Source organism: Paenibacillus sp. J5 (genome assembly GCF_054955055.1).
On sequence record NZ_JBUEDD010000015.1, the window covers coordinates 57,391 to 114,165 of the forward strand.

The following is a 56,775-nucleotide window of genomic DNA, read 5'->3' on the forward strand; positions in this document are numbered from 1 at the left end:
AACGCCGTTCTGATTATCTTACTCATGTGGTGTGAACTCCTCATAAACAGTTGAATCCTTGGCTTCAAATTGCTGTCGCTTCATCAGGGTCTCTTCTTCTCGTTTCTGAAATTGAAAGAAGATATTGGTCAAAGCACGTCCGAAACCTGTTCTGGTATCAATATGCTCCATGACACTCACCAATCCAATATTGTGCTGATTAAGCAAAGATTCGATCTTGATGAGGTTTTGCAGGGTTCGGGAGAGGCGGTCAAATCTGTAAACGATAATTGTATCAAATAATCCTCGTTCTACATCAAGCAACATTTGTTCAAGCTGTGAGCCATTTGTGGTGTTATCGTCAGTGTATTCACGGATGATCTTTAGTGAGTTCTCGTTTGCATACCTTCTGTTCTCTTCCAGTTGGTTAATGGTATCGAGCAAGTTGGTGCTGGTACGAGTATACAGTGCAGTCTTTGTGTTATTCATTTTCATTGTCTCCTTTAGGTTGGTGGGATGTGATAAGTGCATTTAGTGCTTCTGTCCAAACTTCTTCCTTGATGGGAGGAAAAGCTTCGGGAGAAGTATCCAAGGCGTTGTACAACTCGGATGCTTGTACAACGGGGTGCCGTTCAGTGAAAAGTCGCTCAACTTTTTCTGTTGATTGAAGTTCACCTATAAGTCGAGCTAGTACCGAGATAAACTCTGCCTTCTCCAAGGACTTGCACGAGCGAAGGTCATGAATGAGTCTGACAGTATTATCATTTTGGCACTCATACAACACAGCACCAATGATGGAAGTTCGTATATTCTGTTCCCCTTCATCAATAAAACTTTCAGGATTGCCTGATGGCTCACCGATAGGGATGGGGCGGAAGAAACCTTCATAGAAATCGTCAGTCAAGGCGTCAAATGGCAAGCCGAGGTCTTGCGTGATTTTGTACATCAATTGATAAGCGGGCTTCTTGGAGTCGCCACGTTCAATGGAAATAATGGTCTGTTGTTTAATTTCCATTCGTTCACTCATTGCTAGGGTTGTAAAAGTTTTATTGGTATGGAGCTTGCCGACCTCTCTGCGAAAGAGACGGAGACGGTTGCCAAGATCAGCCGATTTCAAGAACTCATATTCTTCTGGGGTCAACATCCGACGAGGCATATACTAGATCATTCCTTTCATGGGACTGATATTTGTCTTATTTACAGCCAGTATAAACCATGATATATTCTCTGTAAATAAGTATTTATAATTATATATTACTAAAAGGAGGTTTCTATGAACTTTATTGAATCCATCGGATTTGATTTGAATACGCCAGATGATGAATCATTATCCTTGTACTTCAATAAGAAATCAAAGAAGGAGCAGTTCGTCAAACAACTTGCATGTACATTGAATAAAATGCTCGAATCCGAGAAGGAAATGCACAATAATCGTCGTTCTCCAACAACTGGTCTACAAGAATGACACGCAATCTCCTTTAAATCCTTATCCTGTAAGGCTTCCCGGCAGAAAAATATAACGGGGTGAATTCATGTATATTTATCCGAACAATCGTACTCAAACCGTTATGGAGACACGGCCTGTCATTCAAGAAATCCTTGGACGGCAAAAAGTCCAGCCATTCTATTGTCCTTACGACAAGCTGGTCTTGGTATCGGACAGTTACCCGGATTCCAGCTTTATCAGCTTGGTTCGGCCCGCAAGAATTTGGATTGACGACGATGATTCCTACTACAGACACAAGTTCATACATACCTTGTTCAGCGTTCGTTGGGGGCAGATGAATCCTGACGCCGCGACTACGTCAATCATGCTTAACCCGTGGAAGCATCAGCTTACTCCAGATGATATTGTGCAACTGGTGGAGCTGGTCATGGGAGGCATAGATTTTATCAAGGTAGCCAGCTTTGATGAAAAAACAGACCTGCTCCGAGGCATGAGTGCCGAAGAAACAGCGAAAAGACTGTACGTAGGTTATCAACGCAAGCCGCCTAAAGACTACGAACAGCTTGGACAGACCTACTATTACGGCAGACGGACAGGGCAACAGGTCAAGAACTACGATAAAGCTGAGGAGCAGGGTACAGATGGACAAGCATGGACACGAATTGAGCGGACTCGAAGACTTCGGGATAAAGTCAGCAGAACTTCGCTCAAGGCTTTCCTGTACAATGAACGACAGGATGCGTTCAAGCATACAGTTCTTGTTGATATCGACAAGATTGATGGAAGAACCAAAATACAGCGGCTACTCAGGGCAAAGGGAAACTTCCAAGAAGCATTCATGAATCTTGATGCCGCCGAGAAGCGGAAGCTGAAGCGTCATGAAGTATTTGCATGTCCTTCTGTTGATCTTGGCTCCTTGTTTCGTACCGAGCTTGACAGATGGATGTCACTATCACGAACGTTGTACCCTGTCTTCAAGACGTTTGCCCAATTCAGAGAATGCTGGAGCGGCAAAAGTAAGTACCAGCTTCAGCAGGGCCTTAAATTTGACTGGGACGATCTGCGATCTAATCCTGTTACGCTGACAGCATCTCAGAGAGCAGTAATGAGTAGCTACTTAGGAAAATGGAGCTACCTGAGTGACGATACTGCCTATAGTTGTATACCTATCATCGGATAGAGCCAGTCAAGGCCGAGCGACTGCGAGCTTGTTTCAGCCTTGACTGGCGGCTCGTTCCACCAACACTTTATTCCGTCCTTGGCGTTAGCCAAGGGACGCCACGCGGCGAGTGACTGGTGCAGGGCGGTAGTCCTGCGGGCCCCTCAGGGGCGGTGGGGTGGTTTTAAACTGTACGCACGATGCTGGGCTGTGAGCAATATCGAGCGGCCCAGCATCACTTCATCGTACTTCAATCAGTACAAATAACTGATCTATACGGGTTTACATGAGCCCTTGCTCTTTCAAGCTTGTAAAGGTTCCATCACCCAGCACCAAATGATCCAGCACATCTACACCAACAATGTTCCCGCTTTCCACCAAGCGTTTTGTTAGTTGGATGTCTTCTGACGAGGGATCGCAACACCCGCTCGGGTGGTTGTGACATACCAGCACAGAGGTCGCAGAACGTTTTACAGCGGCACGAAATACCATATGTGGTGTGACTATGGCGGCATTGAGTGAACCGATAGATAGAGTTTGTGGTTGCCCAATAAGGTGATTCTTTGTATTCAGGAACAATACGACGAAATGCTCCTGTTGCAGATACCGCATCTCCGGCATCAACAGGTCAACTGCATCCTGTGGCCTGCGGATGATCTGCGGTGTGTTGACGGCTGGTCTGCCCAATCTGCGTGCTAATTGCAATGTAGCGATTACCTGCTTTGCACGTACCTTGCCCACACCTTTAATCGACAACAATTCAAACTCAGTGATGTTCATCAGTTCCTGTATAGTGGGAAAGCGGTCAAAAATCTCGTCAACAATATAGGAGCCGGGCTTCTCAGCTAGTGCATCACCCAGCAGTGACTTGATTGTAGATAGTTCGTTGATAGGGTTCATTCAAAATTCCTCCTGTAAACGCAAAAAGGAGAGGCCAGATTCGACTTCTCCTGTTGTGTGAATGTATTATTGTTTGTATGATGACTACAAGGTGTTTTTATTGAGTCGCCTCATTTGTGGGCGGCTTCTTTTTCTATTTCAGTTGTCAATTATGCGATAATATGCGATAATAACAGATATTATCAGATTGTAAGGAGGCTATACATGAAGACTAAATTAACAAAAAAACATAAGGTTTCAGCCTACGTGCTAAATAAAGAACTTGGTTATTCACAAAAAGATATTGCCAAGCTAATGAAAGTTAACCAATCCTCCATAAGTAATGCCGTTAAGGAAGTTCGTTACGAAAAAGAGATTTATGATTTAAAGGCAGAACTAGAAGAGGCTCGAACCGAACTTAGAAAAACACTGCCTTCTCCTCAGCCCCTAGTTATAGAATTGAATTAAACTTGAGAAGGTCAGCAATCGTTGACCTTCTATTTATGTTTTTCACATCTGTTCCATATGGCTGGGCAGTGAATTGAATCAACGTGGACACTTGTCCGTTGTTCAGTGCAACAACTGCAAATCTACCTTCATTCAACTGCACACTGTAGATGAATCCCTTCTGCTCGCAAAATCCTAAATACTCCTTGGAGTTGTTGTTCTTAAAAGCTTGATAGCTCATGATCTGACCTTCCTTTCTAAATGTAATAAGTCACGCCTTGACGATGCGATCTTGATGCCGTTGAAGCTGTTGTGGAAACTCACGACGAAAATATGCTGTCATCCAGCGAGCGGCGGTGTCCTCGTCCACTTGGTACATCCGACGGCAATACACATACAGCACCGTCCCAGCCATGCGGATGCCTCCGTTCATGACCAGTTGCCTCAATAACTCCTCCATCTCCAAAGACAACCCCTTTTTAACAACCATCTGCATACATCTCCTTTGTCCGGCTTTATCTCACAGCCGATGATTTTCTCTGTCAGGCAACGACAAATAGCCCATTCAGCATGTGAGCGGGCTTCTTTGCGTATGCTGTTGTTCCCGGCGATGATCCACTTCAGTGATTACCAACGATCAAAGCCAACAACAAAAATGCATATGAAAACAAAAAAAGAACTGCGACTACTGTATCAACAGCAGAAGCAGTCCATATGGAGAGGGGTAGGGCATGAAACGGTAGACCCACCCCTCTGTTATTTAAGGCGTGGTACCTCGGGGAAATTTGTATATTTTTCTTACCTATATGCGGCTATCACCTTTTTCAAAGGTATTCACGAACTCTTGAACAATTTTAAGCAAAAATCTGATTTCCTGAATATCGCGATTAACAAGTAATGGTTGAAACATTTCGATTAACTGGTGTTTATCTTCATTTATTGTGTTGGTGTCTTCATAGAGAAAAAGTTCATGGGGTTTGAGCTTTAATGCCTGCATAATCTTCTCAAGCGATTCCAACGAGATGTTGCGTGCCCCTCGTTCTGTATCTGATAAATATTTCTCACTCAATCCCGACATTTCGGAAAGCCTCTCTTGTGTTATTCCCTGTGCCTTGCGGACAATCCTGATCTTCTCACCTACCAGCTTCACAAACTCCGACATATCATCACCTCTACTATCAAGGGTAGAGGACATATCAGAACAGCATAACACCATTAAAGTTCATGTTAAGTACATTTATAAGTGACCTTTTAGGCCGTATATAGTAAAATATGCCTAATGATACTCATCAAAATAGATTTCAACATTGGTTGAGGGGGTACAACAGCATGATTAAAAAGCTTTTTATTGGACTGGCTGTATCGGCATTAGCTACAGGATTCATAGTAACTACCACTGTCTCAGCCGCACTGCCAACCTACGGTGAAGAATGGAAGAATACAGAAGCAACGCAATTAACCGTCAGTTTCACCGATCTTCCATCCACACATTGGGCCTATAGCTACATAGCCGAGATGGTAAACCGCAAAGTCATCAGTGGCTATCCCGATGGTAAGTTCAGACCGAACAACACCATTACCCGGGCTGAGTTCGCCAAGATCATGATTACAGCATCAGGCATCACGCCCAAGAAGGTGAACTACTCTTCCTTCTCCGACATCCCAACAGCGAATTGGGCATCACCATTCGTGGAATCCGTGAAGGACTACATGACGGGCTATCGTACCGCAGATGGCAAGTACATCTTCAATCCATCCGCACCAGCAACCCGTGAAGATGTGGCTGTTGCCCTCGTCAAGCTCAAAGGCTATGACACCAATCGTCTGCCCGATCAAAGCACCATTGAGGCAATGTTCAAGGACTATAATGGCATATCTGAATCTGCAAAGAGCTATGTTGCATTAGCAGTAGAGAATCGGCTTGTATCTGGATTTCAGGATGAGACATTCCGTCCGCAGGCGACGATCACCCGTGCAGAAGCAACGGTTATGCTTTGGCGTGCCTATCAGTATGGGAATGACAACAAAGAGATTGGCGGTGGACAGACTACGACGAATCCAACACCAACTCCATCCGCACCTGCTACGCCGAACTCATCTGCACCATTCACACCTGTAGATCAACCATCTGCATCTACACCATCCGCAAAGTTTACGGTGGAAACACTGGTTGGCGGCTCTGGTGCTGGTGATGTGGATGGCCCTGTACGGACAGCGAAGATCAATCAAGTGGATAGCATGGTCGTGGACAAGAGCAACAATGTCTACTTCCTCGACAGTCAGAAGATGAAGATACGCAAATTCAACAGTTCCAATGGCACAGTAGAGACATTCAAAACGATTAATCAGGACTTCAATTGGGATTACAAGGATGCGGCTGGGAATGCAAAGCACTATGACTACAAAAATCTCACGCCGCTGAAGCTGGCGTACAATCCGGCTGGCAACAAGCTATACCTCGCGGCCAAAGTATCTGCAAGAACAATCGTCTACGACATCACAGGGGGAGTCAGCGTAGCGGCTTATGACTTTGACCATGAAGAAGCTCGCTTCGTGGACTTTATTGCTTTTCCTGATGCGGAAAGCATTCTGTATGGCGTTACAGGCAGTCATGAGTCTCATGTCTATGAAGGCAAGCTGAATCAATCTCAGGTGGAGCGTATCGCCAGCAGTACAAGCTACAACGTTCTGGACTTGTCTGATTACTACGGCTATGCTCCTGTCGCCGCCGCCCATGCAACTGCGGACAATATGTATGTGTTTGGTCGAAGCAAAATGTACAATCTTCAACTGTTTCCCGTGAAGGTCGATAAGGTTGCTGAATATGAGAATACCCGATTCGATAGTGCATCTGCCTACAACGGGAAACTGTATATGAGTATTGCAGGAACCGTCTACGAAATGGGTGAGGCCGGAAACATGACTACCTTCATCAACGAAAATGACTTGATCTACAAGAATGGAATGCAGATACGACAAATGAAGCAGATGGGTTTCGATAACAACGGCAATGTCATCTTCTATGATGACAACAGTAAGTCCATCCGCAGAATCAACCTGTAATAATCCGAGAGCGGAGTCGAAGCTACTTGATCGGCTTCGCTCGCTTCATTAGAACGACACTGAGGGGGGAGCGGGATGAACTTTATTAAAAGAGTTATTGCATTGTTTGTTTTGCGGATCGTTGTCGGCTTCATCATCGCAGGAATATTTGTCGTCTCCTACTTTCTCATCATGGATTTCGTTGTAGGTGGTTTTGCGGCGGCGAACATGAAGGGCATTTTGATCGTCACAGGCATCTACATACTGGCCTTCTTCTATCTGTTCATCAACACGCCGATGAAATATGCCTTGATCGTCACAGCGTTCACAGGGCTTGGCAGTGAGATTGCGAAGGAACTGGCTGTCGATGCCGCTAAGAAATCTATTGAGGATGAATTGGAACGGTATTAACAGCGATGCGGACGAAGACGATGTTGCTATCCGAAGTGAAAGATAACTTGCAGGACATCAATACCAATGAAGAAAGGGCTGAACAGACTACATGGAATCAACTGCCTTACTACTGAAGATCGTCGGAGCCATTATACAAATTACCAGCATTGCCTACACAATCACCGCAATAGCGAAGAAGAAACGTAAACACATCTGGATCGGCATTGCTTTGTTCGTTATTGCATTCCTGTTGCTGAATCAGGCAACGCACATGGAAGACCGTCTTCGCGGCGGATAATGAACCGGAGAAGCGTTTAATGAAATGACTCTGCGGATAACCAGAGTTGGTCTGGAGGTGAACTACAATGAAGATGCGGAGGATATATGCAATTGGACTCCTGTTGATTTGCCTGATAGCTCTGACAGGATGCTCTATCGTAGAACGTGTGCTGACTTCCCAGCAGTCTGAACAGGTAAAAACGGATGGAATGTTCACGGAGCTAAACACGGCAATCAGAGAAGGCAATCTGAATGAGGTACAACGACTGCTGGATGAAGGAGCGTCGCCCAACATTGCGACTGATTATGGAGTTGGAGCGGAGTCGATTCCTGTAGGCAACTTGTCGTTGGCGGTCAACTTCAATGAAGACCCGGTGCCGATGGTGAAAATATTGCTGGAAGCGGGGGCTGATCCTTCAGAGGACTTTCCTGCCATGCATGATGCTATAGAGAAGGGTGATCTGGAGGTTGTGAATTTGCTTGCTCAATACGGTGCGGATGTGGACAGCGGTCTTCAATCGGCGGTGATGTTCGATCAGGTTGAAATTGTACGTATGTTGCTGAATCATGGTGCTGATCCAAATAAGGGAGTGCCGCTGGCGAGGACGACCTATAAAGCAGTTATGCTGAAACTGCTTGAAGAGGCCGGAGCCACCATAGACAACAGACCAAAGTATGAAACGCATCCAGAGGATTACAAGACAGAGGACGGCGTGAGGGTGCGGATACGGTGATGAGGATGAACAACATAAACAGCGGAGAGGATGCAGATGGCCTTTCCGCTGTTTGTATTTTATGGGCTTTTGCCGCGAGGTCGGGTATTTTTACTTTTCTCCTTAGTTACAAAATAATTAAAAACTGAATATATGAATAGTATAATTGTTTCAGGCCTGAGGGTGAGCAAGGAAATGGGCCAGTATATGTTGAATTTATATATAATTCACTGAAAAGTGGGGGTGGCCGGAGAGTTGCTCACGGTTTCGTTCACTTAAAGCCCAATAATCCCATCACAGGATGGTATTTACACATTTTCCCTAATGGGGTACTATGGACTATATCCGGAGGATTTGTAGGGCAAATTAACCACTAAGCTGGATACAATCCAACGGAAAGAGGTACTTAAAATGGAATTCGCTTTAGAGATGGAAATGATCCCTATCATTAAATCCCAATACGAGACTTTACTAAATAAAGAGGTGGACAGCTTAATTGCTGTTGCAGAAGAGCTTCCAGTGAATCATCGAATTGTCGACCTCTTGTTTGCTCCGATACATGCGGATACAAACACTTTAAACAACAATGATTACAAACGCTCTTTAAAAAAGCTAAACATGTCTCAGTTAGATGTCTTAGCTATTTTTATGACTCATCAAAAGGGGATATCAATACAGCGGCTGAGCAAAATTCTGAGAATGAAACCTGAAAGAATTAGGGATTCTTACTTAAATCGTTTTTTGGAACTTGAATTGGTTCAACAGATATCCAAATATACCTATTCTTCAACCGGCTGGTCCACTGTTTCTCCAACATATGTTGTAGCTATAGAAGCCAAACTAGTTAAGTGGCAAGAAGCATTAGATCAAGCAGTATATAACTTGAATTTTGCTGATTACTCTTATGTAGCTATGGATCAGGGTATGCATTTCAAACCGGAAATTGTGCAGAAATTTATGGATGCAAATGTTGGTTTGATGAGTGTAAGTGCTAACAGTACAGTCACAATTCTTTTTGAGCCTAAAAAGAACAAGTCATATAAGTACTCTGATTTCAGACTTCAAAGACTTCGACTCTGTAGAGATTTAATATGCCAAAATTCTAAATGGGGCTTTATTCAATAAACAAGGGGAAATTTTGATGAGCAAACCATTTACTCCCGAGATTACAGTTGCTGAACTCAACGACACTTCTATAGGAAAGCAATTTTTGTTCCTTTCTCCGATTGGTGATGGAGGTCAGGGAACGGTATTTAAAGCAATGCTTAGTCATGGTTCTCAAGAGATAGCTGTAAAGGTGTATTCACCAGATCAGCTTATAAAACGTGCTGAGCTTGAAGTTGCCAAACTTGAAAAAACTAAGTCCCCGCACTTGGCAAGATTAGTTGACCATGGGAGCTTCGCTCTGAGAGAAAGAGAATGCTTTTTTGTTGCCACAGAATATGTGCCTGGAACAGATCTCAAAAAGCATTTAGAACAGGCCACTCTTAATCAATCTGAAGCGGCTAAACTCCTTAAGCAGATGTTGTATGCGATAGAAGAAATGTGGGAGTTAAGAATTGTCCACTGTGATATTAAACCGGCAAATATCATGTATTCTAGTTCAGGTGAATTTCAACTTATAGATTTAGGTCTAGCCAAGCATCTTGATACTCAGACGATTACAATGGCCGGGATGATTATGGGTACACTGGGATACATGGCTCCTGAACAGCTTCGCGGACGAAAGAATTTCACGTTAAGAGTTGATCTCTTTGCTTTGGGGATTGTTGTTTATGAAGCTTTGGCAGGGGTACATCCATTCCATAAGAATCAGTTCCATATTGGAAACATGGAGCCACTACCCTTGAGTGAATTTGTAGAGGTGGACTCGAGGTTTGAACAAGCCCTTAGGTGGATGTTACAGGCCAATCCAGTAAGAAGGCCGTCATCATGTAAACAAATTCTAAGTCTTATCGAAGAGGTGATTTGATGTTTTTACTCAATGTTGGCTACAAGTGGACTAATCATGATCGTGTTGATGGTGTGGTGATTAATGCTAGCGGTGTACATAAAGCACAGGCCAAAAGGAGAAATTTGTCAGTCACACCTGATTGCTTGCTCTTTGATCCGCAGTTATATTTATCTGGTTTGAATTTTGAAAATTGCAATAATACATGTGCTAGATTGTCGACATATCCCTGGTTTGGGGGAAGTGAGTACGAGTTTGATAGCCAAATTCAAACTCAAAGAGAATGGTTTGATGACCATAAAACATCTATGGCGTGGCCATACACCTTACCAGTTATAAAAGAGGACATACTTGACAGCTTGAGAAGTTGTTTCGATTTCCAAGTAGACCTTGGTGTGACTCATTTAATAATTCCTACACCATTAGTTGAAGACTCCGAGGATGAATTTGCACTTCAACTAAATTGGATTGACGCCGCGATAGAACTAAAGGCAGAATATGACCACAGTATGTTAGCAACAGTTGCCTTCACGGATAACATTGTACTCCATCAAAATCCACTCGAAAACAAGGTTATTCAAACTATTATTGATAACCTTTCAGCAAGAGAAGAACTAGATGGAATCTATGTACTTCCTGTACAAACGGGAAATGGTTCTATTCGAATTAATCATAAGAGAGTTGCTGAGACCCTTCTTTATATTAGTCATATTGTAGGTGCTCAAAATGAAAAGATTGTTATGGTGAACTTTGCTGACGCATTTGGCTATGCTTGCTTAGCCGTAGGTGCTACAGGTTTTGCAGGTGGCTATACGAATAAAACTAGAAGAATGAATCTGGATGATTTCCTTGAAGACGGTGGAGGAGGAGCCTACCCAAGATTCTATTCTCATACACTGTTGCTTGAACTTTTGACAGATCGTGATCTATCCAAGTTAAGGGATGGCAAACTATTAAGGCTATTAAGGAATGATCATACTGAAGCAAGTGAAGATTTATTGAACGCTTTGAAAGATGGATTATCAGCCAATGATGTACCATTATGGCGGGAGAGTTTAAACAACGTTACTACAGCCACAATTCATAAAATTGAAAGGTTAGTTAGGGCGAGTAACGAGTTATCCACTATTGATCTGTCGGACATGCAGGCAAGATTTGATCATACCCTTGAATGGCTTCAATCTGCCGAAGCAAACCAACTGTTGTTACAATCCAGATTCAGCACAGCACCATTAGAAGATGACGGGCGACATATCGCTGTTTGGACAAAAGCATTTGAAGAGTTTATGGACAACATTTAGGGAGAGGGGGAAGCCCCTCTTCTTTTTTAACTTTCAGTTGCAAAGGAGAGGTATGATTTGGTGATGGATGAGGGGACAACGCCTGAAGTGGTACAAACGTCCAAAAAGCATATTAGTGAAAGTACAAAAGCCGAACTAATTGCTCGTTGTACTGCATCCGAGGTTGAGTATTTTACTAGTGCGAGTGAATTTATAATAAATATGAATTCGGGAAGAGATAAGTATGACGTTGTAATAGATGAAGAGTCAGTTGCTCTAAATATCTTGGAATTTGACTTTGAAAGATATACCATCCTTAAAAATTATATAGCAATATGCTCTTATGAAAATAAAATGATAGAAGCCAGCATTGAACATGTATACATTAACCATAATAATGGTTTAATCAACCGAAGATTGTTTGGTGAATTTCAATCTACATTAGCCAGTGAGCCCATTGTTTTAAGTCAGGAAAGTGACATTGGATATGTAACCGTTGAATTAAGTGGCTGGTCAAAAGAGCTTTCTTCGCTTTTAAAAAAAGAGATGAGAAGAAACTCCCCAGTTTCTATAAAAATCAGGGGAGTAAATATAAATCAACATGACAAGGCAGTAGAACTATTAAAAAGAATTAGCGATTCACTTTTTTTCCAAATTGACTTGAGATTTAAACTTCCTTTAATGCTTACCAAGAGAAGCTTGATGGAGATGGGCGGTGGCATGCCTAAAAAAGCCAATGTTTCCGAGTTGAAATTCCCAAAGATGAAATATAACAATGATGCTATTTCCTTGTATTGGTACGCTAGAAGTGCTACAAAGATGCCTTTGTTACAATATCTTGCTTTCTATCAAGCAATTGAGTTTTACTTTCCAATGTACACCGAACTTGATGCAAAAAAGATGTTGAAAAAAATATTAAAAAATCCAGTTTTCGATGAAGATAAGGATGAGGATTTAACAAAACTAATTACTATGATTCGACCAAGATTAAATGGCAGAGGATTCGCTAACGAGAGAACACAATTATTATCAACCTTAAGAGAGTGTGTTAACCCTGATGAGATCAGAGATTTTTTAAGGGGTACTAAGAAGATTGATTTTTTCTCTATGAAGAATGAGCAAGGAAAGCACAGTAAGCAGATTTCAGCTGTTCCGCTTACTCAAAATCAAGATGATGACGAGTTGATCAATAACTTAAAAGAGCGAATATATGATATACGTTGTAAAATTGTCCATACGAAAGCCAATGACGTAGACCAAAACGTTGAAATGATCTTACCTTTTTCAAAACAAGCTGAGTATTTAACGTATGACATTGAGTTAATTAAGTTAGTGGCTCAACAGATTATAATGGCAAGTGGGAGTCCTATGTTTTAGTTTATTTGTGATAAGGATGATTATTGATGATTCGATATGCCCGATAAATTTGCTCAAACAGAACGGTTGTCTGTAACCCGAAGTTCATCTCCATTTGACTCAGTGTCAGAGTTTCATTGCATTCTGATGGAGAGGCACCGACAACAATGGAGATATCAGAAACACCAGTCGATGCGTTATGGTCAAGTTTCACCGCCAGTTCTTCCGAAGAGATACTCTTCCCGGAAGTTATGATGGTTATAACAAAGGTGCCGGAGCTTAACTTCTTTTGCAGGTCGCTTTCCTTTTTCAAGTGAACAAGTTTAATAGTACAATAGCGGCTCAATCGCTTCTCATATTCTTTAATGGCCTCAAAGTAGAATTTTTCCATCTTGTCGCCGACAGCATACACACTGATCTTCATGTAAAGGTTACCTCACGTTCTTAAAATAGTAAGAAGAGTCAGCCATCATCTGACTGACTCCTTATTCAACAAATTCAGTTTTGTTCTCTTAGAGTAACAAGTTCAGCCGTAGCCATCCCGGATGCTTTGGCTACTATAGATATGTCCACTCCAAGCCTGAGAAGCTCCAGAACCATCTGAATGGCTTTGTGTTTCTCGCCGCGAGCTTGAGCCTCGGCTAACGCTCCTTCAATTAGAGATGCTCTGTCATGCAGATACCTCTGTCTGTTCTCTTTCAATCTACGGGCTTCGGCATTTAGTTTGAGAAACTCCAATGTGTTCAGTGTCAGCCCCCCTATTACCTGTGTAGAGGTCTAAATAATATTCTTAGTATATCATGCTAACTACTTCTTAGACACACAATGCAGACACGCAAAAGTGACTTCGTGTGCTTGCCAGAGCCGTTGTGTGCTATTGTAGGGGTGAATCCGATTCATTCAAGTTTACCCTAAAAACCGATACGGTGAGCCGTATCACAAATAGAGCGAAATTTTTGTCGATAGGAAATTTCCTAGATCACTAACAGGGATTGCTTGTGTATAGCTATATACCTGTCATTCTCTGTTGAAAGAAGTTGGAAATTGGATTATACTAGAAGTGCCTTATGTGTAGGCATAAGGGAAAGGGATTAATGTCAACTGGTGGACAAGCACTCCTAATAGGATTATTGTCTCGGTTGATAGTTGCTGAGTTAACGTGATTATAGCTATCCAGCTTTCAAGCATGATGACGAAGCCTCCCTTATCTTTAATCATACCATGATTAAGTATTGAGCGATTTTGGGTAGCTGGATTCATGCTATTTATAATTAATTGAATCCGAGTGGGTTACACTCGGTTGTGACTCGGTTATGCCTGTGGCTTAGGGATGCTACCCCCCATGCCTACAGGCATTACGCCATTTTAGGGGGTATTTTTATCAACCTTAATGAATGGAAAGAAAAACATAAGGCTAGTCGAAACCTTGCTCATTTTGATTTGAAGGTATCGTTAGCTCAGGTTTGGGAATATATTACCGATCCAGAGAAGGTAGCAACGCATGGATTTTATCCCTTCATTAACTACACCTTATCGATGCGTAAATATGATGGAAAAAGCGAAAATAAGACCAAAGTAAAAGATCGTGAAATCTGTTATTCTGCTCATATTGATCGATTTATCTATCAGTACTATGGTTTTTTACTCAACAAGCACTATAACAATCGTGCCAAAGTCGATGGCATTCAAGAGGCGTCTATTGCCTATCGGGATGAGTTGCATCAAAGTAACATTCATTTCGCCGAACGAGCGATTTCTTTTATAAAGACCAAGCCAGAATGTTATGTTATTATTGGTGATTTTGCAAAGTTTTTTGATAATTTGGACCATAATTATTTAAAAATCAGGCTCTGCGATTTGCTTGGTAAAGATAAACTCCCCGAAGACTTTTATGCAGTCTATAAAAATATAACGAAATATTCGACATGGAGCCGTGAACATCTGTTGTCTCACAATAAGATGGGAACTACGAAGAAAGATATTGTCGCTTTTAATAAACTTGATCGGGCAATCTCTGTGGAAGAGTTTAAAAAATTAAAGAAGCTGGTTATCATGCCCCATAAAGAGAAGCTTGGAATCCCCCAGGGTTCGGCAATAAGCGCAGTTTTTTCAAATATATACATGTTGGCCTTTGATAAATCCCTTAATGATTACGTAACAGGGAATAGTGGATTATACATGAGATACTCCGATGATTTTATAGTTGTTTTGCCAAAAACAAATTTGGAGCATTTCAAAACGCAATTTCAACACATTGGTTCACAGATTAGTTCAATCCCCGGAGTTAAACTGGAACCGGAGAAAACACAGTTATTTGAATATAATAGTGGAAGCATCAGAAGCTGCAACGAGGATGTCTTGGATGGTGTCCCAAATAGTCACAATCTCATGAATTACCTTGGATTTACATTTGACGGTCAGTCTGTATCTATACGAGCCAAGACAGTCTCCAGATATTACAATAAGATGTATCGCAAAATTCGAACTGTTGTAAAGAGCAAGGGTGTTACAAAAGACGGTAGAAGATTGAGTTGTAGAAATCTGTATACAATCTACTCAATTAAGGGAGCCTTTTTAGGAAAGACACATAAGGATGGAAACTTTCTTACATATGCAAAAAGGGCTGAGCGTGTGTTCAAAAATGAACCAGCCGTAGCCCTTGTAAGTAAGAGGCATATGCAAAAAATCAGAAAACAGTTTAAAAAAGCGCTATGGGAATAATAAGAATGGCCAGTAAGCGCGAGCTATGGCTACAGCCAGTGGAACAGTGAAGCTTGAGAAGCAATTTAAGTGGAACATTCCATGGCACCGTCCGTTCAAATGCGAATTTTTATTTGTTGTACAGTTTCTGCTCTTCCTTTAAGTAAGGAAAGAGCCCCTTCCGCCGATGTATTGGCGGAGGGGGCAAGGCTTAAAAATGCTTCTCATTCTCCTGATTAAAGATGAGTTCAACATCTTGAACTTACCGGTTGTCGTTTAGCGTGATTTGCTTAATGACTAAATGCATCAAGTTTTTTCGTTGCTGGTAGGGCGAATGCTGGAGCAAATAATTAAACCGCTCAGATGCCTATATTTGATAGTGAGTTAATTTATTCACTACTGCTCATTTCCAATAATATTCGCTCCATTAATAGGTGAACAGTTGTGAATGGATTCATTTGGCGAATGTCCGTCTCATAAACTAATTCTTTCTGAGAGTATCTTTCTTCAAGGACATGAGCATGACTAATTGCATTTCTCAGGGTGTCGCCATTTCCAATGATTTGGCGGATGACTCCTGAATCCGCTTTTGTATATTCCCGTCCTAATGCATAAGATAACCTTTCCCCGATGACTCTCTTCGAATTGGAGTACTCAGGTTCTACCTGCTCGAAATGCATTAACAGCCACGTTTCAAACAATAAGTTTGTTAGAGATAGCGCGAAGTCATTAGTTGATGCGAGCATGTTGCGAAGGACCTTTTCGATCTCACGTGGTGCATCACAATCGAATACCAGGTGTTTTTCATGTAATAGATATTTCTGCATGTTATCTTCATCCCGAAGGAAGTCCTCAGCAAAATTCAATACCTGTTGTGCATTTCCGTTTGCCGGAATGGACTCGATATCCAAGTGAGCGTACTTGTTGCGGTTTTTTCGAATAATTTCAGCAAAGTACTCAAAATAACAAACTTCAGTCTGCCCTTCGCAAAAGAGCAACACTTTTCCTAAATTACTTGGTCGTGTCTCTACTTGTCTAGGTGAAAACGGGTTCAAGCGAGCGATGTCCATCACCTCCGATTCTCTGGAAACGAAGTCTGGAGAATCGGGATTGCACCGTACTTTCCACTAAAGTAATCTTTGTGGTAAGTAGCATCTTGCCTGACCATTTTTAGATCCGCTAGCGAATATAGGGAGGAGACTCCGAGCTCATTCTTGTCAACAAATAAAATCTCATCGCGGCGGAACTGCTCTTTATTTAATATCGACGTATCGTGAGTCGTGAAGATCAGTTGCGCATGATTCGTGTTTCGATCTGACTGAAATAGATCCACGATGAATTTTGTCAGCAAAGGATGCAACCGTGCCGAAAGCTCGTCAATAACAAAAACGCCCCCACGCTCAAGCAAAATCAGAACTTCCTGTATAAAGGAAAGAAATCGCAAAGTACCCGATGACTCCTGAGCCAGATCGAATGATTTAGTACCTACTTGATCGCCATTTAAGTTAAAGATGGGATGAATCGTTTTAATAAGCGGTCGCTTTATTTTTTTGCCTTTTTGTTCGTCAAATACCTCTTCTGTTTCAATCACAATATTTTCGATTCCTACATCAATGAAACGAATGTACTCTGCCACTTTGGAACGAAATGCATCGTCCTTCAAGAGCCGTGGAGAGTGCGGAATGGCATGTACAGTTCCTTTAATACTTGATTCAAAAATAAGCTCAAAATGGACATTGAATCGGCTACGGAAAAAGTCTTTAAAACAGTCGATGAGCTTTTTAACATCATCTGTTGCAAAATAATCAAGAACGGAAAGGTACAGACGGTCTTCACGGTATTTGGTGAAAGAACGTAATTGTGCCTTAAACTTATGGCCGAGGGTGATGCCCGCTGCCTGATCACGTTCAAAAACCGAATGATCGTTAACACTGAGCCATTCCGATAAGATGTTGCTTTCTTTCAAAGAAAATCCATATTGGAATACTTGATCCTGATGCACAAAAACCATTTCAAATTCAATACGGGAGTCGATCTGTTCGGATAAAAGGAAGGGGCGTATGGGCGGCAGTTTTCTGATTGACTCACTTCCCTCGTTATTCTCGTCTCCTGAGGTATCTTGAAATAAATGACTGAATATGATCTGTTCAAACCAGTGCATGGCACTGATTAAGTTTGACTTGCCACTTGCATTAGGCCCGTAGATAGCTAGTGTCTTTAGCAAACTGAATGGTGTATTCTTTATAACATGAGACGGATGTTGCGTATAGGAAGAAGCACGAAGATCAAGAATGACTTCATCCCGAAAGGATGAAAAGTTTTTAAAGCGAAACATAACAAGCATGGAAATCATCCTCGCAATTTATTTTTGATATTATCTCAATTATACCACGTTCCAGTGGGATTTAGACTTCCTCATGCGCATTAATTACGAAAAAATCGAAATTTGAAAAATTGGTAGTGAAGGTTCAAGGGTTATGTCAGGATTATTTGTCAACCAAAATTTCGCTCTACAGGTGATACGGTGAACCATACCACAAGTAGCGCGAGCTACAAATCACTTCTTCATTGTGCGAGCTTCGTCTGAGAATATTGGATAAATTCCGCATATCGTTTGGCTTCATCCTTGAGAGCTTCAGCAGATGGGCTATAGGATACAAAGGCTGGCAGGAACGTACCATTACACCGGGTAATGGTGCTCTGAATCGGCCGAAGATATTCGCTTATGGTGAACCAGTTACGGCCGCCTGCACGATATTCGTTTTCCGAGCCACCTGTTGTTGTTGCGATCATAAATTCTTTGCCCCTCAAATTTTCGCCTCCGGGTCCAAAAGCCCAACCAAATGTCAGTACATCGTCAAACCACTTTTTTAATAGCGGCGGGCAGCTATACCAATAGAATGGAAATTGGAAAACAATCCGGTCAAATTCGATCAATAATTGATGTTCTCGTTTGACGTTGATATTCCAATTCGGATACTCTTGATACAGATCACGGATGTGTATATTCGGCTGTTGTTTCAGTTCGCTCAGGAGTGCATGATTCCATGCGGATTTGTTCAGGTTTGGATGTGCTACAATTACCATCGTTTTCATGACCATCATCCCTTACTGTTATTTTGGTTGTCCAAGGTCGGCCAGGATACTTCCTCTTTACACCTATGATTATCCGAGATATTTGAAATCTTGAAAAGTACGCATTTTATTCGTACATAGTCCATCATTCCATACCATAGATGGCGCCGTACTTGTGGTGTAGTCCGTTTGAACGTACTAAGTACGTGAATAAAGAGTACTATCGGTACTGGAGATACTTTGATAATGTTATAGGAGATAGTGTGCAAGTATCTTGAAATACTTGGGAGTTGATGTTATTGCGGTTAAGAACTCACGTCAATAAGACGGAAGGCATATTAGCGACACTGGATATTATTGGCGGAAAGTGGAAGCCTTTGATTCTGTTTATTTTACTGCATGAGGGAAGCAAGCGATTCGGGGAGCTGAGGAGGATGCTCCCGGTTATTACGCAGGGTATGCTGACGAAGCAGCTTCGGGAGCTGGAACGGGATGGACTCGTCGAACGCAGAGTATATCACGAGATCCCTCCAAAAGTGGAATATAGTTTGACCGATCATGGAAAAACGCTGGCTCCGGTGTTGACAGACATGTGCAACTGGGGATTTAAGCATCTCGACTTTATAAAAGGTCTAAGCGATGAATCGGAATAAGTCTCAATTTAGAATATGTGACTATGGGAGGAATCAAGTGTGGGCGGCATTATTATTGCCAAAGGACAGCCTTATTTGGCCTAAGAGAAACGGCCTTTAGCGGATGAGCTTCTTTCAATGCAGTTATTCGCACAAGGGTTAAGTATGTTCCTCTCCACTTTGAAAGATGGACGAAAAACTTGCCGTTACAGACAGCGCGGTGAACCCTACCACAAGTAACAGCAAGTTTTTTATACCGACAAAATGGTGCATGAGATGTCGGATGGTGTGCTGTTAAATTTGCTAATCTGTACCTGAAGGGAGGTCATTCTTATGGGTGGGCTTGCAAATCTGAATCGAGCTTTGCAATATATCGAAGAGAATCTTGCCGAGGATGTGAATTTGAAGGAAGCGGCTAGACTTGCTTGCTGCTCCGAATACCATTTTTCAAGAATGTTTTCGTTCCTTGCAGGCATCCCGTTATCGGAATATATCCGGCGAAGACGACTAACGCTCGCGGCATTTGAGCTTCAAACCGGTAATGTGCGAATACTGGATGTGGCGGTGAAGTACGGCTATGGCTCTGCAGATGCCTTTTCCAGAGCTTTTCAAAGCTTACACGGGTTCCCGCCTTCTTCGGTAAAATCCCGAACGGGGTCCATTAAAGCCTATCCTCGAATGACTTTTCAATTAACTATTCAGGGAGGAAGCGCGATGAATTACCGTATCGTTGAGAAGGAGTCTTTTCGTATCGTAGGCATCATGAGAAGGGTACCCATCCAGTTTGAAGGTGTGAACCCGGAGATTGAGTCCATGGCGGGCAGCTTAACACCGGAGGACATTGTAGAGCTGAAGGCACTTTCAGATAGGGAACCGCGGGGAATGGTTCAAGCCTCCGTGAATTTCTCGGAGGGGCGTATGGAGGAGAAGGGGACCTTTGATCATTATATCGGAGTAGCGACAAGGAAGGAATGTCCAGAGCGTTTTACGAAACTGGAGGTTTCCGAGGCAACTTGGGCTGTATTCGAAGCGGTAGGGCCCTTCCCGGAAACGTTGCAGAATATCTGGGGACGGATTTATTCAGAATGGTTCCCATCCGCGAGTTACGAGTTGGCAAGCGGACCGGAAATGGTATGGCATGAGAGCAAGGATTTTTCCTCCCCCACACTCCGTAGTGAAATTTGGATACCTATTATTAAAAAATAAGTCTGGCTCAGTAAACCTTGGGCAAACGGAGAGAACCTATTCGGAGGTTCTCTCTATCTTATGTTCACGTAACTTGCCGTTACAGACCATTAATAAGTACATTAGCAAGGCGCGGCTTTTTTATTATTCATATAGATTGACAATGATAATCGTCATCAATAATCTAAAGATAGACGAGAGTCCTCATACCCACCTTTCCGATCAATCTCAGGATTACCGGTAAACTACTATTGAAATGAGGTATACAATGTGAAAATTGACGTTAATCACTTGGCAGAGCATCTTGCACATACTCCTTTTCAAGTAGAAGGAGTATATCGATATGCTAGAAATCCAGGTGTGCCTCACGCTGACTATACAGACTCTTTTCCTGGATTTGTGTTTCCACTTACAGGTAAGGTGCAATTTGAATTTAACGGAACGCCTTATATCTTTTCGCCAGGAAAAGTTGTGCATGGTGGTGCAAAAATGAAACTAGCTCAAAAAATGTTTGGTAAAACCGACTGGGAATACATTCTCGTTCTATACCGGATATGTAACTCAGAAATAGCAGAGCCAAGTATTTCTCATCAGCATTTTGAATTATCAACAGGACCATCACCTCGTCTTACTGAATTAATTATGCGTCTTTGGCATGTGTATAATCAGCGTGGAGGCATTTCGATGTTTCAGACCGAAATGCTATTTCGTGACGTACTGAATGAAGCCTTAGTATGTGTTGATAATAGGCAAAATAGTTGTGAATCGCATACTTTATTCGAACGGGTAACTAATTATATTCATGAATATTATTATCAAAGCCTTACAATCGCATCACTTGCAGAACAACATAACGTTAATCGAAATCGACTTTCTTACATATTTAGAAGACATGCAGGTATGGGACCAGCAGAATATTTATTAAAATATCGTATAAATGCGGCGCAAGAAATGCTATTCACAAGTGATGCGCCTGTACAACAAATTGCGCAAACGGTTGGAATGGCTGACCCCTTTTATTTTAGTAGAGTGTTCAAGAAACAATGTGGCATTTCTCCTACTAAATATCGAGAGAAGTTCATCAATAGTCCATGCTAATTTCAACATGCATCCATTCTAATCTAAAAATTACTTTACTATAATAATGTTTAACTAAACGATCATGATCTCTCGCTCGCAAGATTAAAGGACTGCTAGACTCAATGCTATTATTATCAGGCTTAGGTAAATTGCCTTGCGTAAGTAGACAATGGTTAGCTCTTGCCTGTAAGTAACTTGAAGGTCAAAAATATAAGGAGTGATTACTATCCATTACCAAGTCATTAATCTAAATGAGAAACTATCTGAACTTAACGATCTTTGGTCTCTGAAAGTCATTGGTGAATTGAATGATTATCAATTTAAACTCATTAAGATTGCCGGGGAGTTTGAATGGCATAGTCATGAAGAGACCGATAAGGTATTTATGGTGATCGAAGGGGAGATGATCATTGATTTTCGTGATGGTCAGGTTAAAATCTCCAAGGGTGAGATGATTGTTCTCCCGAAGGGGATCGAGATGAAGCCTTCCGCCGAAAAGGAATGCCATATCATGTTGGTGGAGCCTAGAAGCATAGTAAACAATGACGGTACTAAGTCCGTAACTGCAGCCAATGATGCTTAGACCTAGTGTTTGTTACTAGTACGAACTCAATGTATGAGAAAATGGTTCACTTGACATTCCCACGGCTAAAGCCGCAAGGTCACTAACGTGACTGGGATACTTGGCAGAGAATTGGGCTATCCACTTACCTGAATGTTTTTTTGATACGAAGTGTATCGATTTTGGGCTAGCACGACCTCACTATTTATGACATTTCGGCCACCCTGTACGGTCACAAGAATGGTTCCTTGTGCCAATTCATGTGATTGATGAAGCGGTAAAACATATTTTGGATGGCTTGATTACTAATGTAGTTTACGATCCTAAGACTGTCAGATTGGTCGATCTTGCTCAGTAGAAATGCCATTTTTAGTCCTTGTCTCTACAATGAAGGGCACCCAATCAGGGTGTCCTTCATTTCGCTTTATAAATGTTACGGTGAACCGTACCATAAGTAGGGCGAAATTATAAAAAACAAGGAATTAACATCCGTCATACAGAATTAATTATAAGACAATAGTTAGAAAGAGAGGAAGTTGTATGATAAGTACCCAACACCGTATGTATTTGAAAAAATCCGCAATGCAAGGTTTTAGTATTCGCTCCATGCAAAGTCTAAGTGACAAACTCAAGCGGTTATTTGCATGGAGCAAGATTATCTAACCGAGCGGATCTTTGAAGTTAGTAAGTTTGTCATAGGGGCTTTGCAATCCATCCATCTATTTACAGAGGAAGGGGCAAAGTCAATGAAATATATATCAGCCAGCCAAATCTTACCCGAGTATTTACTCCATGAACTTCAAAAGTATGTACACGGCAGTATTGTCTATGTTCCTTCTCCAGAAGGCAGTAGAAAAAAGTGGGGGGAAGCATCGGGACAGAGAGAGTATTTTCAGAAAAGAAATCTAGAGATTAAGCAGTTATTTCGAATGGGTCACAGTATTGATCAGCTCATGTGCTCTTACTGCTTATCTGAAGATAGTATAAAAAAAATTGTTTATAAAAAGGATAAATAGTGAAGGGCTCGTATTGGAGATAAATCTGATACGAGCCTTTTCATATGTGTATAAGAATGTTATAAACATTGTTTGCCTACTTTTTGAGATAGAGTGTTTGTATACTTTTAACTAAATACTGAAGACTAGGAAGTGATTACATATGAAGGTGGAGTTACAGCTATGTAGCATTGAAGAGAAATTTATTATTAACAATATTTATCCTCTATATTTGCATGATTTATCCGAAATATGGGGGCACCAAATTAATCGTTATGGCATATTTGAAGAGAGTGATATTCGGACGTTAGCAGAACAAAATCTTGTTTTTGATGTATGGTGGGAGCATCCAGGAGTCCTATTCCCTTACCTTATTAAGGTGGATGATATCCCTGCTGGCTTTGTCTTCGTGGCCACTCCACCCTATACCCCAAGTCCGCCCTATATCAATTATTATTTAAACGAATTCTTTCTTTTACGCACATATCGAGGGAAAGGAGTAGGGGAACAAGCAATTCGGCAACTGATTGACAGAATGCCGGGCTACTGGGAGTTACAGACGAATCCTACGAACCGAAATAAGCGTGCGCAAAATTTTTGGCGAAAGACACTAAATAGATGTACGAACGGCGAATATACAGAATTAGGTCATCATTACGAAGATGGCGAGAAACTTGTCTTTCGCTTTTTTAGATAACTCGAGCGGGTTTAGGCTAGATAGATAATAGTTTTAAGGAGGACAGCATATGAATGAATTCTTTCAATACGATACGGATGAGAAAAGACGTTCTTTGCTGGATAGAGCAAGGAAAGTCGCTTTATCAGCAATTAAAATGTACGATTTAGAATGGGATAGCATCCAGTTTATTCAACTATCCGATACGATCACGTATAAAGTTGAAACCCGTACAGATAACAATTATTTGCTTCGCATTCATTCGGACCGATGGAGCAGAGAGGAAATTCGTTCGGAACTCCAACTGTTACAAGCACTAAACCAATCAGAAGATCTACATGTACCAGAAGGGATTGCAAGTTGTGATGGTATTTATGTACTGGACATCGAAACTGAAAAAGGGTATATGCGCCCTTATGTAACGATGATGCGGTGGATAGAGGGTGAAAAAGCAACAGGTGAATTTACGGATAGTCATGCATATCATATGGGTGTGATGATAAACAGGCTCCATGCAGCAGCAAAGGATTTTAATCCACCTTCTGATTTTGTAAGACCTACTTGGGGAGTAGAAAGTTTTAAACGTGAAATGGCTAAGTTGAAACGTTATTATGAACGTTTTTTATCCGAAGAGGGATGGAAGCTGTATCAAGATGCAGCTGAGAAGGTTGTATCCCAACTTACCACTATGCATCCAAGTGAACATAACTATGGGCTCATTCATGCTGATTTACATACCGGTAATATGGTTTTTAAGGACAATCAACCCTATCCGATTGATTTTGGGAGATGTGGGTACGGATATTATCTCTACGATATAGCAGGCACCCTATTGGAGCTGTGGCCGAAGCATCGATGGATGCTTATCCAAGGTTATGAGAGTATTAAGAAGTTGGAAACGGACTATATTCGGGATCTGGAATGTTTTTTCATCATGTTCATGATCGAGAACTACTGCCATCACGCCTCTGATCCAAGAGAAACAGCCAGTCTAATCGATGAACAAAAATATGCCCAAGCATACATAAGAGCATATTTAAGCAATAGTCCATTTCTTTTCGATGTGATTGAACCTGTGGAAATTGATAAGAAAAATTAAAGGGCATCTCTCCCCGCCTGTTCGCCCCAAGCTGCGTTGCCTTTTCTTGACGAGAGTGTTCAGACACGCCCTGCATATTGCAGGGTGTGTTCTACCTTCATATTTTTCATTAAATTCAAAACAACTCTCCTATTAGATCGCCAAGCCTAGGGCATCCTTCTTAGCAAAGTTTTTAATAATAAACGATCGGTATTAATCTCTTGCATCAGTAAGCCTCCCTAATGTCAAGCTAATGTGAACGGAATAAGTTTCCTTATTACTTGTAACAGTTAATTGTCCTTTATGTTGTTCGATAATTTTTTTGCAAGTTTTCATACCGATTCCTGTACTACTCACTTCATGTGCTTCTTTTTTTATATCATTTTCAATATCGATCAATAGCATGTTGTCTTTAATTTCATAACTAATTTTGACTATTTTAGACTTATCGGCATACTTGATAATATTTGAGAAGATGTTGTCAAAAACTCTTCGAAAAGAAATTAAGTGAACATCGAAGTGAAAAGGTATGGTGCAAGGCTCTAACACAAAATGAAATCCGTTATTTTCTAGCACAAAGAGTTGCTCATCAAAGAGTTGCTCCATCAATTGATTTCCATCAAATCGTTCAAAATCTAGATTGTTATCTTCAGTATTAAACACAGTAAAGTACTCAAATAGTTTGTCCGAAAGGTGCTTAATTTGGTATGCTTTTTCCCTGCTGTTATGGATGTATTTATTAAAGTCTTCATCCGTCTGATATTTCTTGAACTCAATAATATCCAAGTATCCGACCAATGCTGTGAGAGGTGTCCTTAAGTCATGAGACATCGCGGTGACCAGCTCACTATTTGCAAATCTGGCTTGATTCTCATTGTCCAATCGTTCAATAAATGACTTTCTCATCTCATTAATGCTTTGGGCCAGTGAAGACAATTCGTCGTTCCCTTTTATTGTAATTGTATAAGTTAAGTCTCCACCTTCTAATATCTTAATTTCATTCTCAAGAGTTCCAATATAGGAGGTTTTCTTGTTTATAAAGAACAGCATGATGAATATAAAGAATATGAACGAAATGACCACACCCAAAATCGTAACCATATGATAGTACTTGTATTCAAAGAAGTACTCCAGGTAAATTTGGGCGCGAGCATCGGAAAATTGAATATTTAATAATTGAGAAGTACTTTTCAAATTCATATCTACCGATAGACCCCTATTCTCGGTAGTTGTTGTATAGCCATCTGTAGCGTAAATGAGTTTATTGTCTGTATAAATATAAATATTTACATATTTCGTTTCCCGAACCCATTGGGCTATTTTATCATGATCCTTAAGTGATAGATTCTTCTGAGAAACATACTTTTCGAATTCAGAAATGGCTAGCTGCTCTTGTTTTCCGATAAACGAGGTTTTAGTTAAGTAACGCTCAAGTATGTCTTCTCCTGTGGATTGCAATAACAAAAATAAGACTAGAGAAAACGTAAACGAAAAAATAAGACACAGGATTAATTTTAATTTTAATTTTCCCCATGAAAAGAGTTCACTCAATTCGATACCCCTTTCCCCAAACGGTTTTAATAAACTTGGGGTTCTGAGGATCTTTTTCTAATTTCATTCTGAGATTTCTGATATGAACCATAACTGTATTGTTACAGTTATAGAAATACGGTTCTCCCCAGACGCTTTCATATAGATTTTGTGCTGAAAATATCTTGTTTCTATTGCTGGACATCAAGGATAAAATCTTGTACTCAATTTCGGTTAGTGTAAGTTCTTCGTCGCCCATCCATACTTCATTGCTCTTCGTTTTAACACTTAGTTCATTAATTTTAATAATATCCGGAGACTCCGCAACAGTATCTTTCCCTTTATACACATAATATCTTCTAAGCAAGGCTTTCACTCTTGAAACCAATTCTGTATAGGAGAACGGCTTTGACAGATAATCATCACATCCTGCAGAAAAAGCCAAATATTTATCGGAGTCTTGGGTTTTGGCAGTCAAAAACAAAATGGGAGCGCTTGTTTTCTCGCGAATTTCTACACAGGCCTTAAACCCAGATTTTCTGGGCATCATAACATCCAGAATGATTAAATCTATAGTTTCATCTACTTTATTCAAAGCGTCCTCGCCGTCTACAGCTTCGGTCACGTTATATTGTTCGCTCTCCAGCAGGACCCGGACAATCTCTCTAATCTCATCGTTATCGTCAGCCACAAGAATTTTTTTTGTATGATTCATGAACATCCCTCCTCTAATGACTGTGCCTCCATTATAAAGTGTAAACAACTTATAAACCACAGATACGAAGTGACTTAAGAATTCTTAAGATTTATGATGCCCCCGTTCTTAAGAAAATTCACATAAGCTTGTAAATCATAAGCAAATGGGAGTGGGTTAAAAGATACGGGGGTGTCATCTAATATGCAACGATTTAACAAGATTATCATTGCGTCTCTGGGGCTTCTGATGATGGTCTTATTCATTCGTTATTCACCAGAAATTCTTAAATTGATGGTGTCTCTGGATAGTTTTCGAGATTATATTCTTTCAACGGGGAATTTAGGGCCGGTTATGCTTATTTTTTTCCAAGTTCTCCAGACGGTTATTGCACCAATACCCGGCGAGGTGATTCAGATTGCCGGTGGATATATCTATGGGACTTATGTAGGTATGCTGTTTATTACTGCAGGCATGTTGCTAGGGGCTATTATGGCATTTTATTTCACTAGGTTTGTAGGCGGGTCATTTATTGAGAATTTACTGAAGAAAAATAAATTTCAATGGATGGCAGGTATGATGGAGAATAAAAAGTTTTCTATCTTCTTGTTCATCATATTTATTATTCCTGGATTTCCCAAGGATGTATTCATTTATGCCGCGGGACTAACGACTATAAAGCCACTAAAGTTTTTCTCGATTTTAATTATCGCCAGATTTCCGTGGCTTCTAGCTTCAGTGAGCATTGGATCTAACATTTATCACAAAAATTACGTATCAACCGCAATCATATCAGGAGTTTCAGTCCTAGCTTTTGCTCTGGGATTGATATACAAAGATAAGCTTATTAACAAGCTATCCCTTTTCAAAAAAAGTAACAGTGGGTCTTAATTAAATTTCATCCTTAGTGAGGAGCATCTATGTTAATAAAAAATATTCCCAATCTGCTTACCTTTACAAATATGTCATTCGGGGTATTTTCAATCGTTGAGATCTTTAATCAAAATTACTTCGTAAGTGCGATGTATATCATTATTGCAGCTTTTATAGATAGATACGATGGTAGAATTGCCAGACGATTAAATGTTTGCAGTGAATTCGGCAAGGAGCTAGATTCCTTAGCTGATTTGGTTTCATTTGGTATTGCGCCAGCTTTACTTATTTATTTTAAATTTAATTTTGATGATCTTGGCATGCTGAAGCTTGTGGGTATAGTTGCTCTATTGTTATACATCATAAGCGGATCGTATAGATTGGCGCAATTTAATATCAGAGAAGCAGAGGGGAGCTTCCGCGGGGTTCCTATAACCGTAGCAGGTTTTATTCTCGCCGCGTACTCGCTAACTGTACCAGGCACGAATAGTTCAACACTTATATCCGTAATTACCTTGCTTATTTTCTCCTATCTAATGGTATCTACTATAAAATTCAAAAAAATATAACGCTATTTAGGGAAGCTATTATTCGTTATCAGGGGAAAGGAGCATTAAATATGATTGTACTAAAAGAAGGACAAGGACAACCAATGAGTCTGAAGGAACGGGTTCATTTTCTGGACATCGTTCGTGGATTCGCTATGCTAGGCATCATTATTGTCAATTATTTTCTGATTGTGGATTCCGTAAAGGGATTCGATATGGCCTCGGTTGACGTATTTCGTAATCTGGTTTCTTGGTTTGCCGACGGGAAATTCGTTACGCTATTCTCCTTCCTATTCGGTGTCGGATTTATAATTTTTATGGATCGAGCCGCGCAGCGGGTTGAGAATCCTACTAAGCTGTTTGCCCGCAGGTTATCCATTCTGTTGGGATTTGGCGTTTTGCATATCACCTTTGTGTGGGTAGGTGATATATTGGCCTTTTACGCCGTAATCGGCTTCCTGCTTCTCGCTTTCTATAAACTCACGCCCCAAATGATTCTGCGCTGGATTATCGCACTCATCGTGATACAATGCCTGACTCCTGTTTTCACGATGTTATACAATGTCGTAAATACTGCATCACCAGACATGTCGAAGTTCGGGGATTTTACTCTATCTAGCCACAATAGTGGCCTTACCTACCTGGAATCTATCGGCGTTCGGTGGGCAGATATGGCGACGATGGCTTCAAGCTCTTTCCCTACAGTCTATTCCATGTTTATCATGTTTCTGCTGGGCGTGTACTTTGTCAAGATGGGTTTTTTTGAAAAAATGGAGGAAAAGAAGAACATATGGAAGCGAATCTGGGTCATTAGCACGACCGCTTTTCTGATTACACAGAGTAGTATATTGCTCGAATTAATTAAGCCTTTTGAGAATATGCTGTGGATGGAAATTTCCTCTATACTTGGACAAAGTGGGGGCTTAACCGGAAGCATGTTCTATATGAGCACTCTTGCAATGCTGTTTGTCCACGTCCCACAGCTGCGAAGCGTGTTGATGATTTTTACCAAAGTCGGACGGATGTCATTGACCTGTTATCTGCTTCACAGCATTATTGGAACAGTTCTCTTCCTTGGTTACGGATTCGGACTTGCGGATCAGATTCAATCCTCCGGCACGTTCATGATCGGTCTGGCCGTGTACGTAGTGCTCATGATCTTCAGTACATTGTGGTTGAGATGGTTTAAGAACGGCCCCGTGGAATTTATATGGCGAAAGCTGACATACGCAAAATGAACGAGCGCCCAAAGGCAATGAAAAAAGGTATGTCAATTGAATAGATACTCCATAGTTAAGAATACAAGCAGTGCAAAAACGGCCTTCGTCCCTGATGGGACTGAGGCCGTTTGGTTTTGTATGTCATCATCATCCACAAAAGTGGATCACTCATCTATTCCCGTAGGTAAGCTGTTTTTTTAATAGAGTCTACCATGTACACCCAACCAATGAGTCCGCATAAAACAAAACCAAATGCATGCAGAGATCCGTAAATGGGAATGAAATCGAGTATGGTTAAGGAAAATATATTTCTTAGTAACGGATACAAAATGGAAAGGACGATAACCGTGTAAAAGGCAATACAGGAAAGCCCTAAAAAGAAGCTTGATTTATTGTGTAAAGAGTTCCTCCGCAAGTAAGCAAGGAGATACGTGGTGTAAATGACAATATTACATGCGAACAACGTGACACCAATGTACTCTATAGGCTTGGAGAAAATCATACCTACAGCAATCAATAGTGGTCCGATGATATCGATAGCAACGACCCAGGGATACCAGCTTTTTTTCGTCATGATCCTTCCCAGTGCACCAATAAAAATCGGAACGATAGCAGATGAAAAATGAAAGTGCACCGAGCTTAACGCGTGTGTTGTAAGATTGGCTTGGTAGAGGTCAGTTTGATATTGATATAAGGTAAACCAAATGCCCCCGACAAAAAAATAAACGAGTCCCGCGCCAATGGCTATTTCCGCTGCCTTTCCTTTAGAAATCACAATAGTGATCAAGCCATAGGTGCCAAGTAGTAGCGTGAACAGTAGCCACCCAAGGGAGAGAATCCCTGGTATTGCCGTGCCTTCTAATCCCCACAGCTTACTGCTCATTACGGAAATTAGGGCAAGAAGCGCTGCAGGGAATTGAAGCCATTTAATAGCGGCATAAACCATTCGTTGCTGTATATTCTTTTCATCATAGTTCAAAAGTAAGATTACAAGAGGTACAATGACGAAAGCCGCAAACAGTAGAAACTTTTCAACAAGTTCAAAATGGAAGTAATCAAAATAAAATATAAGAATAGTAATGATTCCACCGGGAATCGCTGGTATTAATAGGGGCCTCATCAGTTGCTTCAGAGAACTATTCATGGCAGTCCTTTCTCAATATGTTTGGAATATAATCTGTCTGCATTCGGTTGTGTAGCATTCTATAGTATGGATCGTTAATTCTCATTTTAGTTTAACACATTTATTTGCCAATATATTGCCTAGTTGATCTATTCCGGGATAGATTGTTTGCATAAAGCAAATAAATATAAACTGTGGAAAAGGTTTAGCTGGCGGTTATAGACGAAACGGGATCTGGGGCTGCGATTGAAGTAATGGATAGGACAATGCAACAATATCCAAATGTTTACGTCTAAATATAAGAAGGAAAAATTATGCTGGTAAGGAAGTGAAACCATTCTTTTGGGAAGGGAAATTTATAATGAATAACTCCAATCAAATGATACGTACTATGGTAATATTCATGACAATTACTATCTTGATGTTGCTAGTCGGCTGCAAAAACAACAATGTGCCTACTGAAACTATGACTCCCAGCACTGATTCGAGTTCAACACCGACTTCAACGTCACCTCAAGCACCTCCTAAGACACCAGGTCCGACACAAAACGGAGAAACGAAAACATTTATTTATGGTGGACTCAAACTTGAGGTAACAAATGTTTACGAAGTTCGAACCGAAAGCATGAACGATGACGGAGGTAATCCACATGAATACAGTGTTTTTGTTTGCTATCCCAGCGCAACTGTTACCGTATTAACCGCCGATATGAGTGATAGTAATTTCACTGCCGATGGAAAGTCTCATGCAAATTGGGGTGTGCTATTGGCGTCTGGTGAACGGAAGGATATCGTGGACAATATGGATTCATTTCATGTCACCCCAGATATACTCGGCATTTATAACCTCGAATCGAGCATGTATGTTTTGAAATTAGAGAACAAAAATGACTGAAAAACCTAACGGGACATCTGCTTCGCGACTTTCCAACAGAAGCAAAAGAACCAAGAAATTGGACGGAAAACATTACGTTTTTCCGCCCAACTTTTTTATTTGGGGACTTTGGATTATTAAACATATGAAATGATAGCGTTTCTTTGAGCTACTTAATCCGGGGAAGTAAGTTCATTTCTTGCTGCCGCGGCATGCTCCTTTCGCATTTTTCACCGATAGACCTGTTAAGCTGAACCGTATCATAAATAACGGCATGTTTTTCGAAAAACCCCGCAGGAGCTTTGGGCGCTTTACCAGACATGGGTTCAGATTGAGCCATACTTGGGGGAAAGTAGGCGCAACCGAGCTTTTTGGGGACACAGAACATACTGACAATTTGGTGCATGAAATGCACGGCAAGTCATTTTTATTTGCGATAGTATTTAACTCGGGAGGGAGGGAGAACGATGGATTGGTTGGAGAGGATGAAAAGCGCCATGGATTATATCGAAACGAACTTGGCGGACAATATCTCATATGATGACATAGCGCAGATCGCTTGTTGCTCGACGTATCATTTTCAACGAATGTTTCCGTTCATTACCGGAATCACGTTATCCGAGTACATTCGACGTCGACGATTGACATTGGCGGCTTTTGAACTGCAGACAACCGATGCAAGGGTGATCGATGTAGCCATGAAATATGGATACCAATCGCCGGAAGCGTTCGCACGGGCGTTCAAGAATCTCCATGGGATCATGCCGATATCTGCGCGCGATAAAGGCGTTTCCTTAAAAGCCTATCCTCGAATGTCCTTTCATATCTCAATAAAAGGAGATGTCGAGATGAATTACCGGATTGAACAAAGAGTGGCGTTTGACATGTTCGGGGTTTATGGCCTTGTTAGTCAGGATTTTCAAGCAGCATTTACAGATGTTCCTCAATTCCGTAAACAATGTGATGAAGACGGCAGTGTGGATCTAATGAACGAACTGCTAGGGCGGTTTGGGAATAACGTGCTGCATGCTGCCTTGTATGACCATACGGGAGATTCATTCAAGTACATGGTATGCTATCATCTACCAAGGGGACTTGAAATTCCGGAGAGATTTACAAAGCTTTCTGTGCCGGCTTTAACTTGGGCTATTTTCCCGGAGCCGCAATGTGAATTGCAAAAATTATGGGAACGGATATACAGCGAGTGGTTCCCGACATCTGGATACGAGCAGGTTGAGGGTCCTCAATTCGAAATGTATTATGGAATGCCAGGGCATACACAGGGTGAGATCTGGATACCAGTAAAGAAGAAGTAACGGTTTTCCTAAGGAATACGATAATTCTACATTAATAGAACAAAATTAAGACAGAGTGGAGAGATGAACATGGGGAATACGGAAAAGTTTGAAATGATTGCGAACATATACGATACGCCAGAAAGAGTCCATATCGCCAAGGTTTCATCGGAGGCTATACGGGGATATATAGTTGACACCAAAAGTAAGGATGCTATTGATTTTGGGTGCGGAACTGGTCTAGTCGGCATGAACTTGATCAATGACTTTCATTCCATGCTTTTTCTGGATACTTCACCAAGTATGATTGACCAAATCAAGCAAAAGATTACTAATTCCAAAATTCGAAATGCAGATACAATATGCTTCGATTTTGAAAAGGATGGATTATCCGATTTACGTGCCGACTATATTTTTATGGCTCAGGTTTTGCTTCATATCGATAATTATGAATCCGTTTTAACTAGATTATTTGATGTTCTCAATGAAGGGGGACATTTGCTCATCGTGGATTTTGATAAAAATGAAAATATCGTTTCAGACATCGTCCATAATGGATTCCATCAAGATGAGCTATCCGATAGGATGACGAAAATTGGGTATAAGAATATTAAGTCCAAAACTTTTTATACGGGAAGTAAAATATTCATGGGACAAGATGCATCGATGTTTGTTCTTGATGCTCAAAAGTAAGTTGCCGTTACAGGACGACTTTACATCTATGCTGTGTTTAATAAGAAGCTTGCAATGAACCCTGAACTCATTTATGAGACGTATTAAGGAGACTATTTAACTGAGGGGACCGTGGATTTTCGGTAAGACGGACTTGTGATTCATGGCCAAAGGAGGGACTATGAATGCGTAAAATGTGGAAAAGGAAGATACTGATCCATGATCCTGTCGCGCTGGACCGGATTCAGATCGAGCAGGACTTGAACGAAGGCAACCAAGTCATTGTCCAGTTCTCCCACCCGGACTTCTATGGTTCCATCTTGGAGGAAGTGGACGAGCTTTGCGAGCGTTATAATGAGGATTTCGGAGTACGCTTCTACGCCCACTATTCCCTGTCTTTTGATTGCCATACTCTCTTGCGGATTCCCCATGTCAAAATGCTGCATCTCAATAGTCTTACCCAAGCGCATAACATAGAGGCATTGGCCAAGCTGGAATACTTGCGCAATTTACATATAGGGATATTCGAGCTGGAGAATTCGGAAATTCTGGGCATTGAAACACTACGATCTGTAAAAGAGCTAACGATTATGGCGGAGAAAAGAACGCTCAACTTGCAGCATTTCAATGCTTATACGCAGTTGGAGCACCTGCATGTCGGAGGCAAGGTGAAAAATCTCGATGCTGTAGGCAATCTGGAGAATTTAAACTATCTCGCGCTTCATTCCATCAGCAAGCTGCCGCTACACTTTGTTAACCGACTGAGGAAGCTGAAGCATCTTCGCATCTTGCTAGGAGGACGAGAAGATATAAGGGAAATCGAGGTCAATGACATTGACGATCTGGAGATTTGCAGAGTCCGCGGCTTTCATGATCTGACCAACATTGCGAGCTTTCGGTCTCTAACGAGACTCGTCATTGAGGACCAGATTCAACTGAACGAAATTGCCTTTGACCTGGAGATGAAGATGCTAGATGAATTATCCATATCCAATTGCAAGGGCTTGACCCGTGTGACGGGAATGAAGCAATTGCCTTCTCTGCGTAAGCTTCGCATAGTCAAAACGGCAATCGACTTTGATTCCTTTATCCATCAGCAGCTTCCTCAATCTTTATCTTCAGTAGAGTTCGCGACTCTCAAAAGTAAAGCAGACCAGGAAATACAACAAGCTTTAATTAAATTGGGGTTTCAATAAAGGGGGAAAAGAATGAACATAGCGCGGCAAAAAGGAGTAAGGTCAGAAAGCGGTCAATCACTTGAGTGCTGGGGTTAAAAGCCTTCTCCCTCCTTCCAGCACAGGAGCAAGGAAGGGCCTTCCTCCGAGGAATGGCCCTTCCAATGGTGAACTCTCAATATACGTAAAAGAGGCTTCGTCCAATTTAGTATGTTGCTTCATTTAACCTTTTAATCTGTTCCTGAGTAAGCGTTACATCGAGTGCCTGTAGGTTCTCCTGAAGCTGTTCCGTTGAGCTTGCTGCAATTACCGGCAGGGTAACCGGGGAGCTACTCAGCATCCAAGCGAGGACTACCTGATTATGCGTTGCGCCCGTTTCTTTGGAGATTTCCTGTAAAACGGCAATTCTTGTCTCTGCGTCTGGGCCAGCGTATTGCACAGGAATTGGACGATCCTGGCGGCTGTACGCGCCGTTCAACAGAGGTGAATAGGCAAGTAAGGCGATTTCCTCATGGGTCTCAATATACTTGAGCATTTCCTCCGAAACGCTGATCTGTACATCGAAGTCGGCGCCTGGTCTAGGGCGCAAATAGGTATATCTCTGCTGAATACATTGATAGGAAGCAAAGCCGCGGGATTGACTAATACTTCTTGCCTGTTCAAGCCGCCAGGTGTAATGGTTACTGCATCCGATGGCCCCTACTTTGCCGGATTGTACTAATTGATTGAACGCCTCGAGCGTTTCCTCCAGAGGGACATCCATATCGTCAATATGGGCGTAATACAAATCAATATAATCGGTTTGCAGCCGCTTGAGGCTTTCATCGACCGCTTTATGAATGGCCTTTTTGGATAACCCTTCTTTAGAAGCAAAGCCGCCACCGGGAATGGTTGGGTTCGCTCCAACCTTGGTTGCCAGAAAGATGTGATTCCGGTTTCCTCTTTCCTTCATCCATTCTCCCAGCAAGGTCTCGCTTTGTCCGCCTACTCCGGTTCCATTCCAGAAGGCATAGTTGTTGGAAGTATCCAGAAAGTTACCTCCTGCCTCCAAATATTGATCCAGTAGTCGATACGATAAGCTTTTGTCGGTATTCGTGCCGAAGTTTAGACAACCAAGACATAGAGCGCTCACCTGTGGTCCTGATTTTCCTAAAGATAGTTGTCTCATTTTATTCGAACTCCTATTCCTATGTAATTTTTGCTTTACTAACTCTAGTAGTTTGAGATTAACTTATAATAGTGCTATAGTTAATAATTTCAATTTCTACTTGGACATGAGTTTATAGGAGTTGAATACAGCAGTCAAGATTTTATTTGTATAATATATAAAATTATAGTTGTGTAACTAAATATTACATAATAGGTAGAGCTTGCGGATGTCTTCTTTTTATCCGCAATAAGGAGCCCATCCAGATATTTCTGACGAAATCTTCGTGATTGAATCAGTTACAGTAACAAATGTTGGGCCATACTCTGTGCAAAAAGGAGCGTCGACAAAAACCTGCCGTTTCATACAGCGTGGAGAACCGTACCACAATTAAAGACTATTCTTATTTTAGAAAGGAAACACTTTCGATGATGATACATAGTTATGACTTCAAAAACCGAGACGAATATAGAGCAAGTTTCAATCGGCTTTCTAAGCTAGTATTTGGATTGGACTTCGAAGCATGGTACCAAAAGGGAGCCTGGGACGATCGCTATATTTGCCATTCAATTGTTGCCAATGACGAAATAATTGCTAATGTTTCCGTTAGCAAGATGGACGTGGTCATTAATGGTGAAATCAAAAGGGCACTGCAAATTGGAACTGTAATGACTCATCCCGAGCATCGGGGTAAAGGGTTGTCAAAACAACTGATGGAGTATGTATTGGAAACCTACGGAGACACATGCGATTTGTTTTTCTTATTTGCGAACAGTAGTGTGCTTGATTTTTATCCTAAATTTGGGTTTACTATCTTACCTGAACATCAATTTCATTTAAACCTAACGGTTCAGCTCCAAGAGCAGCCCATGTTACTCGATAAACTGGATGTTTCGAAGGAAGAGCATTGGGATTTCATTAAGCAAAAGCTTCGTTCCCGCAGACCCATTTCAGAACATTTTGGTGTCTATAACGTCCCTGGTTTATTTCAATTTTATGCTTTGAACGTATTTCCCGAATGCCTGTATTATTCGCGAACTGACGATGCCATCATCGTTCTTGAGCATGAAGGCGATCTGTTGCATGTATATGATGTTATCAGCGACAAAGAGGTGAACCTGGAAACGTTGGTTTCCCGGATTGCAACGGAACAAACAAGGAAAGTCCGGTTCCATTTCACACCCGATCAGCTCCTCAACAAAGCTTATGTAGAACCAATGGGTAAGCATGAAGATATCTTATTTGTTCGACCACTTTCTGATTTGGGAGAGCTGCCCGTGTTCTGTGTACCTACGCTGGCTCATGCTTAGCGGCTGCGTTAGCGGATTCGGGAGTTAACCATACGAGCCCTAGATCACAAGGTCACTTCCAACGCTGGCTGAAAACTTGCCGTTACAGACAGCGCGGAAGACGTTATCACAAATAACGGCAAGTTTTTGGATGATGTAAAGTTAATTTAAGATATTCATTGCCTATATCCCACATACTTACAATGATATCCTTTTCTTATATCAGATGCGCACCTGATGAATCCTGATTTCGAAAGGGAGAGATCGTATGGGGAAGGATAATATTATTAAATCATTGCTCTCTGAGAAGGTAAGTATGACGCCGAATGGATGTATTGCTGATGAATTAACCCCAGAACAGTTTGCAGGCTGCCACGAGCTGTTCTTTGATAAGATTCTGGAAATTCATGCATCCGATCTAAAGGGAATAGAAGGCTATGGCGAGTTTAATGACGAATGTAAATTGGAATATAGAAGCTGTAAGGAATTTCTGATCGAGACATTCGCAGATCATAAAGAGGGGTATTGGTATAATTGGACAGAGATGTTCGAGACAACGGTACTTGAGCGTGAATTCTTCGAAACATACTTGCAGGAAATGAAGGACAGAATTCCGTATTGTGAAGGGAAACGTTATTTGGTATATAATAATACCTTCTTCGTGAATATGATTACGGATGGCAAGACGGCGGTTGGGTTCCCTGACTGGAGCAGATCCGGCATCTGTGATTTCCTTCTCGATTTTGTAATTATGGATCTGAATAAACCATACTTGCGTATTCCGGAATTGTTGTTCGAGTACTGCAGGAACAGGGACATCGTCATCCCAGACTTCCACGAGAGATTCCTATGTATGGCTTATTATAAAGGGATCGATGTCTTGCGTTGGCATGCATCGATTGATGATACGGAGTCCTGCACGAGCATCATGACATCCATCAGCGAACTGAAAGATCGAATATACGCCTTATAGATGGTGATAGGATGAAATATGAAAATGCCAGCCATATCCTCCCCGAGGAACTGCTGAAGGAAATCCAGAAATATGCCGCGGGGAAGCTACTCTATATTCCCTCTGGGGAGGAAAAGAGGGCTTGGGGCGAAGCGTCTGGCTACCGGGCTCAACTGAAGAAACGCAATCGAATGATTCGAAACAAGTACGCTCACGGGCTGACAGTATCCGAACTTGCGGATGAATACTTCTTATCTTTGGATTCCATTAAGAAAATTATCTATTCGAGGAATAACGATACGTCGCTGACCTACTCTCCTACCATAAAGTCGGCTGCACGCTATGCGACTGCCGGGATGATCGAAGAATGGGTCCAATGCTTTTTACTGCTCACCTGGAAAGCTGATCCCAATGTACATGATCTCATAGAGGGAGAAGCTCTCTACTTCGGAGTCATCAAGTTTCCATTACGTCTCATTCAGCGCGAAGAAATGGGTATTGGGGAGAGCCTTGCGGGTGAACAAGATGATTCGTCTGCGCTTCCACCTCTTCTTATTCAGTATGCGGAAGGAAAATTTTATTGTACTATGCAGAAGGAGCTGCTGGCTTCGTTAAAACAACGCAAAATAAATGCCTACCCCTCCATCATCATATTGAAAGAGAATGCCGAGTATAAAAGATTCATGCAATACTTTGGAAACGTATTTATCTTTGTTGATAATGTTTGATTCGATGAGTGGGCCATCCCGCTAAGGGTGGCCCCAAACCTGCTGTTACATACACAGCTAGCGCGGCGAGCCATTATTTCTATCATGACGTCAGTGAACTATCGGGCACCTGGTCGAACAAGGCAAGAAAAAAGTGCTATTTCTTCACAACAGGCATCCAAACCTCACTATAATATGTCCCGTTCCCAGCGTTGCCGTAGATTTCAATGTCTGGCCCATCTAATTTGTCATAGCCTGATGCTGGGAGCCATTCGGAATAGATTCTTTTCCACAACTGTTGTGTCATGTATCCAATCTGACTGTCTGCATGCTCTTCCGATGTGAAAACAGCCCATTTGTGAGCAGGAACAGTGATTCGAGTATATCCTGTTGGATTACTCTGCTCTGTAACAAATGCAAAAAGCATATAGGGGTAGGTGGAACGACCAGTGTCACGATAATTAAGCGCAGCATGAATAGCGCACAAACCAGTGTAGGTTTCTCCCCGTTTATGAAGATTGGCCGCATCAAATAATGCCTCATATGATCCATTAGCATGACATTCCTGCCAGAACTCAGGCACACTCTTGTTGGTCGGATCATTAGTCAGAGAGAAGATTTCCTCCATCCCAAAAATCTCAAATGCATCCTTATCCACAATCGAATAACGCATTTCCTCAGCTCCCTTTACTGAAATATGAAAGGAGATACGTGGATAGGATAGGAGCACCGCCCCCTGTTTACGGGCTTGAGAAGGTGTAACCCCATGCATTTTGTGGAATGCGCGGGTGAACGAGTCATGGGACTCATAGCCATACTTTATGGCCAGGTCCATGATTTTAATATGATGATGTTGAAGTTCCACAGCAGCAAGAGTTAAGCGTCTACGTCTCACGTACTCCGATAGGGGCAAGTCCATCATATAGGAGAACATTCTCTGAAAATTGTAAACAGAGCAGCACGCGATTTTGGCTACGTCTTCATAATCTAGCTGATCTGCAAGATGATCCTCGATGTACTCAATTGCACGATTAAAGCGCTCCAGAAAATCCATCCCCACACCTCCTTTCCTTCTCAGAATAACGTAACCCCTTGGCAGGGACTCGATGATTCATGCCGTGTTTTATCGATAAAGGGAGGGGCTTTTTGCAATTATAGTTTTTCTAACGTAACATTTTGATCTTCGAATTGCAGTTGAATCGTAGCGCCTGATTGAAATAATACTTCAAAGCGAAGGTTCGAGTTGTTTATGGAACAGAATTCTTCTCGTACCCATGAGTCTAGATCAGGATGAAAAATTCGATATGGAGCACTCTCATATAAGTGCGTAAATGAAAAATGTGAAACGTCTTTAAAGGATAATTTCCAGCGCTCTCGATCCGTTGCAAGTATAAAATCAATGCTAGTGTGATACAAGCTAGTGTGGATGAAATTGAGATGTTCTAAAAGATACCCATGAAAACCGTGCGCTATAAAGCGAGAATAGACCTTTGTAGGCAATCGATCCATTAAACTGTTATACTCATTTTTATATAATATACTATTAGTATTCCATGCTTCCTCAGCATCCAAGATCTGCTCCTCAGTCAAACTCTCATTATTCATAGTAGATAACAGTTCATAAGTAAAATATTTCAATTTGAGTCACTCCTTTAGATGCCATGATGGAAGCGCTCAAGGATGTAAGCCTTATCATTCACGCCGCCGCGTATCTCGGAGAGGATCGAACCCTTGCCGAGGCATCCAATATCCAAGGGGTTCAAAGTCTGATTGATGGGGCAATATCGGCAGGAGTGGAACGATTTGTTCATATTTCCACTTTATCGGTCTACGGTCATCTTGATGGGGATGTGGAGTTGAATGAAGCAAGTAGCTTGGCATATGGTCACTCCGAGGTATACATTGCAACGAAATGCGAATCGGAACGAATTGTACAAGATGCTATGGCTAGAGGGCTACAAGGTGTGATTCTACGTCCTGGCATTATCTGTGCCGAACATAACTCTCACTGGGGCGATAGACTAGTCGCCAAGCTTGCCCAGGCAGATCGCGTGACATGGATTCATCCTGATGATCTGGCACCATGGGTGCATGCGGAGAATTTGGCAGAAATGTGTGTGCTTGCGGCGACACATCCTGTGGCCGTCAATCAGGTCTACAATGCTATAGACGGAAACTATACAGAAGATGAGTTTACTCTGCGTATTGCGCGTGCGATGGACAAGAAGCTCACCATACCCGACGGTGACCCCATAAGAATGGCGTATAGCTCCCATAAGATAAAGGACGACTTGGGCTACCGTCCGGTCAGAACGTTCGAGGAAACCGTGGCGCAATTAGAGGAGCAAGGCCGTCGTTGGCTTCTAAGCCATTAAGAGCAAGGATGCCCTAGCGTGTGAAAGGGAGTTGCCCGCTTCCTGAAGAGTTTTAAGATGCGCCAAGCCTGTTGAGACCTCTCAACAGATTGCAGGAACGGGCCCAATGAGCCCGTTCCTCAATCGTATGATCACTTCGCTATAAGGCTTTGTTCTCACCTGTTTCTGTTAACCAGAGCTTTGCTGACTAAGAGCATTACAATGGCTAGACCGAGAAAGTAAAGGGGCATCGTAAGCAAAGACTCATTATGGAAATAGCTCATACCGCTCGTTATCAAGCTAACAAGCAAATAGTAGCTCAGTCCGAATACCGCTCCTGCAGTGCCGATCGCATCCTTATACTGAACTAAGGCCAGGCTTAAGCAATTCGGAATTGTCATACCGATGCCAAGGAGCACAATAAAGAGACAGACAAGGATGAAGACCATCGACATTGCGTTGGACTGCAGTCCCGTCAAAGCGAAAGCCGTGAAGATCAGAGTCCCGACAGCAGTCGTAAGGCAGCCATAGAAAATTATTGTTTCAGCGCTCAGCCTGCGCAGAAGCTTCTTGGACAGTATAGCGCCCATAATAGACGACACGGCCACACAGATGCCAAGCAATCCAAACCAACCAGGCTCCAGTCCGAAGAAGTCAATAAAAATAAAAGGAGCCTCGGCATAATAGCTAAATAAAATCCCGTTCGTTGCACCAATCAAAAAACTGAATGTCCAGATATAGCTATCTTTAATCATTCTTCCAGCTACAGCAAAGGAGCTAGTCTTTGTAATTGTAGCAGCATCTCGTGTTTCCGGCAAAGAGGTCCACGTATAGACGAAGATGGCAATACTCATCACAATCAAGGTCATAAAAACAGCACGGAAGCCAAGCCACTGATCGATCCATCCACCCAGCAATGGCCCGATAGCTGGAGTAAAAGCGAGCGCGGCAGAAATTTGAGCAAACATGCCATGTCGCTGATCATCCGGGATGCTCTCCCGCAAAATGGTCTGTGTCACAACAGAGCCTGTACTTGCTCCGAAGGCTTGAACAAAACGGCTAACAAGCAGCCATTCAACCGATGGCGCGACATAACAGCCAAGGCTGCCGACTCCATAGACAGCAATCCCCCACAATAGGGAAGGTCTGCGGCCAATGAAATCGGATAATCTGCCCCAGCAAAATACCCCCGCAGCAAAGCCTAGAAAATAGATGCTTAATGTTAATTGGATACGATTGCCGCTTGCTTGGAGCTGCTCTGCAATATCAGGTAATGATGGTGTATAGATCGTTTCACTTATTTGTGGAAAACCTACTAATACGATAAATAACCATAATGATGGCACTGAGACTTTTCTTAACATGGTTGCTTCCCCCTATACTTGCAAAATCTCAATCAAATCATTATTCGTTTGTTGAGATTACGGGATAGGGGGCTTGCATTTGCACAATCGGGAAAATGACATCATTCAACTCAACAACCTTTTATTATTATAGGGGGAGAATAACTTTTAGTATTGTAGCAGGAATGCGATATTGTCACAAGCGGATTTCTACTCAGAGAGGCAAGGCCTGCGGGAGCCCTAAGCTGTCTCAGGAGACGATGGTGATCGATAATACGAACATTCATTTTAGGAGCCAAAGGAGAGAAAAGAATGAACCATTCCATGCAAATTCGCGGAAAAGGGATACATGTCGAAGCTTTCGGTAAGAAAAGCTCACCTGCAGTGCTTTTTTTGCATGGTGGGCCGGGTGAGAGCTGTTATGAGTTTGTCCTACACCAAGCTAAGAGGCTCGCAGCCGAATTATATGTCATTGCAATTGATCAGAGGGGAGTTTGTCGGTCCGAGAGGATTTTGGAGCATGAGTCTTTTGGGCTTCAAGATCTGATTGATGATTGTGAGGAGCTTCGTCGTCAGCTTGGTATCAACGACTGGTCGGTTATTGTTCATTCATTTGGGGGGTACCTTGCCTTGATATATGCTGTCCACTATCCAGCGTCTGTTAATCGGGTAATTTTTGAATGTCCTACATTCGATTTTGGATGGACCGCCAGAAGCATGTTGAAGAAGGCTGCTAATCTATTTGAGCTCATGGGGGATTCGGGACAGTCACAGCAATGTTTGGAACGGCTAGAGGAAGATTTGCCTGCAGACCAACTATTTAGAGAGTACCTTCATTTAGGAGAGGAGTTAGGGGACAACAAGGGACGGATTTACTCGAATGAGGAGATTCCATCCGACTATTCGTTATATTCAGATGAGGAGTGGGATGAATTTGCAGATCGAACAGATGTTCATCTAAGACGATTAATAGAGGAAGGGAAAATATTCGAGTCAGTCGTTCCGCTATTATCCCGTTTAACCGTTCCCTCATTATTAATAATAGGAGACCATGACCCCGTGACGTGTGAACATCATATTCGTGCTTATCGTGAAACCGCGCAAGGTGAAATGGCGATATTCAATAACTGTGGTCATACGCCACATAAGGAGCAGATCGAATTGTTTAGAGAGACAGTAAGTCATTTTATAATCGGTGAAACCAATTCAATTAAATAATATACAAGCGCTCATTAAGACTACGCTCATACACTCCATTACAGGCGTTGTTCTTGTCTACATGTGCTCTTTCCTTGCTCGAATACATCGAGAATTTCTCGATGACCAAACTCAGGGGTCCTGGCTAATTAACCAGAACCCCTGAGGCTGCTTACTTGCGATAGGCTTCGTATACATAATTCTGATTCCGATGTGCAGGTGACTTGCCATATTCGAAGTCAGCCGATACAACGACATCTGAGAAGCCGATGCTTTCCAGCACGAGCTTGAATTCCTCGACCCCATACCAACGTAGTGCAAGTCGCTGCAGCTCTGTCTGAATCAGTGCGCCATGACGCCATTTCTCGTATTTTATTAAGGTAACCTTGTATTGATGGTAGAAATCGGCCTCAACAAGCTTCTCCTCCATGGTGATGAGGTCACCATTAGGCAAGGTGAATGAGGATGCTCCACTGAACGAACCACACTCGAACTGAGTGTCAGGCAGGAACAGATCAAGCACAAGGCGTCCGCCTGGCTGAAGATGGTCGTACAGACGTTGCAAGACGTGAAGCGACTCTTCTCGCTTCTCGATCAACAAGAATGAACCGCTTGGAATGATGATCGCCTCATATTGATGGGGCAGAGAAAGGTCTTGAAGACTGGATTCGTACAGATCGGCGGCTAACGCTCGTTCTTCACAACGTTGACGGCAAGCAGCCAACATTTCGGGCGAATAGTCCACGCCATCCACAGTCAGACCGGATTCTAGTAGCGGAACCAGCACACGTCCAGATCCGACCATGACTTCAAGAACGCGTCCCTTGCAATGCTTCAATCGGTCACGATAATATTCGATATCCCCGCCGATCGATTGGCCCGTCTTCTTCGTGAGCTCATAAACCTCTGTACATAGTTCTCCATAATAGCTATAAGACATACATGTTCCCTCCGTAGGTTGGATATAACACGGAAAGGGATCGTTGGGATTTATCCCTTCCGTACCTGATTATTGGATGTGACGGATGTAGGGATTAACATAAGAATCACTCACCTTCATGTAAATTATCTCCATTATAGATGTATAGTCAGGTTGGATCAACACGGGAAATCCATTCAATATACTCTCGAACTCATATTTTCTATTATTAGGAAACTTTTGGTTGCTGTACATCGTCTTAATAGTAAAAATAGTGCAGGTAAGTGGGAGGGTACGATGAAAGGGAAACGAGGTTTGCGTGTTGCGCTCAAAATGCTGGTTGTATGCGCAGTGGGTGTGGGAGCTTTGGTGACCACCAATTCGATTGCTCTGTTTGTTAATGAAGAAGTGCTGAGCTCTGAAGAAGCAAAGCCTAAACATGCTGCCCTGATCGCTCCGATCATAGATGTAGCAGAGGCGATGGAGGGGGAGGTTAGCCTGGACAAGGGGAACCATTCGCTCTCTGCCCAGACAGGAATTACGAAGGAGAGAGTTGCGGCCTGGATCACAGAGCAAGGGAATGCGGGGAAGGACTTTTACCTAGACGGTTTGACCTTTGAAGAGGTAAATATTGATGAAGATATTGAGCCGGAGGTGCTAGCCCGTATCGATGGCGGGGTACATCTTGGTGATTTCTTTATCTTCGACAAGCAGGCGGATGGCTCCTATCAATTGATCTTTGAACAGCCGTGGCAAGTCGAATCCTGGAGCATGGAGAGATTTCGTGCGGAGGGAATGAACCCTATATTTAACATCGTCACCCGTACAGGTGGCACCGGGATCGATGTCATCGAATCTCATCTCATGTATATGGACGATGCGGGAGTATGGACGGAGGCTTGGAAGGGGACGCTTAAGGATCGTTCTGCATTTCAGGATAAGTATCACCTGGTCATAGGCAGCTACCAGTTCAATGATGATCATGGGGAGCTGTTCTATTGGCAGACGGAGGTGGATGCATCCTTAGAGGATGACCAGCAAGAGGAATACCAACAGGAGGGTGACCCCAAGACCTCGATGACAGTCTTCACACTTCAACAAGGCAAGTTTATCGAGAAGCAGTGAGGACAGCTAGTAGAGCTTGAAGAGTGGTCGTCATGAGGCAGTATGCTCAGACACTCGCAACCGCCTAATACCTGTATGGATGTGTCCCGCGGCGGGTTGTTCACCTATAGACTGGCCCCAAATAGACGAAAAGCCCCGAAGGAAGTATGATGGATAGACATGCGATGAAGATGCGTTGGAAGCATGGTGCATGGTATAGAAAGGGGTATAATTACATGGAAACAACCGAGCAGCAGGTGGCGGAGTGGATGGTGCAGGAAATCAGGTTCAAGGGGATGCTGTACCAGAGCGAGGCGATTGAATATGTGAAGACTCATTTCGGTGAACAATTCGTGTTCGTGAATGAGAACGGCAATGCATCCTTGTCCAAAGAGGTGAAGAAGGCCTTCCGCAAGCTTCACCGTGGTCGCATTGCTTGGGATCGTGATGCATTCTTCTGGGCTTGGACCTGAGCGGATAGACATACTGGCACATGGTGGCGAACATTAGTTCTTTTGACCGTTGATTCGGGACGAAGGAATGCTCTACTATAGGGACAATACCTTTTCTATGTGGCAGTAGTGCGCCTTGCTATAGAAGAAAGGATGACCCCAATGTCCAATAATAACCAAGCCCGTCCTCCTGCCCGTTCCATAAGCGAAGTCGGCCACTATCCTATCGACCTGACGGCTCCTGACAGTCATACGCTGGTCATTAAGCCTGGTGTAGGCAGCTTATCCATCGGACCGTCCCAACTCGGGAAGAAGGCTGACCTTCATGTCGAAACTGATGCACGCATGGATTGGACGGTATTCGAGCCATTCGCTACACCGGCGGGCTCTCCATGGCCGCGATACCTGCGCTATACGGGCAGTGACTCCGGCTTTTTCGCTTGGGCGCAGAGTCGTCCGATTGAAGAGATGTCGTGGGAGCCCATCCTGCCAGCAGACACGGCGGTGGACGCCAGCCAGTCCACTATTCATGGCTTGCATATCGAGTTGAATGCGTCCGGTGGGCGTCTGCACCTGAAGCTGGGTAAGCAGTTGTTCCGCCTCAGCTTGTCTGGCGATCTCTCGCGCGTCACAGTCACGGGCGATATGCCATCTATGTTAACCCTCTCCCCGCATACCAGCCGGCGTAGAGATGACCCCCCGCTCATACTCCCTGATCTGGGTGAGCTGTACCAGGCTACGAGCCTGACGCTGCATAATGCTCCTATGGGACAGCCCATCTCGCTGGAGTGTCTGAGTCGATTCCCGAGCCTGGATTCTCTAAGCTTGTGGGGGAGCTTCTGTGATCTGGACAAGCTGGCTCAGCTTGATCAGTTAACGGGTCTGGAGCTGCGCTTCATGCCTGATCTGGAGGCGTTGCCGTCCTTGGACACGTGGCCGCTGCTGGAGAGGTTCATTGCGTACAATGTGGAGGAGACCGCAGGCAAGCGACTCAGGCAGCAGATGAAGGCTCGTACCAAGACCCGCCCATGGAACGACTATGCCTCAGTGAGCCAATTGCGAAAGGCAGAGTGGTGGCAGACCGAGTACGGCAGACCGTTCTCCTCCTGGCCGAAGCGTCTGTCCAAGCTGGCTAACGAGGCGTACAACACTGCACAGGCGGCTATGGCCGAGGCGCGCAGCCTTGCCGATGCGGAGGCTGCCATCACCGCATTCACCCAGCGCTTCAACGCCCTCAAGGGCATCGAGACGACCGAACGGGAGAATCTTGGTGAAGCGGTATGGCAGCTCAGCCAGTCGGAGCACCAGATCGGTCAGCCGATCGCAGAGGAGATGGCTCAAGGTTGGTTCGATGCAGCGCGTGATTATTAAGTAAGGCTGCTATCAAGCGGTCACTCTTGACAAGGAAAGAGCGATCATCTATGATCAATGCAATAAATGACAATAACTGCTAAGATCAAGGAGCATGTATCAGAATCGGTGGCGCAGAGAGGGACCCTAGTGCTGCAAGGTCTCCCCCGTATGATACCTTTCCCGCCTTGTGAGCTGCAGCGGGGAAACCTACGTAACCGTTGCCGGTGCCGACCGTTATTCGGATGGAGAATCGCAGTCAATCCGCGATTAAACTTAGGGTGGTACCACGACACATTCGTCCCTGACGAATGTGTTTTTTTATTATAAGACGATTATATTACACGCCAGAATTTATAAGTGCTGTTGGCCTTATATTGTGCTTCTATATCTACGCGAACAGAAGCTTTGTCAGCCAATGATGGCGTTAGCCATTTACGCTAATTTCTCACTAGAAGGGGGCATCTATATGCGTCAGACCCAACTATTTGCCAACACATTACGAGAAGCGCCAGCGGAAGCGGAGGTCATGAGTCACCGATTGCTATTAAGGGCGGGCTTTATCCGTCAGCTTGCTGCCGGTATCTACACTTACCTGCCGCTCGGTCGGCGCGTCCTGCACCATATCGAACGCATTGTGCGCGAAGAGCTGGATGGCGCAGGCGCACAGGAGCTTCTTATGCCAGCACTGCAGCCTGCGGAATTGTGGAGGGAGTCGGGGCGCTACGAGGCTTATGGACCGGAGCTCATTAGACTGACAGATCGTCATCAGCGGGAATTTGCACTGGGCCCCACGCATGAGGAGGTCATTACGTTGTTGGTCCAGCAGGAGATCAATTCCTATCGTCGGCTGCCGGTGACACTATACCAGATCCAGACGAAATTCCGCGATGAGCGTCGTCCACGCTCGGGTCTGCTCCGGGGGCGGGAATTTCTCATGAAGGATGCTTATTCCTTCGATACCTCATGGGAGGGACTGGATCGGTCGTATCGAGCAATGTATGCTGCATACCAACGAATATTCGAGCGGTGCGGCCTAGCTACCAGAGCGGTAGAAGCCGATGCGGGAGCAGTCGGTGGCCAGGGAGGCACCCATGAGTTTATGGCTCTAGCCGATATTGGGGAGGATATCATCGCCGTATGCTCTCATTGCGGGTACGCGGCGAATATCGAGAAAGCAACGTCCCGGGAGGAACGTAAGGAAGGGATGGGCCATCATGTCCCTGCTTATGAAAAAATCCACACGCCCGGCGTGCGCACCATAGAGCAGCTTACCCAGCATCTGCAACTCGAGCCGAGTCATCTCATGAAGACACTTATCTACATGGCCGATGGAAAACTGGTCGCAGTCCTCGTCCGCGGAGATCATGAAGCTAACGAGCTGAAGGTGAAGAATGCATTAGGAGCCGATACAGTAGCGTTGGCTGATGCAGAGGCGATAACAGGGGTCACAGGCGCCGCGGTCGGGTTCGCAGGGCCGATCGGGTTAACCATTCCTCTGCTTGTCGATGATGCGGTTGCTCGGATGGCGTGCGGCGTAGCTGGTGCAAATGAAAGCGAATATCATGTAAAGAACGTCGTTCCAGGGCGGGATTTCACGATCGAGCGCGTCGGTGATTTCCGCAACGTCAAGGAGGGAGAAGCATGCACCCGATGCGAACCCGGCAGGCTCCGCCTTGTGAGGGGAATCGAGGTAGGGCATGTCTTCAAGCTCGGGACGAAATATAGTGAGGCATTGGGAGCCCGCTATCTGGATGCGAACGGAAGAGAGCAACTGGTGATGATGGGTTGCTACGGGATCGGTGTGTCGCGAATGCTGTCGGCTATTGTGGAACAGCATCATGATGACCGTGGAATCGTGTGGCCTACGTCTATTGCCCCTTACAGCGTGCATCTGATCCCCATCTCCATGAAGGATGAGACCCAAAGAAACGTAGCCATGACGATATACGATGCGTTACGGAGGAGGAAGATCGATGTGCTGTTGGACGACAGGGACGAGCGTGCGGGGGTGAAGTTCAATGATTCGGACTTGATCGGCCTTCCGATTCGTATTGTCGTGGGCAAGGATGCGATTCATGGCAAGGTGGAATACGTCGATCGTTACACAAATGACAAGCAGTTGCTATCAATCGACGACGCTCTCCTCCGAGTCAGCGCCAGCAATTAGCAACATCCGCCAGGAACAGAGCCATTCCGACAGGAATGGCTCGAACGACTAGCGCACTGGGGTCAGACGCTTCGTGCCATAAGCCGCGAGTCCTTAGGCAGCAGCAGCGCGAACACGCCAAGGAGCGGCAGGAAGGCGCACGCCTTGATGATGACGGCTACGCCGGTATGATCCATGAGCAAGCCGAGGATGACCGAGCCGAGCCCGCCCATGCCGAACGACAAGCCGAAGAACAGACCGGAGATCATGCCGACTTGACCCGGCAGCATCTCCTGCGCATAGACGATGATGACAGAGAAGCCTGACATGAGAATGGCGCCGATCGCGAGGCAGAGGATGACCGAACCGATCGGGCCTGCATAAGGCAGCCAGAGCGAGAACGGTGCGGTACCTGCGATGGAGAACCAGATGATCTTCTTGCGGCCGAACCGATCCGCGAGCGGCCCGCCGAGCAGTGTGCCGACCATCCCCGCGAATTGCAGCGCGAACAGTGACACCTGCGCTCGCTCAAGCGGGAGGCCGTACTTCTCCATGAAGTAGAACGAATAATACCCTGTCATGCTCGCCAAGTATACAAATTTGGAGAACAGCATCAGAACCAGCACCGTCAGCACGAATACGACGAAGCCGCGCGAGAAGGGTGATGGATCTGATACAGCCGTCGGCGCTTTTCGCATCATCGAGCGCATCTCCAGGTGCCGGCCATACCATCTGCCGACGAACCACTGGATGACGATGCCGGATATGGCTAGCAGCGTAAACCATAAGAAACCAAGCTGCCCAAGCGGCGTGATGATGAACGCGACCATGAGCGGTGCAAGCGCCTGGCCGGTGTTGCCGCCGACCTGGAAGACGGATTGCGCGAGCCCGCGGCCCTTGCCAGCGACAAGATGGGCGACGCGCGACGATTCAGGGTGGAGCACGGACGAGCCGACCCCGATCAGCGCCGCGGATAGCAGCAGCATGGCGAGCCCTGGCGAGAAGGCGAGGCCGATGGCGCCGAGTAAGGAGAACACCATGCCGACCGGCAGCAGCCACGGCATCGGCCTGCGATCCGTATAAGCGCCGATCAGCGGTTGAAGGATGGAGGCCGTCACATTCAGCGTGAAGGCTACCCACCCGATTTCGGCATACGTCAGCGACAGCGACTGTTGGAAAATTGGAAAGACGGCGGGAACGGCGTTCTGAATCGCGTCATTGAGCAGATGTGCCATGCTGACGCCGAACAGAACGATGTTGGCTGTTTGCCTGGGAGTAGCGGCTTGAAGCGCCGTTTGCGACATTAGAGATCACCCTTTCTTTACTTCCAAATAAAATTAAAGCATGGCAATCGTTCAGTGGATGGCATGAGAAATGAGCGTCACCACCTGTGGTATGCGAATAGAATAACACATCCAACTTAGTTTGTATATTAAACAAACTAAGTTTTTTTAAATTGCTGCGCCCATTTTGTCGCTTCACCTGCAGGCGGAGTCGTCCATTAGAACGATTTACTTGAAACTGAAAAGGTGTTAATATGTGGGAATAAAACGAGAATATACGAAGTGGATCTGGTTGTGGAGAGTCAAAACTAATCAAGGGGGGAAGCCGTATTGAACATCGTATTTGTAGTGGATATTGTATTGAGTGGCCGCGGAGGAATGGAAACGGCGCTTTCGTTAATCCATGATGAACTCAAGCGCAGGCACCATATCGTTATTCTTCTGAAGGGGAGATCGGCAGATGAGTCATGGGAGGAAGGGATGGTCACCGTCCCGTTGTTTCATAAGTTCAATAATCTTCTTCCGCCAAAGTATATGTTGAGTATGTATGCGGCAGCCCTGTCCAATGCCATGAAGAGCCTGTTGCCCATCGACATCATCATATCTACAGGCTCCACCGGGGTTGCTGCCGCCAAAATGGCGACTGAACGATTGAATATACGAGTGCCTGTTGTAAGCTGGCTGCACTTCAATCTGGATTTCTATGTGAAGGGTTTCGATGATTTGCAGGCTGCTGACGGTCACCTGGCCATCAGTGAAGGGAATCTCAGAGACATGCATTGCGTATTCCCTACAAAAATCAACAAATTAGTATATAATCCGGTACGGTATGACGACGTATCCTATGTTGCACGACCAGACACTCCGCTGTTCCTGTATATGGGCAGGCTTGCCAAGGTCAAGAGGGTGAACCACATCATGCAGGCTCTATCGCCGTTACAAGATCATCCGTGGGAGCTGCACATCATCGGAGATGGAGAGGAATATGAGTCGCTGCTTAATCTGGCTGAACAACTAGGCATACATAACCGTGTGGTATGGCATGGATGGCGGCAATCCCCGTGGGATGTGGTTACCCGTGCGACCTCTCTCCTCTTGGCGTCCGATACGGAGCCGTTCGGATTGGTTATGACCGAAGCGCTGGCCAGGGGAATCCCGGTCATCTCCAGCAACTGCAACTATGGCCCAAGAGAAATCGTGAACCAGAGCAATGGGTGGCTATATCCATCGAACGATCTGGAAGAGCTCACGTTGATATTGCGAAGGGTAATGAATGGCGAATACCGACTGCCGTCGCCAGAGTCATGCAGGGAATCGGTTCGAGCATTCGCGGTCGAGACCATTGCGGAGCGATACGAGCAGGCATTGGAAGCGATTAAAGCAGGCGCGGAAGCAAGCATGCGAGAGCTACAAGAGCAACACAGAGTACTATGTTCACAAAATGTTCAAAAAATAGTTGACTAGGAAAGAGAATGGAGTTATTCTAAAAAAGTAAATAAAAGACTATTATTATAGTAAATGATTATAATGTAATTAATAAACATACCCCATCTAGAACAACGTTCAAATTCTCCTCCACCTCAGACCCTTCTGACTTGGCAAGCATGTACAAGCAGTATACTCACGCTATATACACTCTTCTATCCAATGCAGTCCCTTCACGAACAACACAGTTGCTCCTATTGTTTGAAAACGCTTTCTCAGGCTTATGAGAGGAGGTGATAACATGACTAATTATAAAAAACCGGCTTTCCGTAAAGTGGAGTCCGCCGCGATTGCGGTAGCAGCAGGCTGTGGCTGTGGTTGTGCATTTTCAGTTGGCGGCGGCTATGGATGCTAAGCAATTATTATCATGAAACAGGAAGAGACCCGATTACGGGTCTCTTATCCCAAACAACGGAGGAATGATCATGCGAGTCGATCAACAATTGCATATTCCATACGTCGCCGTATATTACGAGGATGGCAACTATGTCGTACATAATCATCAGCTCAACTGTTGGGTGGTGTATTCTCCTGACGAATATGAGATTGCATCTGAATTGATCTACGGCGGCAAAACCGCAGCAGAGCTCATCGAGGCTGGCAGGAATGGCGAGAGTGTCAAGCGGGTCGCGAGAAAAATGCTGATGTATCGCGTGGCTTATCAGGGGGAGAGACCCGAAGAATACGCTATTCTGGACCAGATGCAGCAGCAAGGGCTCGGCAAGGTAGCGCCGACGGCTATCTATTTCGTAACAACCTACAAATGCAATCTGAATTGCATCTATTGCTATGCGGACAGCAGCCCGGAGCGCTCCATGAATGGAGATATGAATACTGAAGAGGCCAAGGATATGATCCGGCAAATAAGAGAGCTGGGCACGAGTACGATTGTATTCACGGGCGGGGAGGCTTTCATCCGCAAGGATATTATGGAGTTGATGAACTACAGCAAGGAAGTCGGACTCCGTGTGAACGTGATTAGTAACGGAACCTTGATTACTAGCCGTGAGAAGGTCCAGGAAATTGCAAAGGTGGTGGATTTGTTTACGGTTAGTTTTGATTCGCTGGATAAGGAGGAGCATGAGGCGAACAGGGGCAAGGATACATGGGATCGGGCTCGCAAAGCGATTGATCTTCTGCACGAGGCCGGAGTCAGGCTGAAGATTAATCAGACGGTAACCAGGCACAATCCCAATTCAATCGAGCCTCTATTGGAGTTTGCGACGAAGCGTTCGATCCGGTTGAACATCGTCCCGCTCGCGCAGCTCGGCAGGGGAGACGAACGGATGCAGGGTCTGAACTTTGCCGAACGCCGCCGTATCGCCGACCGAATGCTGGATATGGAGATGGACGCCGCCCACGATGATTGCCATGCGTTGAATGTGAAGCAGTTTGAACGCAGAAGACATTGTGGTCACGGTACGAGTGAATTTTCCATCGATGCCAAGGGCAATGTGTTCCCGTGCAAGCTGATGCATTCTCCGATGTTCCACGCGGGGTCGATTCGGGAGAAATCGTTAAGAGAGATTTGGGAAACCTCCGAGGTGTTCGAGCGTTCACGGAACCGGACGGTTCATACGCTGCCGGAGTGCATGAAGTGCACCTTCCGGGAATCCTGCGGCGGGGGCTGCCGCGCCTTCCATTGGGGCGCGACGGGTGACGTGGATGGAACCTTCTCCCAGGACTGCTCGGGCATTCGTCGGGGTATTCGCAGGAAGATGGTCGCTTATTTCAAAATGGCAGGAGGTCAGGCCCATGAGCCAGTCGTATCAAATAGCCGATGATGTATTCTTTGATGAGAATGTGGAGGGGGTGTTCATTCTCTCGGGTTCAGGAGAAGTATATGTTCTGGAGGATGATGTAAGTAAAGCGGTCTGGAGCCTCCTCTCTGAATCTGCACAATCGCTCGCCTTCATCTGCCATCAGATTAAGGAAAAGTTCAAGATTGGCGATGAGGACAGTGTTGAGGACGACATCCGAGATTTTGTGTCCGCCCTATCAAAAATAGGAGTATTAAACGAATGCACAGTACCAGCAGACAGGATTTCCTGATTCGGGCGCTGCAGCATGGGAGGCCGATCTCGATCGCTATCGATGGCAATTGCATGCACCCGCTGCTCGTTCATGGACAACATGCCGTTGTCCATCCTGTAGATGAGGTCAAAGCGGGCGATGTCGTATTGGTACGGGATCAGGTCAACCGTTTTTTGGCTCATCGTGTCCTCAGCCTTGAGCAGGATACGATCATTACATCGGGTGACCGCAATCATATCTCCGATACTCCCGTGCAGAGGGGAGATGTCTTGGGGCGCCTCGACATACCTGGGGACGTGGGGAAGGAACGGAGTGCGCTACCTGCAGCAAATGCATTAAAGGTGGTAGCTCATCCGAATACGATCAGCCAAGCCGACTGTCAGGAGCTATCCCAGGCATTCGCTGTTGAGATGAGCATCGAGGAGAACCCCATCGGCCAACTGATGAGCCTGCGCGAGCAGGGATGGGCCACGATTGCGATTCATGCAGGGGCGCGGCAGCATCTTTCCGACCTGCCTGATCTTGGGGACAGGGTGGCTGCCTTCGTTGGATACGACGTGGGGAAGGAAACGGATGCCTCATCCGCAACGATCGGCGTGAGCGATGTCAGTGCAGTGGCGAGAACGGCAATCAAGTACTGGAACAGCCTGCCTGCACAACTAAATGTAGCAGCAATCATAGGCTTTCATATGAGGAGGACAGCGTTATGTCATGGGTAATTACGAGTGCATGCGAAGGGGAGCGTCTGGCCAAATGTACCGTGGCCTGTCCTGAGGATGCCATCCAGACGGCACCGGGCGCCAAGCAATTCTATATTAATCCGCAGCAATGCACAGATTGCGGCTTATGTGATCTGACCTGCCCTGTAGCCGCTATCTTCCCGGAGAGTGCGGTGCCCAAGCAATGGAAGGCAAGCATTGAGGAGAATCGATTGTTCTTTCTCTAGGGCGTGTCTGAGAACTCTGAACGGAACAGATCTGGCCGAATTTTCGTTCCAGGCAAGGCGCTTTTTCGCAGGCGTACCGGGGGTACGTCAAGAAAAAGCAACGCAGCATGGGGCGAAAAGGCGGGGAGAGATGCCCTTGAACGGGTGTTCAGACACGACCTAGACGGTATCTATCTGAAACGAAGGCTTGCCCGCCAAGATTGGCGGCAGCCGTTACACTCGATTGATTTTCGCTTTCATGGATTAACGCAAGTGGAGTGAGGCTTGTGTTGACATGTAATCACAGGCAGGAAGGACACGGAATGCTATGCCAACACTTCATGTTCGGGTTGGGCGATATCCGCTGTTGCTGGAGCTGTGTAGAGCCATCAATGAATTGCGACAAGACCAACTATGGGTTGCTCCCCAGGAACGAAATTATCCCCCTGCGCTATTGAATCTGATCCGTAATCGGGGTCTTCGGTCGAACGTCTATCGATATTGGGGCAGCCTGTTTCTGAAAGACATGCTGGCAGTAGAGACCGGGCCGGAGGTGAAGCTGTTAAAGCGCATATTAAGCGGGTTCGCCGAAAATAAGGATCGTGGCATCATGGCTGAATATGAGGATTATCTGGCCGTACAGGCGGAGGCCATCAAGGACTATCTTGCTCCTCTAATCCAGCGCTATAAGATGGCCGAGGTTATCGAGCTGAAGCTGTATCCTCTCGCTACCATGCCCCCTCCGCAGCTCGGTCGTTTCGGCGCCAGTCTGAGCAAAGCAACGTCCACTTCCATCCATCTGGCATTTGGGGCGCCGCCGCTAGATTTGTGGAATGATTTTAATCTGACCGTTTCCTTCTTCGCTAGAGGAGCCATGCATTATCTGGTCAAGGAGTGGCTGCTTGTCCATGCGGGCGAGTACGGTGAAATTAAAGAAGGCCTGAAGCCTCATCTGATCAATCTGGTTTCCGCTATCATTCTTATTGAAGTAGACACCTTCTTCAGCTCCAATCTGGAGTTCATCTTCCATGAGGAGGATCGGCTGATCTATCAATGGGCGCTCGCGCAATATAACGGCGGCAAGGTGGGGTTTGGCGACCATCTTATCGACTATGTTCGCAGCCTCAACGCCAACTGGCCTCCCCCTCACCTCGGTGAGGTTCAGCAAGAAAC

The 56,775-nt window shown here is 44.2% G+C and carries 59 protein-coding genes and 2 pseudogenes (2 of these 61 cut by a window edge); 41 read left to right on the forward strand and 20 right to left on the reverse strand.

The genetic code is table 11. From position 1 onward, the window contains the following. The 3 genes and pseudogenes from ACY1JZ_RS23265 to ACY1JZ_RS23275 form a co-directional block, all read right to left on the reverse strand. A pseudogene (locus ACY1JZ_RS23265) lies at nt 1–44 on the reverse strand (recombinase family protein) (its annotated part extends 1,015 nt beyond the left edge of the window); the annotation flags it as partial. Continuing rightward, a complete protein-coding gene (locus tag ACY1JZ_RS23270; RefSeq protein WP_462631112.1) occupies nt 19–468 on the reverse strand; it encodes a recombinase family protein in 450 nt (149 codons plus the stop codon). The gene ACY1JZ_RS23270 and the pseudogene ACY1JZ_RS23265, both read right to left, overlap by 26 nt. After that, nucleotides 461–1,096, reverse strand: a complete 636-nt coding sequence (locus tag ACY1JZ_RS23275; protein WP_462631113.1) for a helix-turn-helix transcriptional regulator — start codon at nt 1,094–1,096, stop codon at nt 461–463. Before ACY1JZ_RS23275 ends, ACY1JZ_RS23270 begins: the two co-directional genes overlap by 8 nt. 156 nt (nt 1,097–1,252) lie before the next feature. On the opposite strand from ACY1JZ_RS23275, the gene ACY1JZ_RS23280 reads away from it, so the two are divergent. Further along, entirely contained in the window at nt 1,253–1,444 is a 192-nt protein-coding gene (locus ACY1JZ_RS23280; protein ID WP_462631114.1) for a hypothetical protein, read from the forward strand. 67 nt (nt 1,445–1,511) lie between these two features. Then, nucleotides 1,512–2,606 (forward strand): hypothetical protein, encoded by a 1,095-nt coding sequence (locus ACY1JZ_RS23285; RefSeq protein ID WP_462631115.1) that lies wholly within the window; start codon nt 1,512–1,514, stop codon nt 2,604–2,606. Between the two features lie 261 nt (nt 2,607–2,867). On the opposite strand, the gene radC is transcribed toward ACY1JZ_RS23285, so the two are convergent. Beyond that, nucleotides 2,868–3,485: a RadC family protein gene (gene radC / locus ACY1JZ_RS23290; RefSeq protein WP_462631116.1), complete on the reverse strand. Its 618-nt coding sequence runs from the start codon at nt 3,483–3,485 to the stop codon at nt 2,868–2,870. 204 nt (nt 3,486–3,689) lie between these two features. Here radC and ACY1JZ_RS23295 point away from each other — a divergent pair, with 204 nt between their 5' ends. Then, on the forward strand, nt 3,690–3,932 hold the full coding sequence (locus tag ACY1JZ_RS23295) for a hypothetical protein (RefSeq protein WP_462631117.1): 243 nt from the start codon (nt 3,690–3,692) through the stop codon (nt 3,930–3,932). Here the strand turns inward: ACY1JZ_RS23295 and ACY1JZ_RS23300 are convergent. The 3 genes from ACY1JZ_RS23300 to ACY1JZ_RS23310 form a co-directional block, all read right to left on the reverse strand. After that, on the reverse strand, nt 3,916–4,152 hold the full coding sequence (locus ACY1JZ_RS23300) for a hypothetical protein (protein WP_462631118.1): 237 nt from the start codon (nt 4,150–4,152) through the stop codon (nt 3,916–3,918). The two genes, ACY1JZ_RS23295 and ACY1JZ_RS23300, sit on opposite strands and share 17 nt — an antisense overlap. 30 nt (nt 4,153–4,182) lie before the next feature. Continuing rightward, nucleotides 4,183–4,401 (reverse strand): hypothetical protein, encoded by a 219-nt coding sequence (locus tag ACY1JZ_RS23305; RefSeq protein WP_462631119.1) that lies wholly within the window; start codon nt 4,399–4,401, stop codon nt 4,183–4,185. 312 nt (nt 4,402–4,713) lie between these two features. Then, on the reverse strand, nt 4,714–5,073 hold the full coding sequence (locus ACY1JZ_RS23310; RefSeq protein WP_462631120.1) for a helix-turn-helix domain-containing protein: 360 nt from the start codon (nt 5,071–5,073) through the stop codon (nt 4,714–4,716). A 167-nt stretch (nt 5,074–5,240) separates the two neighbouring features. On the opposite strand from ACY1JZ_RS23310, the gene ACY1JZ_RS23315 reads away from it, so the two are divergent. The 8 genes from ACY1JZ_RS23315 (at nt 5,241) to ACY1JZ_RS23350 (ending at nt 12,946) form a co-directional block, all read left to right on the forward strand. Next, entirely contained in the window at nt 5,241–6,974 is a 1,734-nt protein-coding gene (locus tag ACY1JZ_RS23315; protein ID WP_462631121.1) for an S-layer homology domain-containing protein, read from the forward strand. A 75-nt stretch (nt 6,975–7,049) separates the two neighbouring features. Next, nucleotides 7,050–7,364, forward strand: coding sequence for a hypothetical protein (locus tag ACY1JZ_RS23320; RefSeq protein ID WP_462631122.1), 315 nt, complete (start codon nt 7,050–7,052; stop codon nt 7,362–7,364). A 91-nt stretch (nt 7,365–7,455) separates the two neighbouring features. Further along, nucleotides 7,456–7,644 carry a hypothetical protein gene (locus ACY1JZ_RS23325; protein ID WP_462631123.1) on the forward strand — a complete coding sequence of 63 codons (189 nt, stop codon included), beginning with the start codon at nt 7,456–7,458 and terminating at the stop codon, nt 7,642–7,644. 190 nt (nt 7,645–7,834) lie between these two features. Then, a complete protein-coding gene (locus ACY1JZ_RS23330) occupies nt 7,835–8,359 on the forward strand; it encodes an ankyrin repeat domain-containing protein (RefSeq protein WP_462631124.1) in 525 nt (174 codons plus the stop codon). A 390-nt stretch (nt 8,360–8,749) separates the two neighbouring features. Next, complete coding sequence (locus ACY1JZ_RS23335) at nt 8,750–9,463, forward strand: hypothetical protein (protein WP_462631125.1); 714 nt, start codon at nt 8,750–8,752, stop codon at nt 9,461–9,463. 16 nt (nt 9,464–9,479) lie between these two features. After that, entirely contained in the window at nt 9,480–10,310 is an 831-nt protein-coding gene (locus ACY1JZ_RS23340) for a serine/threonine protein kinase (protein WP_462631126.1), read from the forward strand. Next, nucleotides 10,310–11,590 carry a hypothetical protein gene (locus ACY1JZ_RS23345; protein WP_462631127.1) on the forward strand — a complete coding sequence of 427 codons (1,281 nt, stop codon included), beginning with the start codon at nt 10,310–10,312 and terminating at the stop codon, nt 11,588–11,590. Before ACY1JZ_RS23340 ends, ACY1JZ_RS23345 begins: the two co-directional genes overlap by 1 nt. A gap of 57 nt (nt 11,591–11,647) precedes the next feature. Beyond that, on the forward strand, nt 11,648–12,946 hold the full coding sequence (locus tag ACY1JZ_RS23350; RefSeq protein WP_462631128.1) for a hypothetical protein: 1,299 nt from the start codon (nt 11,648–11,650) through the stop codon (nt 12,944–12,946). 1 nt (nt 12,947) lies between these two features. Here the strand turns inward: ACY1JZ_RS23350 and ACY1JZ_RS23355 are convergent, their stop codons facing one another. After that, nucleotides 12,948–13,349, reverse strand: a complete 402-nt coding sequence (locus tag ACY1JZ_RS23355; RefSeq protein ID WP_462631129.1) for a 23S rRNA (pseudouridine(1915)-N(3))-methyltransferase RlmH — start codon at nt 13,347–13,349, stop codon at nt 12,948–12,950. An 878-nt stretch (nt 13,350–14,227) separates the two neighbouring features. On the opposite strand from ACY1JZ_RS23355, the gene ACY1JZ_RS23360 reads away from it, so the two are divergent. Further along, entirely contained in the window at nt 14,228–15,646 is a 1,419-nt protein-coding gene (locus ACY1JZ_RS23360; protein ID WP_462631130.1) for a reverse transcriptase domain-containing protein, read from the forward strand. Nucleotides 15,647–16,014: 368 nt separating this feature from the next. Here the strand turns inward: ACY1JZ_RS23360 and ACY1JZ_RS23365 are convergent, their stop codons facing one another. From ACY1JZ_RS23365 to ACY1JZ_RS23375, 3 genes are all read right to left on the reverse strand, one after another. Next, nucleotides 16,015–16,695, reverse strand: a complete 681-nt coding sequence (locus ACY1JZ_RS23365) for an RloB family protein (protein WP_462631197.1) — start codon at nt 16,693–16,695, stop codon at nt 16,015–16,017. Then, nucleotides 16,695–17,969, reverse strand: coding sequence for an AAA family ATPase (locus ACY1JZ_RS23370; RefSeq protein WP_462631131.1), 1,275 nt, complete (start codon nt 17,967–17,969; stop codon nt 16,695–16,697). Before ACY1JZ_RS23370 ends, ACY1JZ_RS23365 begins: the two co-directional genes overlap by 1 nt. A gap of 221 nt (nt 17,970–18,190) precedes the next feature. Then, nucleotides 18,191–18,721, reverse strand: a complete 531-nt coding sequence (locus ACY1JZ_RS23375; RefSeq protein ID WP_462631132.1) for an NAD(P)H-dependent oxidoreductase — start codon at nt 18,719–18,721, stop codon at nt 18,191–18,193. Nucleotides 18,722–18,999: 278 nt separating this feature from the next. Here ACY1JZ_RS23375 and ACY1JZ_RS23380 point away from each other — a divergent pair, with 278 nt between their 5' ends. The 7 genes from ACY1JZ_RS23380 to ACY1JZ_RS23410 all read left to right on the forward strand — a co-directional run bounded on the left by ACY1JZ_RS23380 (nt 19,000) and on the right by ACY1JZ_RS23410 (nt 24,929). Further along, nucleotides 19,000–19,353, forward strand: coding sequence for a winged helix-turn-helix transcriptional regulator (locus ACY1JZ_RS23380; protein ID WP_462631134.1), 354 nt, complete (start codon nt 19,000–19,002; stop codon nt 19,351–19,353). Between the two features lie 312 nt (nt 19,354–19,665). Then, nucleotides 19,666–20,538 (forward strand): AraC family transcriptional regulator, encoded by an 873-nt coding sequence (locus ACY1JZ_RS23385; RefSeq protein ID WP_462631136.1) that lies wholly within the window; start codon nt 19,666–19,668, stop codon nt 20,536–20,538. A 249-nt stretch (nt 20,539–20,787) separates the two neighbouring features. Then, nucleotides 20,788–21,615: a helix-turn-helix transcriptional regulator gene (locus ACY1JZ_RS23390; RefSeq protein ID WP_270166946.1), complete on the forward strand. Its 828-nt coding sequence runs from the start codon at nt 20,788–20,790 to the stop codon at nt 21,613–21,615. A 208-nt stretch (nt 21,616–21,823) separates the two neighbouring features. Continuing rightward, nucleotides 21,824–22,180, forward strand: coding sequence for a cupin domain-containing protein (locus ACY1JZ_RS23395; protein ID WP_270172720.1), 357 nt, complete (start codon nt 21,824–21,826; stop codon nt 22,178–22,180). 623 nt (nt 22,181–22,803) lie between these two features. Further along, nucleotides 22,804–23,175 carry a CD3324 family protein gene (locus tag ACY1JZ_RS23400; protein WP_442954806.1) on the forward strand — a complete coding sequence of 124 codons (372 nt, stop codon included), beginning with the start codon at nt 22,804–22,806 and terminating at the stop codon, nt 23,173–23,175. Between the two features lie 142 nt (nt 23,176–23,317). Continuing rightward, entirely contained in the window at nt 23,318–23,851 is a 534-nt protein-coding gene (locus ACY1JZ_RS23405) for a GNAT family N-acetyltransferase (protein WP_462631139.1), read from the forward strand. A gap of 49 nt (nt 23,852–23,900) precedes the next feature. Then, nucleotides 23,901–24,929, forward strand: coding sequence for a phosphotransferase enzyme family protein (locus ACY1JZ_RS23410; RefSeq protein ID WP_462631141.1), 1,029 nt, complete (start codon nt 23,901–23,903; stop codon nt 24,927–24,929). A 192-nt stretch (nt 24,930–25,121) separates the two neighbouring features. On the opposite strand, the gene ACY1JZ_RS23415 is transcribed toward ACY1JZ_RS23410, so the two are convergent. After that, a complete protein-coding gene (locus tag ACY1JZ_RS23415; protein ID WP_462631143.1) occupies nt 25,122–26,459 on the reverse strand; it encodes a HAMP domain-containing sensor histidine kinase in 1,338 nt (445 codons plus the stop codon). Beyond that, entirely contained in the window at nt 26,452–27,153 is a 702-nt protein-coding gene (locus ACY1JZ_RS23420; RefSeq protein ID WP_270166940.1) for a response regulator transcription factor, read from the reverse strand. Before ACY1JZ_RS23420 ends, ACY1JZ_RS23415 begins: the two co-directional genes overlap by 8 nt. 183 nt (nt 27,154–27,336) lie before the next feature. Here ACY1JZ_RS23420 and ACY1JZ_RS23425 point away from each other — a divergent pair, with 183 nt between their 5' ends. The 3 genes from ACY1JZ_RS23425 to ACY1JZ_RS23435 are packed head-to-tail and all read left to right on the forward strand — an operon-like array spanning nt 27,337 to nt 29,791. Continuing rightward, nucleotides 27,337–28,023, forward strand: a complete 687-nt coding sequence (locus ACY1JZ_RS23425; RefSeq protein ID WP_462631145.1) for a TVP38/TMEM64 family protein — start codon at nt 27,337–27,339, stop codon at nt 28,021–28,023. Between the two features lie 29 nt (nt 28,024–28,052). Next, nucleotides 28,053–28,574: a CDP-diacylglycerol--serine O-phosphatidyltransferase gene (gene pssA / locus ACY1JZ_RS23430; protein ID WP_462631147.1), complete on the forward strand. Its 522-nt coding sequence runs from the start codon at nt 28,053–28,055 to the stop codon at nt 28,572–28,574. A 50-nt stretch (nt 28,575–28,624) separates the two neighbouring features. Continuing rightward, complete coding sequence (locus tag ACY1JZ_RS23435) at nt 28,625–29,791, forward strand: DUF418 domain-containing protein (protein ID WP_462631149.1); 1,167 nt, start codon at nt 28,625–28,627, stop codon at nt 29,789–29,791. Nucleotides 29,792–29,945: 154 nt separating this feature from the next. On the opposite strand, the gene ACY1JZ_RS23440 is transcribed toward ACY1JZ_RS23435, so the two are convergent. Continuing rightward, on the reverse strand, nt 29,946–30,917 hold the full coding sequence (locus ACY1JZ_RS23440; protein ID WP_462631151.1) for a YndJ family transporter: 972 nt from the start codon (nt 30,915–30,917) through the stop codon (nt 29,946–29,948). 340 nt (nt 30,918–31,257) lie between these two features. Here ACY1JZ_RS23440 and ACY1JZ_RS23445 point away from each other — a divergent pair, with 340 nt between their 5' ends. The 4 genes from ACY1JZ_RS23445 (at nt 31,258) to ACY1JZ_RS23460 (ending at nt 34,933) form a co-directional block, all read left to right on the forward strand. Next, nucleotides 31,258–31,791: a hypothetical protein gene (locus ACY1JZ_RS23445; protein ID WP_462631153.1), complete on the forward strand. Its 534-nt coding sequence runs from the start codon at nt 31,258–31,260 to the stop codon at nt 31,789–31,791. Nucleotides 31,792–32,237: 446 nt separating this feature from the next. Then, a complete protein-coding gene (locus ACY1JZ_RS23450) occupies nt 32,238–33,086 on the forward strand; it encodes an AraC family transcriptional regulator (RefSeq protein ID WP_270166930.1) in 849 nt (282 codons plus the stop codon). 69 nt (nt 33,087–33,155) lie between these two features. Then, on the forward strand, nt 33,156–33,758 hold the full coding sequence (locus tag ACY1JZ_RS23455) for a class I SAM-dependent methyltransferase (protein ID WP_270166928.1): 603 nt from the start codon (nt 33,156–33,158) through the stop codon (nt 33,756–33,758). Between the two features lie 164 nt (nt 33,759–33,922). Next, the gene (locus ACY1JZ_RS23460) at nt 33,923–34,933 is read left to right on the forward strand and encodes a leucine-rich repeat domain-containing protein (protein ID WP_462631156.1); all 1,011 of its coding nucleotides are present in this window, start codon (nt 33,923–33,925) and stop codon (nt 34,931–34,933) included. Between the two features lie 184 nt (nt 34,934–35,117). On the opposite strand, the gene ACY1JZ_RS23465 is transcribed toward ACY1JZ_RS23460, so the two are convergent. Then, a complete protein-coding gene (locus tag ACY1JZ_RS23465) occupies nt 35,118–36,080 on the reverse strand; it encodes an aldo/keto reductase (RefSeq protein WP_462631158.1) in 963 nt (320 codons plus the stop codon). Between the two features lie 407 nt (nt 36,081–36,487). On the opposite strand from ACY1JZ_RS23465, the gene ACY1JZ_RS23470 reads away from it, so the two are divergent. From ACY1JZ_RS23470 to ACY1JZ_RS23480, 3 genes and pseudogenes are all read left to right on the forward strand, one after another. Continuing rightward, on the forward strand, nt 36,488–37,369 hold the full coding sequence (locus ACY1JZ_RS23470) for a GNAT family N-acetyltransferase (protein WP_462631160.1): 882 nt from the start codon (nt 36,488–36,490) through the stop codon (nt 37,367–37,369). A gap of 247 nt (nt 37,370–37,616) precedes the next feature. Further along, on the forward strand, nt 37,617–38,321 hold the full coding sequence (locus ACY1JZ_RS23475) for a hypothetical protein (RefSeq protein WP_462631162.1): 705 nt from the start codon (nt 37,617–37,619) through the stop codon (nt 38,319–38,321). An 11-nt stretch (nt 38,322–38,332) separates the two neighbouring features. Then, nucleotides 38,333–38,590: pseudogene (locus ACY1JZ_RS23480) on the forward strand (CD3324 family protein); the annotation flags it as partial. A 574-nt stretch (nt 38,591–39,164) separates the two neighbouring features. On the opposite strand, the gene ACY1JZ_RS23485 reads toward ACY1JZ_RS23480, so the two are convergent. Together ACY1JZ_RS23485 and ACY1JZ_RS23490 are read right to left on the reverse strand one after the other, a co-directional pair. Further along, the gene (locus ACY1JZ_RS23485; RefSeq protein ID WP_462631163.1) at nt 39,165–40,061 is read right to left on the reverse strand and encodes an AraC family transcriptional regulator; all 897 of its coding nucleotides are present in this window, start codon (nt 40,059–40,061) and stop codon (nt 39,165–39,167) included. A 98-nt stretch (nt 40,062–40,159) separates the two neighbouring features. Then, nucleotides 40,160–40,645, reverse strand: coding sequence for a hypothetical protein (locus ACY1JZ_RS23490; protein ID WP_270166921.1), 486 nt, complete (start codon nt 40,643–40,645; stop codon nt 40,160–40,162). A gap of 26 nt (nt 40,646–40,671) precedes the next feature. Between ACY1JZ_RS23490 and ACY1JZ_RS23495 the strand changes: the two genes are divergently transcribed. Then, the gene (locus ACY1JZ_RS23495) at nt 40,672–41,382 is read left to right on the forward strand and encodes an NAD-dependent epimerase/dehydratase family protein (protein ID WP_462631164.1); all 711 of its coding nucleotides are present in this window, start codon (nt 40,672–40,674) and stop codon (nt 41,380–41,382) included. Between the two features lie 155 nt (nt 41,383–41,537). On the opposite strand, the gene ACY1JZ_RS23500 is transcribed toward ACY1JZ_RS23495, so the two are convergent. Next, entirely contained in the window at nt 41,538–42,725 is a 1,188-nt protein-coding gene (locus ACY1JZ_RS23500; RefSeq protein ID WP_462631165.1) for a multidrug effflux MFS transporter, read from the reverse strand. 291 nt (nt 42,726–43,016) lie between these two features. Here ACY1JZ_RS23500 and ACY1JZ_RS23505 point away from each other — a divergent pair, with 291 nt between their 5' ends. Beyond that, complete coding sequence (locus ACY1JZ_RS23505; RefSeq protein ID WP_462631166.1) at nt 43,017–43,922, forward strand: alpha/beta fold hydrolase; 906 nt, start codon at nt 43,017–43,019, stop codon at nt 43,920–43,922. A gap of 151 nt (nt 43,923–44,073) precedes the next feature. On the opposite strand, the gene ACY1JZ_RS23510 is transcribed toward ACY1JZ_RS23505, so the two are convergent. Further along, entirely contained in the window at nt 44,074–44,841 is a 768-nt protein-coding gene (locus tag ACY1JZ_RS23510; protein WP_270166917.1) for a class I SAM-dependent methyltransferase, read from the reverse strand. A 276-nt stretch (nt 44,842–45,117) separates the two neighbouring features. Here ACY1JZ_RS23510 and ACY1JZ_RS23515 point away from each other — a divergent pair, with 276 nt between their 5' ends. The 4 genes from ACY1JZ_RS23515 to ACY1JZ_RS23530 all read left to right on the forward strand — a co-directional run bounded on the left by ACY1JZ_RS23515 (nt 45,118) and on the right by ACY1JZ_RS23530 (nt 49,896). Beyond that, complete coding sequence (locus ACY1JZ_RS23515) at nt 45,118–45,945, forward strand: hypothetical protein (RefSeq protein WP_462631167.1); 828 nt, start codon at nt 45,118–45,120, stop codon at nt 45,943–45,945. Nucleotides 45,946–46,160: 215 nt separating this feature from the next. Beyond that, entirely contained in the window at nt 46,161–46,397 is a 237-nt protein-coding gene (locus tag ACY1JZ_RS23520; protein ID WP_270166914.1) for a DUF6953 family protein, read from the forward strand. A gap of 141 nt (nt 46,398–46,538) precedes the next feature. Beyond that, nucleotides 46,539–47,747: a hypothetical protein gene (locus ACY1JZ_RS23525; protein WP_462631168.1), complete on the forward strand. Its 1,209-nt coding sequence runs from the start codon at nt 46,539–46,541 to the stop codon at nt 47,745–47,747. Between the two features lie 448 nt (nt 47,748–48,195). Beyond that, entirely contained in the window at nt 48,196–49,896 is a 1,701-nt protein-coding gene (locus tag ACY1JZ_RS23530) for a proline--tRNA ligase (RefSeq protein WP_462631169.1), read from the forward strand. Between the two features lie 62 nt (nt 49,897–49,958). Here the strand turns inward: ACY1JZ_RS23530 and ACY1JZ_RS23535 are convergent, their stop codons facing one another. Beyond that, nucleotides 49,959–51,179, reverse strand: a complete 1,221-nt coding sequence (locus ACY1JZ_RS23535) for an MFS transporter (protein WP_462631170.1) — start codon at nt 51,177–51,179, stop codon at nt 49,959–49,961. A 309-nt stretch (nt 51,180–51,488) separates the two neighbouring features. Between ACY1JZ_RS23535 and ACY1JZ_RS23540 the strand changes: the two genes are divergently transcribed. The 6 genes from ACY1JZ_RS23540 to ACY1JZ_RS23565 form a co-directional block, all read left to right on the forward strand. Continuing rightward, on the forward strand, nt 51,489–52,622 hold the full coding sequence (locus ACY1JZ_RS23540) for a glycosyltransferase (protein WP_462631171.1): 1,134 nt from the start codon (nt 51,489–51,491) through the stop codon (nt 52,620–52,622). Nucleotides 52,623–53,068: 446 nt separating this feature from the next. Further along, nucleotides 53,069–54,427 carry a radical SAM protein gene (locus ACY1JZ_RS23545; protein ID WP_462631172.1) on the forward strand — a complete coding sequence of 453 codons (1,359 nt, stop codon included), beginning with the start codon at nt 53,069–53,071 and terminating at the stop codon, nt 54,425–54,427. Further along, entirely contained in the window at nt 54,399–54,695 is a 297-nt protein-coding gene (locus tag ACY1JZ_RS23550) for a PqqD family protein (RefSeq protein ID WP_270166905.1), read from the forward strand. Before ACY1JZ_RS23545 ends, ACY1JZ_RS23550 begins: the two co-directional genes overlap by 29 nt. Then, nucleotides 54,665–55,396: a S24/S26 family peptidase gene (locus tag ACY1JZ_RS23555; RefSeq protein ID WP_462631173.1), complete on the forward strand. Its 732-nt coding sequence runs from the start codon at nt 54,665–54,667 to the stop codon at nt 55,394–55,396. The genes ACY1JZ_RS23550 and ACY1JZ_RS23555 overlap by 31 nt, the downstream gene beginning before the upstream one ends. Continuing rightward, entirely contained in the window at nt 55,384–55,623 is a 240-nt protein-coding gene (locus ACY1JZ_RS23560; RefSeq protein ID WP_270166902.1) for a 4Fe-4S dicluster domain-containing protein, read from the forward strand. The genes ACY1JZ_RS23555 and ACY1JZ_RS23560 overlap by 13 nt, the downstream gene beginning before the upstream one ends. Before the next feature lie 307 nt (nt 55,624–55,930). Then, nucleotides 55,931–56,775, forward strand: partial view of a hypothetical protein gene (locus tag ACY1JZ_RS23565; protein WP_462631174.1) — the 5' portion only. It continues 448 nt past the right edge of the window; only the first 845 of its 1,293 coding nucleotides appear in the window; its start codon is at nt 55,931–55,933; its stop codon lies off the right edge, out of view.

Coding starts and splice junctions, on each gene's coding strand:
- ACY1JZ_RS23460 (WP_462631156.1), top strand. CDS start 33,923: ATGCGTAAAATGTGGAAAAGGAAGATACTGATCCATGATCCTGTCGCG.
- ACY1JZ_RS23475 (WP_462631162.1), top strand. CDS start 37,617: ATGGGGAAGGATAATATTATTAAATCATTGCTCTCTGAGAAGGTAAGT.
- ACY1JZ_RS23470 (WP_462631160.1), top strand. CDS start 36,488: ATGATGATACATAGTTATGACTTCAAAAACCGAGACGAATATAGAGCA.
- ACY1JZ_RS23510 (WP_270166917.1), bottom strand. CDS start 44,841: ATGTCTTATAGCTATTATGGAGAACTATGTACAGAGGTTTATGAGCTC.
- ACY1JZ_RS23435 (WP_462631149.1), top strand. CDS start 28,625: ATGATTGTACTAAAAGAAGGACAAGGACAACCAATGAGTCTGAAGGAA.
- ACY1JZ_RS23340 (WP_462631126.1), top strand. CDS start 9,480: ATGAGCAAACCATTTACTCCCGAGATTACAGTTGCTGAACTCAACGAC.
- ACY1JZ_RS23345 (WP_462631127.1), top strand. CDS start 10,310: ATGTTTTTACTCAATGTTGGCTACAAGTGGACTAATCATGATCGTGTT.
- radC (WP_462631116.1), bottom strand. CDS start 3,485: ATGAACCCTATCAACGAACTATCTACAATCAAGTCACTGCTGGGTGAT.
- ACY1JZ_RS23410 (WP_462631141.1), top strand. CDS start 23,901: ATGAATGAATTCTTTCAATACGATACGGATGAGAAAAGACGTTCTTTG.
- ACY1JZ_RS23495 (WP_462631164.1), top strand. CDS start 40,672: ATGGAAGCGCTCAAGGATGTAAGCCTTATCATTCACGCCGCCGCGTAT.
- ACY1JZ_RS23500 (WP_462631165.1), bottom strand. CDS start 42,725: ATGTTAAGAAAAGTCTCAGTGCCATCATTATGGTTATTTATCGTATTA.
- ACY1JZ_RS23305 (WP_462631119.1), bottom strand. CDS start 4,401: ATGGTTGTTAAAAAGGGGTTGTCTTTGGAGATGGAGGAGTTATTGAGG.
- ACY1JZ_RS23440 (WP_462631151.1), bottom strand. CDS start 30,917: ATGAATAGTTCTCTGAAGCAACTGATGAGGCCCCTATTAATACCAGCG.
- ACY1JZ_RS23485 (WP_462631163.1), bottom strand. CDS start 40,061: ATGGATTTTCTGGAGCGCTTTAATCGTGCAATTGAGTACATCGAGGAT.
- ACY1JZ_RS23555 (WP_462631173.1), top strand. CDS start 54,665: ATGCACAGTACCAGCAGACAGGATTTCCTGATTCGGGCGCTGCAGCAT.
- ACY1JZ_RS23280 (WP_462631114.1), top strand. CDS start 1,253: ATGAACTTTATTGAATCCATCGGATTTGATTTGAATACGCCAGATGAT.
- ACY1JZ_RS23455 (WP_270166928.1), top strand. CDS start 33,156: ATGGGGAATACGGAAAAGTTTGAAATGATTGCGAACATATACGATACG.
- ACY1JZ_RS23300 (WP_462631118.1), bottom strand. CDS start 4,152: ATGAGCTATCAAGCTTTTAAGAACAACAACTCCAAGGAGTATTTAGGA.
- ACY1JZ_RS23400 (WP_442954806.1), top strand. CDS start 22,804: ATGGAGCAAGATTATCTAACCGAGCGGATCTTTGAAGTTAGTAAGTTT.
- ACY1JZ_RS23325 (WP_462631123.1), top strand. CDS start 7,456: ATGGAATCAACTGCCTTACTACTGAAGATCGTCGGAGCCATTATACAA.
- ACY1JZ_RS23310 (WP_462631120.1), bottom strand. CDS start 5,073: ATGTCGGAGTTTGTGAAGCTGGTAGGTGAGAAGATCAGGATTGTCCGC.
- ACY1JZ_RS23545 (WP_462631172.1), top strand. CDS start 53,069: ATGCGAGTCGATCAACAATTGCATATTCCATACGTCGCCGTATATTAC.
- ACY1JZ_RS23330 (WP_462631124.1), top strand. CDS start 7,835: ATGTTCACGGAGCTAAACACGGCAATCAGAGAAGGCAATCTGAATGAG.
- pssA (WP_462631147.1), top strand. CDS start 28,053: ATGTTAATAAAAAATATTCCCAATCTGCTTACCTTTACAAATATGTCA.
- ACY1JZ_RS23450 (WP_270166930.1), top strand. CDS start 32,238: ATGGATTGGTTGGAGAGGATGAAAAGCGCCATGGATTATATCGAAACG.
- ACY1JZ_RS23295 (WP_462631117.1), top strand. CDS start 3,690: ATGAAGACTAAATTAACAAAAAAACATAAGGTTTCAGCCTACGTGCTA.
- ACY1JZ_RS23370 (WP_462631131.1), bottom strand. CDS start 17,969: ATGCTTGTTATGTTTCGCTTTAAAAACTTTTCATCCTTTCGGGATGAA.
- ACY1JZ_RS23375 (WP_462631132.1), bottom strand. CDS start 18,721: ATGAAAACGATGGTAATTGTAGCACATCCAAACCTGAACAAATCCGCA.
- ACY1JZ_RS23285 (WP_462631115.1), top strand. CDS start 1,512: ATGTATATTTATCCGAACAATCGTACTCAAACCGTTATGGAGACACGG.
- ACY1JZ_RS23405 (WP_462631139.1), top strand. CDS start 23,318: ATGAAGGTGGAGTTACAGCTATGTAGCATTGAAGAGAAATTTATTATT.
- ACY1JZ_RS23270 (WP_462631112.1), bottom strand. CDS start 468: ATGAATAACACAAAGACTGCACTGTATACTCGTACCAGCACCAACTTG.
- ACY1JZ_RS23525 (WP_462631168.1), top strand. CDS start 46,539: ATGTCCAATAATAACCAAGCCCGTCCTCCTGCCCGTTCCATAAGCGAA.
- ACY1JZ_RS23515 (WP_462631167.1), top strand. CDS start 45,118: ATGAAAGGGAAACGAGGTTTGCGTGTTGCGCTCAAAATGCTGGTTGTA.
- ACY1JZ_RS23560 (WP_270166902.1), top strand. CDS start 55,384: ATGTCATGGGTAATTACGAGTGCATGCGAAGGGGAGCGTCTGGCCAAA.
- ACY1JZ_RS23550 (WP_270166905.1), top strand. CDS start 54,399: ATGAGCCAGTCGTATCAAATAGCCGATGATGTATTCTTTGATGAGAAT.
- ACY1JZ_RS23425 (WP_462631145.1), top strand. CDS start 27,337: ATGCAACGATTTAACAAGATTATCATTGCGTCTCTGGGGCTTCTGATG.
- ACY1JZ_RS23520 (WP_270166914.1), top strand. CDS start 46,161: ATGGAAACAACCGAGCAGCAGGTGGCGGAGTGGATGGTGCAGGAAATC.
- ACY1JZ_RS23445 (WP_462631153.1), top strand. CDS start 31,258: ATGAATAACTCCAATCAAATGATACGTACTATGGTAATATTCATGACA.
- ACY1JZ_RS23365 (WP_462631197.1), bottom strand. CDS start 16,695: ATGGACATCGCTCGCTTGAACCCGTTTTCACCTAGACAAGTAGAGACA.
- ACY1JZ_RS23320 (WP_462631122.1), top strand. CDS start 7,050: ATGAACTTTATTAAAAGAGTTATTGCATTGTTTGTTTTGCGGATCGTT.
- ACY1JZ_RS23355 (WP_462631129.1), bottom strand. CDS start 13,349: ATGAAGATCAGTGTGTATGCTGTCGGCGACAAGATGGAAAAATTCTAC.
- ACY1JZ_RS23335 (WP_462631125.1), top strand. CDS start 8,750: ATGGAATTCGCTTTAGAGATGGAAATGATCCCTATCATTAAATCCCAA.
- ACY1JZ_RS23505 (WP_462631166.1), top strand. CDS start 43,017: ATGAACCATTCCATGCAAATTCGCGGAAAAGGGATACATGTCGAAGCT.
- ACY1JZ_RS23315 (WP_462631121.1), top strand. CDS start 5,241: ATGATTAAAAAGCTTTTTATTGGACTGGCTGTATCGGCATTAGCTACA.
- ACY1JZ_RS23535 (WP_462631170.1), bottom strand. CDS start 51,179: ATGTCGCAAACGGCGCTTCAAGCCGCTACTCCCAGGCAAACAGCCAAC.
- ACY1JZ_RS23420 (WP_270166940.1), bottom strand. CDS start 27,153: ATGAATCATACAAAAAAAATTCTTGTGGCTGACGATAACGATGAGATT.
- ACY1JZ_RS23465 (WP_462631158.1), bottom strand. CDS start 36,080: ATGAGACAACTATCTTTAGGAAAATCAGGACCACAGGTGAGCGCTCTA.
- ACY1JZ_RS23530 (WP_462631169.1), top strand. CDS start 48,196: ATGCGTCAGACCCAACTATTTGCCAACACATTACGAGAAGCGCCAGCG.
- ACY1JZ_RS23385 (WP_462631136.1), top strand. CDS start 19,666: ATGGGTGGGCTTGCAAATCTGAATCGAGCTTTGCAATATATCGAAGAG.